At 55.2% G+C, this 57,671-nt stretch carries 49 protein-coding genes, 1 tRNA gene and 2 pseudogenes (2 of these 52 only partly in view); 26 read left to right on the plus strand and 26 right to left on the minus strand.

Annotated features, from left to right (window positions below; translation table 11 throughout):
• Positions 1-412, minus strand: partial view of a class I SAM-dependent methyltransferase gene (locus tag ACR0JR_RS15070; protein WP_029621662.1) — the 5' portion only. 86 nt of this gene lie to the left of the window's left edge; only the first 412 of its 498 coding nucleotides appear in the window; the start codon lies at positions 410-412; the stop codon falls past the left edge of the window.
• 230 nt (positions 413-642) lie between these two features.
• Here ACR0JR_RS15070 and ACR0JR_RS15075 point away from each other — a divergent pair, with 230 nt between their 5' ends.
• The 5 genes from ACR0JR_RS15075 to ACR0JR_RS15095 are packed head-to-tail and all read left to right on the plus strand — an operon-like array spanning position 643 to position 7,867.
• On the plus strand, positions 643-2,415 hold the full coding sequence (locus ACR0JR_RS15075) for an ABC transporter ATP-binding protein (RefSeq protein WP_480456846.1): 1,773 nt from the start codon (positions 643-645) through the stop codon (positions 2,413-2,415).
• Positions 2,408-4,321 carry an ABC transporter substrate-binding protein gene (locus tag ACR0JR_RS15080; protein WP_480456848.1) on the plus strand — a complete coding sequence of 638 codons (1,914 nt, stop codon included), beginning with the start codon at positions 2,408-2,410 and terminating at the stop codon, positions 4,319-4,321. Before ACR0JR_RS15075 ends, ACR0JR_RS15080 begins: the two co-directional genes overlap by 8 nt.
• A gap of 14 nt (positions 4,322-4,335) precedes the next feature.
• A complete protein-coding gene (locus tag ACR0JR_RS15085) occupies positions 4,336-5,364 on the plus strand; it encodes an ABC transporter permease (RefSeq protein WP_480456850.1) in 1,029 nt (342 codons plus the stop codon).
• Positions 5,361-6,515 (plus strand): ABC transporter permease, encoded by a 1,155-nt coding sequence (locus ACR0JR_RS15090; protein WP_480456851.1) that lies wholly within the window; start codon positions 5,361-5,363, stop codon positions 6,513-6,515. Before ACR0JR_RS15085 ends, ACR0JR_RS15090 begins: the two co-directional genes overlap by 4 nt.
• A complete protein-coding gene (locus ACR0JR_RS15095) occupies positions 6,512-7,867 on the plus strand; it encodes a CoA transferase (protein ID WP_480456853.1) in 1,356 nt (451 codons plus the stop codon). The genes ACR0JR_RS15090 and ACR0JR_RS15095 overlap by 4 nt, the downstream gene beginning before the upstream one ends.
• 85 nt (positions 7,868-7,952) lie before the next feature.
• On the opposite strand, the gene ACR0JR_RS15100 is transcribed toward ACR0JR_RS15095, so the two are convergent.
• Complete coding sequence (locus ACR0JR_RS15100) at positions 7,953-10,340, minus strand: mechanosensitive ion channel domain-containing protein (RefSeq protein ID WP_480456854.1); 2,388 nt, start codon at positions 10,338-10,340, stop codon at positions 7,953-7,955.
• 382 nt (positions 10,341-10,722) lie between these two features.
• On the opposite strand from ACR0JR_RS15100, the gene ACR0JR_RS15105 reads away from it, so the two are divergent.
• The 8 genes from ACR0JR_RS15105 to ACR0JR_RS15140 all read left to right on the plus strand — a co-directional run bounded on the left by ACR0JR_RS15105 (position 10,723) and on the right by ACR0JR_RS15140 (position 17,995).
• Positions 10,723-11,937 (plus strand): glycosyltransferase family protein, encoded by a 1,215-nt coding sequence (locus ACR0JR_RS15105; RefSeq protein WP_480456856.1) that lies wholly within the window; start codon positions 10,723-10,725, stop codon positions 11,935-11,937.
• Positions 11,934-13,181: a glycosyltransferase family 4 protein gene (locus tag ACR0JR_RS15110; protein WP_480456857.1), complete on the plus strand. Its 1,248-nt coding sequence runs from the start codon at positions 11,934-11,936 to the stop codon at positions 13,179-13,181. The genes ACR0JR_RS15105 and ACR0JR_RS15110 overlap by 4 nt, the downstream gene beginning before the upstream one ends.
• Positions 13,181-14,251, plus strand: a complete 1,071-nt coding sequence (locus ACR0JR_RS15115) for a glycosyltransferase family 4 protein (RefSeq protein ID WP_480456858.1) — start codon at positions 13,181-13,183, stop codon at positions 14,249-14,251. Before ACR0JR_RS15110 ends, ACR0JR_RS15115 begins: the two co-directional genes overlap by 1 nt.
• A gap of 2 nt (positions 14,252-14,253) precedes the next feature.
• The gene (locus ACR0JR_RS15120) at positions 14,254-14,838 is read left to right on the plus strand and encodes a histidine phosphatase family protein (RefSeq protein WP_480456859.1); all 585 of its coding nucleotides are present in this window, start codon (positions 14,254-14,256) and stop codon (positions 14,836-14,838) included.
• Positions 14,835-15,977 carry a glycosyltransferase family protein gene (locus tag ACR0JR_RS15125; protein WP_480456861.1) on the plus strand — a complete coding sequence of 381 codons (1,143 nt, stop codon included), beginning with the start codon at positions 14,835-14,837 and terminating at the stop codon, positions 15,975-15,977. Before ACR0JR_RS15120 ends, ACR0JR_RS15125 begins: the two co-directional genes overlap by 4 nt.
• A complete protein-coding gene (locus ACR0JR_RS15130) occupies positions 15,974-16,747 on the plus strand; it encodes a polysaccharide deacetylase family protein (RefSeq protein ID WP_480456863.1) in 774 nt (257 codons plus the stop codon). Before ACR0JR_RS15125 ends, ACR0JR_RS15130 begins: the two co-directional genes overlap by 4 nt.
• A complete protein-coding gene (locus ACR0JR_RS15135; protein WP_480456864.1) occupies positions 16,744-17,220 on the plus strand; it encodes a class I SAM-dependent methyltransferase in 477 nt (158 codons plus the stop codon). Before ACR0JR_RS15130 ends, ACR0JR_RS15135 begins: the two co-directional genes overlap by 4 nt.
• Positions 17,221-17,500: 280 nt before the next feature.
• A complete protein-coding gene (locus ACR0JR_RS15140) occupies positions 17,501-17,995 on the plus strand; it encodes a tetratricopeptide repeat protein (protein WP_480456866.1) in 495 nt (164 codons plus the stop codon).
• 251 nt (positions 17,996-18,246) lie between these two features.
• On the opposite strand, the gene ACR0JR_RS15145 is transcribed toward ACR0JR_RS15140, so the two are convergent.
• Positions 18,247-19,167 (minus strand): haloalkane dehalogenase, encoded by a 921-nt coding sequence (locus ACR0JR_RS15145; RefSeq protein WP_480456867.1) that lies wholly within the window; start codon positions 19,165-19,167, stop codon positions 18,247-18,249.
• A gap of 750 nt (positions 19,168-19,917) precedes the next feature.
• Between ACR0JR_RS15145 and ACR0JR_RS15150 the strand changes: the two genes are divergently transcribed.
• The 4 genes and pseudogenes from ACR0JR_RS15150 to ACR0JR_RS15165 all read left to right on the plus strand — a co-directional run bounded on the left by ACR0JR_RS15150 (position 19,918) and on the right by ACR0JR_RS15165 (position 25,589).
• Positions 19,918-22,569: an AsmA family protein gene (locus tag ACR0JR_RS15150; RefSeq protein ID WP_480456869.1), complete on the plus strand. Its 2,652-nt coding sequence runs from the start codon at positions 19,918-19,920 to the stop codon at positions 22,567-22,569.
• A 158-nt stretch (positions 22,570-22,727) separates the two neighbouring features.
• Positions 22,728-24,109, plus strand: a pseudogene (locus tag ACR0JR_RS15155) (IS1182 family transposase).
• Positions 24,110-24,328: 219 nt separating this feature from the next.
• Positions 24,329-24,555 (plus strand): annotated as a pseudogene (locus ACR0JR_RS15160) (IS110 family transposase); the annotation flags it as partial.
• Between the two features lie 305 nt (positions 24,556-24,860).
• A complete protein-coding gene (locus ACR0JR_RS15165; RefSeq protein WP_480456871.1) occupies positions 24,861-25,589 on the plus strand; it encodes an SDR family NAD(P)-dependent oxidoreductase in 729 nt (242 codons plus the stop codon).
• Positions 25,590-25,637: 48 nt separating this feature from the next.
• Here the strand turns inward: ACR0JR_RS15165 and ACR0JR_RS15170 are convergent, their stop codons facing one another.
• Entirely contained in the window at positions 25,638-26,393 is a 756-nt protein-coding gene (locus ACR0JR_RS15170; protein ID WP_480456873.1) for an N-acyl homoserine lactonase family protein, read from the minus strand.
• 41 nt (positions 26,394-26,434) lie between these two features.
• Between ACR0JR_RS15170 and ACR0JR_RS15175 the strand changes: the two genes are divergently transcribed.
• Positions 26,435-27,553 carry a pyridoxal phosphate-dependent aminotransferase gene (locus tag ACR0JR_RS15175; protein ID WP_480456874.1) on the plus strand — a complete coding sequence of 373 codons (1,119 nt, stop codon included), beginning with the start codon at positions 26,435-26,437 and terminating at the stop codon, positions 27,551-27,553.
• Between the two features lie 426 nt (positions 27,554-27,979).
• A complete protein-coding gene (locus ACR0JR_RS15180) occupies positions 27,980-29,473 on the plus strand; it encodes a cryptochrome/photolyase family protein (protein ID WP_480456876.1) in 1,494 nt (497 codons plus the stop codon).
• Between the two features lie 446 nt (positions 29,474-29,919).
• Here ACR0JR_RS15180 and ACR0JR_RS15185 read toward each other — a convergent pair.
• The 8 genes from ACR0JR_RS15185 to ACR0JR_RS15220 form a co-directional block, all read right to left on the minus strand.
• Positions 29,920-29,996: transfer RNA gene (locus tag ACR0JR_RS15185), tRNA-Met, on the minus strand.
• A gap of 82 nt (positions 29,997-30,078) precedes the next feature.
• Positions 30,079-31,050 (minus strand): alpha/beta fold hydrolase, encoded by a 972-nt coding sequence (locus tag ACR0JR_RS15190; protein WP_480456877.1) that lies wholly within the window; start codon positions 31,048-31,050, stop codon positions 30,079-30,081.
• Positions 31,050-32,522: a flavin-containing monooxygenase gene (locus ACR0JR_RS15195; RefSeq protein ID WP_480456879.1), complete on the minus strand. Its 1,473-nt coding sequence runs from the start codon at positions 32,520-32,522 to the stop codon at positions 31,050-31,052. Before ACR0JR_RS15195 ends, ACR0JR_RS15190 begins: the two co-directional genes overlap by 1 nt.
• 83 nt (positions 32,523-32,605) lie before the next feature.
• On the minus strand, positions 32,606-33,409 hold the full coding sequence (locus ACR0JR_RS15200; protein WP_480456880.1) for a PaaX family transcriptional regulator C-terminal domain-containing protein: 804 nt from the start codon (positions 33,407-33,409) through the stop codon (positions 32,606-32,608).
• 53 nt (positions 33,410-33,462) lie between these two features.
• Positions 33,463-35,487: a phenylacetic acid degradation bifunctional protein PaaZ gene (gene paaZ / locus ACR0JR_RS15205; protein WP_480456882.1), complete on the minus strand. Its 2,025-nt coding sequence runs from the start codon at positions 35,485-35,487 to the stop codon at positions 33,463-33,465.
• A 28-nt stretch (positions 35,488-35,515) separates the two neighbouring features.
• Positions 35,516-36,868: a TRAP transporter large permease gene (locus ACR0JR_RS15210; RefSeq protein WP_480456884.1), complete on the minus strand. Its 1,353-nt coding sequence runs from the start codon at positions 36,866-36,868 to the stop codon at positions 35,516-35,518.
• Positions 36,868-37,371: a TRAP transporter small permease gene (locus ACR0JR_RS15215; protein WP_010437886.1), complete on the minus strand. Its 504-nt coding sequence runs from the start codon at positions 37,369-37,371 to the stop codon at positions 36,868-36,870. Before ACR0JR_RS15215 ends, ACR0JR_RS15210 begins: the two co-directional genes overlap by 1 nt.
• 54 nt (positions 37,372-37,425) lie before the next feature.
• On the minus strand, positions 37,426-38,445 hold the full coding sequence (locus ACR0JR_RS15220; RefSeq protein WP_170647377.1) for a TRAP transporter substrate-binding protein: 1,020 nt from the start codon (positions 38,443-38,445) through the stop codon (positions 37,426-37,428).
• A 200-nt stretch (positions 38,446-38,645) separates the two neighbouring features.
• Between ACR0JR_RS15220 and paaG the strand changes: the two genes are divergently transcribed.
• The 5 genes from paaG (at position 38,646) to ACR0JR_RS15245 (ending at position 42,085) form a co-directional block, all read left to right on the plus strand.
• Positions 38,646-39,431 (plus strand): 2-(1,2-epoxy-1,2-dihydrophenyl)acetyl-CoA isomerase PaaG, encoded by a 786-nt coding sequence (gene paaG / locus ACR0JR_RS15225; RefSeq protein ID WP_480456885.1) that lies wholly within the window; start codon positions 38,646-38,648, stop codon positions 39,429-39,431.
• Between the two features lies 1 nt (position 39,432).
• Positions 39,433-39,861 (plus strand): hydroxyphenylacetyl-CoA thioesterase PaaI, encoded by a 429-nt coding sequence (gene paaI, locus ACR0JR_RS15230; RefSeq protein WP_170477690.1) that lies wholly within the window; start codon positions 39,433-39,435, stop codon positions 39,859-39,861.
• A gap of 15 nt (positions 39,862-39,876) precedes the next feature.
• Positions 39,877-41,184 carry a phenylacetate--CoA ligase PaaK gene (paaK, locus tag ACR0JR_RS15235; protein WP_480456887.1) on the plus strand — a complete coding sequence of 436 codons (1,308 nt, stop codon included), beginning with the start codon at positions 39,877-39,879 and terminating at the stop codon, positions 41,182-41,184.
• Between the two features lie 22 nt (positions 41,185-41,206).
• Positions 41,207-41,803 carry a TetR/AcrR family transcriptional regulator gene (locus ACR0JR_RS15240; RefSeq protein ID WP_480456889.1) on the plus strand — a complete coding sequence of 199 codons (597 nt, stop codon included), beginning with the start codon at positions 41,207-41,209 and terminating at the stop codon, positions 41,801-41,803.
• Positions 41,804-41,872: 69 nt separating this feature from the next.
• Positions 41,873-42,085, plus strand: coding sequence for a hypothetical protein (locus ACR0JR_RS15245; protein WP_010437875.1), 213 nt, complete (start codon positions 41,873-41,875; stop codon positions 42,083-42,085).
• A 3-nt stretch (positions 42,086-42,088) separates the two neighbouring features.
• On the opposite strand, the gene ACR0JR_RS15250 is transcribed toward ACR0JR_RS15245, so the two are convergent.
• The 8 genes from ACR0JR_RS15250 to ACR0JR_RS15285 all read right to left on the minus strand — a co-directional run bounded on the left by ACR0JR_RS15250 (position 42,089) and on the right by ACR0JR_RS15285 (position 48,700).
• Positions 42,089-42,847 carry a Phenylacetic acid catabolic protein gene (locus tag ACR0JR_RS15250; RefSeq protein WP_029621651.1) on the minus strand — a complete coding sequence of 253 codons (759 nt, stop codon included), beginning with the start codon at positions 42,845-42,847 and terminating at the stop codon, positions 42,089-42,091.
• A 12-nt stretch (positions 42,848-42,859) separates the two neighbouring features.
• Entirely contained in the window at positions 42,860-43,933 is a 1,074-nt protein-coding gene (locus ACR0JR_RS15255; RefSeq protein ID WP_170780935.1) for a 2Fe-2S iron-sulfur cluster-binding protein, read from the minus strand.
• 14 nt (positions 43,934-43,947) lie between these two features.
• On the minus strand, positions 43,948-44,406 hold the full coding sequence (paaD, locus tag ACR0JR_RS15260; protein WP_010437869.1) for a 1,2-phenylacetyl-CoA epoxidase subunit PaaD: 459 nt from the start codon (positions 44,404-44,406) through the stop codon (positions 43,948-43,950).
• A 6-nt stretch (positions 44,407-44,412) separates the two neighbouring features.
• Positions 44,413-45,171 (minus strand): 1,2-phenylacetyl-CoA epoxidase subunit PaaC, encoded by a 759-nt coding sequence (gene paaC / locus ACR0JR_RS15265; protein WP_319545272.1) that lies wholly within the window; start codon positions 45,169-45,171, stop codon positions 44,413-44,415.
• Positions 45,171-45,455: a 1,2-phenylacetyl-CoA epoxidase subunit PaaB gene (gene paaB / locus ACR0JR_RS15270; protein ID WP_480456892.1), complete on the minus strand. Its 285-nt coding sequence runs from the start codon at positions 45,453-45,455 to the stop codon at positions 45,171-45,173. Before paaB ends, paaC begins: the two co-directional genes overlap by 1 nt.
• Before the next feature lie 18 nt (positions 45,456-45,473).
• Positions 45,474-46,466, minus strand: a complete 993-nt coding sequence (paaA, locus tag ACR0JR_RS15275; protein WP_480456893.1) for a 1,2-phenylacetyl-CoA epoxidase subunit PaaA — start codon at positions 46,464-46,466, stop codon at positions 45,474-45,476.
• A gap of 15 nt (positions 46,467-46,481) precedes the next feature.
• Complete coding sequence (pcaF, locus tag ACR0JR_RS15280; RefSeq protein WP_480456895.1) at positions 46,482-47,684, minus strand: 3-oxoadipyl-CoA thiolase; 1,203 nt, start codon at positions 47,682-47,684, stop codon at positions 46,482-46,484.
• A 197-nt stretch (positions 47,685-47,881) separates the two neighbouring features.
• Positions 47,882-48,700 carry a cyclase family protein gene (locus ACR0JR_RS15285; RefSeq protein WP_170780931.1) on the minus strand — a complete coding sequence of 273 codons (819 nt, stop codon included), beginning with the start codon at positions 48,698-48,700 and terminating at the stop codon, positions 47,882-47,884.
• Positions 48,701-48,966: 266 nt separating this feature from the next.
• Between ACR0JR_RS15285 and ACR0JR_RS15290 the strand changes: the two genes are divergently transcribed.
• The gene (locus ACR0JR_RS15290) at positions 48,967-51,060 is read left to right on the plus strand and encodes a 3-hydroxyacyl-CoA dehydrogenase NAD-binding domain-containing protein (RefSeq protein WP_480456897.1); all 2,094 of its coding nucleotides are present in this window, start codon (positions 48,967-48,969) and stop codon (positions 51,058-51,060) included.
• Between the two features lie 108 nt (positions 51,061-51,168).
• Here ACR0JR_RS15290 and rpe read toward each other — a convergent pair whose 3' ends face one another.
• The 4 genes from rpe to ACR0JR_RS15310 form a co-directional block, all read right to left on the minus strand.
• Positions 51,169-51,858 (minus strand): ribulose-phosphate 3-epimerase, encoded by a 690-nt coding sequence (gene rpe, locus ACR0JR_RS15295; protein WP_480456899.1) that lies wholly within the window; start codon positions 51,856-51,858, stop codon positions 51,169-51,171.
• Positions 51,859-52,038: 180 nt separating this feature from the next.
• Positions 52,039-53,397: a sensor histidine kinase gene (locus ACR0JR_RS15300; protein ID WP_480456901.1), complete on the minus strand. Its 1,359-nt coding sequence runs from the start codon at positions 53,395-53,397 to the stop codon at positions 52,039-52,041.
• Positions 53,397-54,056: a response regulator transcription factor gene (locus ACR0JR_RS15305; RefSeq protein WP_029621649.1), complete on the minus strand. Its 660-nt coding sequence runs from the start codon at positions 54,054-54,056 to the stop codon at positions 53,397-53,399. Before ACR0JR_RS15305 ends, ACR0JR_RS15300 begins: the two co-directional genes overlap by 1 nt.
• 31 nt (positions 54,057-54,087) lie before the next feature.
• Positions 54,088-54,312, minus strand: coding sequence for a hypothetical protein (locus ACR0JR_RS15310; RefSeq protein ID WP_480456902.1), 225 nt, complete (start codon positions 54,310-54,312; stop codon positions 54,088-54,090).
• 573 nt (positions 54,313-54,885) lie between these two features.
• Here ACR0JR_RS15310 and ACR0JR_RS15315 point away from each other — a divergent pair.
• Positions 54,886-55,950: a hypothetical protein gene (locus ACR0JR_RS15315; protein ID WP_480456903.1), complete on the plus strand. Its 1,065-nt coding sequence runs from the start codon at positions 54,886-54,888 to the stop codon at positions 55,948-55,950.
• A gap of 264 nt (positions 55,951-56,214) precedes the next feature.
• Here ACR0JR_RS15315 and ACR0JR_RS15320 read toward each other — a convergent pair whose 3' ends face one another.
• Both ACR0JR_RS15320 and ACR0JR_RS15325 read right to left on the minus strand, forming a co-directional pair.
• Positions 56,215-56,403: a hypothetical protein gene (locus tag ACR0JR_RS15320; RefSeq protein ID WP_170780926.1), complete on the minus strand. Its 189-nt coding sequence runs from the start codon at positions 56,401-56,403 to the stop codon at positions 56,215-56,217.
• Positions 56,404-56,793: 390 nt separating this feature from the next.
• On the minus strand, positions 56,794-57,671 hold the 3' portion of the coding sequence (locus tag ACR0JR_RS15325; protein ID WP_480456904.1) for a HupE/UreJ family protein. The gene runs 112 nt beyond the window's last position; only the last 878 of its 990 coding nucleotides appear in the window; the start codon falls outside the window, past its right edge — the gene reads right to left on this strand; the stop codon is at positions 56,794-56,796.

A 57,671-nucleotide genomic window follows, 5' to 3' on the forward strand; every position in this document is an offset into this window, starting at 1 on the left:
TCGAGACCATCAACCCACCACGCGCCAACAGCGGCTCGATCAAAGGTGAGACGAGACGGGCAAATGTATCGTTCTTTTGCCGGTTATGTCCCCCTAGATCGGCGTGGATCAGACTGGCCGACGCGCCAAACTGCGCGACCGATGCGGGCAGCGTTTCACGCACGTCACCCAAAATTACGCGATCATCGGGCGGTGTTGAATCGGGGTGCGAGGCGACCGCACGTTCAAAAACATAAACTGGGCGGTCCTTTATATGCTGAACCATGTGATGATAAGTGCGCCCATTTCCCAGCCCAAGCTCAAATACCGGGCCTTCATGCCCAGTGGTCTGCGCGATTGCATAATCCAAACAAGCACGCTGCGAGACCATGCGATCAATAAACAAATCTAGACGACTTTGAGCTTCTGGCACAACGATTACCCCTATTTGTAGACACGGCACATTTCGTGTGCCTTTCGACCAGGTAGTGACAAATTCTCAAGGGAATGTGTAGGCGCACTGCCAAGAATTCACGATTCCGCGACGTTTCAGGTGCAGAAGGTGTTTGACTACCCCGCCCGAACCGCGCGAAACTACGAAAAAAAAGACAGGGAGTTCACAAAGCCGATGTTACCTAGCGGCCAGACGGGTGGAAAACCCGCATGAGTGCGTTGTTGTCCGTTCGGAACCTCAGCATCGGCTTCGGCAAGGGTCCTTCCGTGGTTCGAGATGTCAGCTTTGATGTCGAGCCTGGACAGACGCTTGCATTGGTTGGTGAATCTGGATCGGGCAAGACGATTTCGTGTCGCGCTGCTCTACGCATTCTGCCCCGCACCGCTCAAATCCGCAGCGGTACGATTACCCTGAACGATTCCAGAGGCACAGCGGAGTTAACTCAACTCAGCGAACGTCAAATGCGTGACATTCGAGGCAATCGGGTGTCGATGATCTTTCAGGAGCCGATGCGCTCACTCTCTCCGCTTCACAAAATTGGGAACCAGGTCAGCGAAGTTCTTTGGCTGCACCGCGGCGCATCTGAATCTGAGGCACGCAAAGAAGTACTGACGCAATTTGAACGGGTGGGCTTTCCCGACCCGGCCCGCGCCTACGACAGCTATCCGTTTGAATTGTCCGGCGGCATGCGACAGCGGGCCATGATCGCGATGGCGATGGTTTCTAAACCTGAATTGCTCATCGCGGACGAACCAACCACTGCGCTGGATGTAACAACTCAGGCGCAGGTTCTTGGGCTCATCAAAGAACTGCAGCGTGAAACCGGTATGGCGCTAATTCTGGTCACGCATGATTTGGGTGTCGTCGCCAACATGGCCGAGCAGGTTGTTGTCATGCACAAAGGTCGTGTGATGGAGGCCGGTCCAGCCGCCCTGATCCTGAATGACCCGGCGCATCCCTACACCCAGCAACTGTTCGATGCAGCACCAGAAATACCTGACCAGGATGCGGTGGGCATGCCGATGCCCGATGAAGACCTGATATTGCAGATGACCGGGGTTTCGAAGACCTACACGATGCGGTCCAGCAAAGGCTGGAGAGCCGACAAGCTGATCCACGCCTGCCGCGGCGTCGATATGAAGCTGGCACGCGGCAAAACACTTGCGATCGTTGGCGAAAGCGGATCGGGCAAAACCACCGCAGCGCGTATCGCTCTGGGCGCCGAATTGCCGGACCCCGGCGGAGAAGTGCTGTTCCGGACAAATAAGGAAGCCGATCCGCTCACAGTTCACAACATGACGCGCGCCGAGCGTACTGCCTTCCAGCGCAAGGCGCAGATGGTGTTTCAGGATCCGTATAGCTCACTTAGTCCCCGAATGCGCATTCAGGATGCGATGACCGAACCGTTGGAAATTCACCGCCTCGGAACAGTAGCAGAACAGCGCGATAAAGCAGCCGAAATGTTACAGAGGGTCGGACTGAACGCAGACATGCTCAAACGTTATCCGCACGCGTTTTCAGGCGGGCAGCGGCAACGTCTGTCTATCGCCCGCGCGATGATGTTGGACCCGGCTTTGATCGTTTGTGACGAGCCTACTTCGGCCTTAGATGTATCTGTGCAGGAACAAATTTTAACCCTGCTCGAAAACCTGCAAGACAGTCTGAACCTGTCTTACCTGTTCATCTCGCATGATCTCGCCGTTGTCGCGCGCATCGCTGATGAAGTTGCCGTGATGCGTCGGGGGCTGGTGGTTGAACAAGCCCCGCCTGAAACTCTCTTCTATAATCCACGTCATCCTTACACAAAGGCATTGATTGCCGCCCAGCCTGAACCGGATATCAATCGTCCGATAGACCTGAAACTGGTTGCTTTGGGCGCGGGTTCGCCCGACAGTTGGGATGACGCCTTTCGATTTTCCGACACCGTGATACCCTCGCTGGTAGAGTTGGAGCCCGGCCATAAGGTACGTTGCCATGTTTAAGACCACTCATCGTTTGATTCTGGCGACCACGCTGGTCGTTGCAGCAGGGCTGCCCGCCACGGCAGAAGTCCCGGCCAATCTTCAGGAAATCCCCTACTGGAAAGCCGAAGTTGAAGGTGGAAAGTTGCCACCTGTCGCCGACCGCATTCCGCAAGACCCGCTAATCGTTGATCTGGCCGCGAAGGGGCGCGATTTCGGAGCCCCCGGCGGAACATTGCGAACCATGGTTACCCGGTCCAAGGACATCCGCCAGATGGTGGTCTATGGCTATGCGCGGCTTGTCGGCTTTGACCATGAATACAACATCGTGCCCGATCTGTTGGCCTCTTTCGAAAACGAAGACAATCGCAAGTTTACCTTGAATTTACGCCCTGATCACAAATGGTCGGACGGCACTCCGTTTACGTCTGAGGATTTCCGATATTGGTGGGAAGACGTCGCCAATAACGAGTTGCTCAGCCCATCAGGCCCACCTGATTTTTTGCTGGTTGAAGGTAAGGCGCCTACGGTAACTTTCCCTGATGAAACGACCGTCGTGTTCGAGTGGGCAAATCCGAACCCTGACTTTCTGCAATCTCTTGCACAGGCACGCCCACCGTTTATCTACCGCCCATCAGAATTTCTCAAAAAATACCACGAGAAGTTTGCCGATCCTGAAGAACTGGCTTTTCAGGTCGAAGACGCGCGGGTCAAAAGCTGGGCGGCGCTGCATAACAAGCTGGATAACCTGTACAAATATGACAATCACGAATTGCCCACATTGCAGCCCTGGCTCAATGCAAGCTCGGGCAAGAAAATCCGGCACAGCTTCATCCGCAACCCCTACTATCACAGGGTTGATTCAAAGGGGGTGCAGCTCCCTTATATCGATGTGGTCGAGATGGAGATTGTTGCCCCAGGTCTTGTCGCGGCCAAGACTAACGCGGGTGAAAGTGACCTGCAAGGGCGCGGGCTGGCATTCCGCGACGCGTCGATCCTGAAAAAAGGCGAAGCGCAAGGAGACTACAAAACGCTCTTGTGGAAGACCGGAGTCGCATCCCAAATCGCCATCTATCCAAACCTGAACTTCGAAGACGAAGCCTGGCGCAACGTACTACGTGATGTGCGCGTCCGCCGGGCCCTTTCCCTCGCGATAGACCGCAAAACAATCAATCAAGCGCTCTATTTTAAGCTGGCCCATCCCGGCGCGATGTCAGTTTTGCCTGCGTCGCCATTCTATGACGAAGCAAATGCAAAGGCTTGGGCGGACTACGACGTCGATATGGCGAATGCGCTGTTGGATGAGGCTGGATTGACCGAGCGGGATAAAGACGGCATTCGCCTACTGCCTGACGGACGTCCTATGGAGTTGGTTATCGAAACAGCAGGCGAGAGGCAGGAAGTAGAAAATGCCCTCCAAATCGTTACAGATACCTGGCGCGAGATCGGTGTCGAACTTGTGATGCGCCCCCTGGATCGGGACATTCTGCGTAATCGGGTCTTCTCGGGCAACACGATGGCCTCAGTCTGGTTTGGCTGGGATGACGGCATCCCGCAATTGCACACCTCGCCTGCCTATCTGGCGCCTACCGATCAGGTCTTTCTGGCCTGGCCCAAGTGGGGGCAGTATTACCAGACAGCTGGAGGATCAGGCGAGCCACCAGACATGCCCGAAGCCGAACTTCTCATGAAACTCGCGCATGACTGGGAAATCGCCACAACCGATGAAGAGCGCGCGGCAGTCTGGACTGAGATGCTGAAAATTCACGCGGATCAGCTGTATGCCATTGGTATTCTTAACGGCGCACCGCAGCCAATCGTTGTGTCAAACCGGCTGAAGAACGTGCCCGAACAGGCCATGTGGGCCTGGGAGCCCGGTGCGCATTTCGGCATTCATCGTCCCGACGAGTTTTTCTTCGCCGACTGATCAGGAGCAGCTAAATGGTCATGCTGCGCTATGCGGTGTATCGCTTTTTCACGATGCTGCTGACGCTGTTGGTGGTGTCGGTACTGATCTTCGTGATCATCAACCTTCCCCCAGGCGACTATCTCAGCAACCAGATCGCTGAGTTGCAGGCCTCTGGCCAATCTGCGGGCGTGGCTAAGGCCGAGTTTCTGCGCAAAGAGTATTCTCTGGATCGTTCGTTGCCGGAACAATATCTGATCTGGATAGGCTTCTGGCCCGGCCCGCACGGGTTCGAGGGCCTCTTGCAGGGCAATTATGGCTGGTCATTCGAATTTGACCGCCCCGTGCGCGAGATCGTGGGCGATACGCTCTGGTTGACTGTCGTGGTTAATCTGGCTGCCATTCTATTCGTCTATGCTGTGGCCCTGCCGCTGGGCGTTCTTGCGGCGGCCAAATCAAGAACATGGATCGATTATACTTCTGCTTTTGTTGGGTATCTGGGCCTTGCGACGCCAAACTTCCTGCTGGCGCTGATCCTGTTCTATTACGGCCATCGCTACTTTAACCTGCCAATTGGCGGCCTGATGGACCCTTCCTTTGAGGGTCAACCGATGAACTGGGACAAGCTGAAATCCATCCTTGTTCACCTGATCGTTCCGACCTTCGTTATCGGCACCTCGGGCGCTTCGGCAATGATGCAGCGCCTGCGTGCCAACATGCTGGATGAGTTGGGCAAGCCTTATGTTGAAACCGCTATCGCCAAGGGGATGGCCCCGTCGCGGATGTTGACGAAATACCCGCTGCGGGTGGCCTTTAACCCCTTTGTTGCCGATATTGGCAACCTACTGCCTTCGATGGTTTCAGGTTCGGTTCTGGTCTCGGTTGTTCTGGGTCTGCAAACCATCGGGCCAACATTGCTGACCGCGCTTAAAACACAGGATCAGTTCCTGTCTGCTTTCATTCTGATGTTCGTGGCCTTGCTGACGCTGATCGGTACCATGATCTCGGACATCCTGCTGGTCATGCTTGACCCGCGCATTCGGTATGAGGGGCGAGAAGCATGAGTGAACGCCCCGATGGTCGCTATGTCGACGAAGCCCCGTTTGATCCGAAAGCCTCGCTCCAGCAGCTTGAGCGTGCAGATCTCGATGCCCCAAATTGGGTCTTAGTCTGGCGCAAGTTCAAAACACACAAGCTGGGTCTGATTTCAGGTATATTCCTGCTTTTGTGCTATCTGATGCTACCCTTCGCGGGATTCATCGCCCCCTATGGACCGAACGACAGAAACGGTGAGCACCTCTATGCCCCACCCCAGTCTGTCAACTGGTTCCACGAGGGCGAATTCATAGGTCCTTATGTCTATCCCATTGTTGCAGAAGCGGATCTTGAAACCTTCCAATGGAAGTTCGTACCCGACACAGAAGACCCGCGCCCGATCCGGTTCTTCTGTGAAGGCTCCGAGTACAAACTGGCAGGCCTGATAAAATCCGACACCCACCTGTTCTGTGCACCTGAAGGCGCCACGCTGTTCCTATGGGGCTCCGACCGCTTGGGACGTGATGTCTTCAGTCGAATTCTTTACGGCGCCCAATTGTCGCTGACCGTAGGCCTGATCGGCATCTCAGTGTCTTTCTTCCTCGGCATCCTATTCGGATCAATGGCCGGGTATTTTGGTGGGCGCATCGACTGGGTCATAAACCGTGTGATCGAAATTTTGCGTTCCCTTCCGGAACTCCCGCTTTGGCTGGCTTTGTCTGCAGCCGTGCCTTCGAATTGGAGTCCTGTTGCTGTCTTCTTCATCATCTCGATCATTCTCGGCATACTCGACTGGCCCGGCCTTGCCCGATCCGTACGCGCCAAATTCCTTTCGTTACGGGAAGAGGAATATGTTCGCGCCGCCGAGATGATGGGCGCAAGCTCGGGTCGCGTGATCCGCAAGCACCTGCTTCCGAACTTCATGTCGCACCTGATTGCATCCGCCACACTGTCGATACCAGCGATGATCCTCGGTGAAACCGCGCTCAGCTTCCTTGGTCTTGGCCTGCGCGCCCCGGCGGTCAGCTGGGGGGTCATGCTAAATGACGCGCAGAACCTTGCTTCGATCGAGATTTATCCGTGGACGGCGATTCCGATGCTACCAATCATCGTAGTCGTGTTGGCCTTCAACTTCCTTGGCGACGGGCTGCGCGACAGTCTGGACCCCTACCAGCAATGAGCCTGCTATCCGCCCTCCCTTCAACTGACACATATCGGGTCAAAGGGGCGGGCGCGCGGCCCAGCGCTTTTGCAGTCTCAGAACTGGCAACGGCCAGTTTTGCTGCTGTTGGTCAGGAAATGTCACGCCTTGTGACTGCGCTCAACCTGTCGCCAGAACCGCCGGATGTTTCCGTGGACCATCGGTTGGCTTCTCTATGGTATGGCTTCTCATTCAAACCCGACGGATGGGACATGCCCAACCTTTGGGACGCGATCGCAGGCGACTATCAGGCCTCAGATGGCTGGATCAGACTGCACACCAATCTGCCGCATCACCGCACTGCTGCTTTGAAGGTACTCGAGGTCAACCCTGATCGGTCATCGGTTGAACGCGCGATCCGAGACAGGACCATTTCGGAACTCGAAGCCGCAATTGTCGCGGAGGGTGGGGTTGCTGCCGCGATGCGCAGTCGTGCAGAATGGCATGACCATCCGCAGGGACGTGTACTCGCACGTGAACCATTGATCGGCTGGCAAGGCCCACGGAATATCAAGCTACGCGACCGGCCACAGGCGACCGTCGAGCGCCCCCTTGCAGGGCTACGCCTGCTCGACCTCACACGAATACTGGCAGGGCCGGTTTCTACAAGAACACTTGCAGGATTTGGGGCCGAAGTCCTTAGGATCGACCCTCCTGGCTGGGATGAGCCTGGCGTCATTCCCGACATCTCACTGGGCAAGCATTGCGCCTATCTGAATCTGAAATCACCCGCGGGAATTGGACAACTTCAGGAACTGCTCAAACAAGCTGACGTAATTGTACATGGGTATCGCCCCGGCGCCCTCGACGCGCTTGGTTTGGGTAAATCCAAGCGTGATCAGCTTGCCCCCAACAGGGTCGAGGTCACATTAGACGCCTATGGCTGGCAAGGCCCTTGGGCGACACGCCGGGGTTTTGACAGTCTGGTCCAAATGAGCGCCGGGATCGCGCACGCAGGAATGGAATGGGCCGGGGTCGACGAGCCAACCCCGCTACCTGTGCAGGCACTCGATCACGCGACTGGATACTTGATGGCTGCTGCTATTCTTTCGGCTCTGGCCGAGGCTGCATCCGGTCAAGCGGTCATGGATGCTCGGCTTTCTCTTGCACGAACCGCAGAACTACTCGCCACTCTCGCCAAAAGCGATACTGAAGTAGATATCACCGGTGCGTCACTTGCAGATTATTCGGATGTGCAAGAACAATCCGGATGGGGAGCAGGTCACCGTTTGAAACCAGCACTGACTGTAGGCACTTCCAAGATGCGATGGTCTCTGCCCGCCTCAAAGCTTGGATCATCAGAACCAGTCTGGCCTTCACTCGCCAGGTAGACCAACTGTCGCTCGGAGCGCGGCCCGGCCAAACGCATTGGATGGCGTCTCATTCGAGACGCCGCTCAAAGAGGCGGGAGCCGCCTTAGCGATCGTCGCCGCCGGGCCCGATATCATCCAGATAATCCTCGTCAATCGCAGCTTGAACAGCGCCTGTAACCGCTTCGCGCTGCTTTGGCGTTAAGTCTTCGGCCTCTTTGCCGTCTGCCAACCTTACGGTGACCTCGCGATGCGCGAACCGGATACCTTCGCGGGCAAACAGTTCACGGATATCTTGATATACTTTCTTGCGCACCAGCCACTGATCGCCTGGTTTGGTCATGAACTTGACCCGGATAATCATCGCCGAATCCTGCATCTCGATCACGCCCTGAGATTTCAGGGGCTGGATAAAGTTTTCTCCGATCACCGGATCACTCAGCAATTCCTGACCCAATTTTTTGATCAGCTTCCGTACTTTTTCGACATCCGTGTCATACGTCACACGCAACGGGAGCTTCATGATCACCCAATCGCGCGAGTAATTGGTCAGCACCTTGATCTCACCAAAGGGAATCGTGTTGAGCGCGCCCAGATGGTGTCGCAACTGGAAGGACCGAACCGAGATCTTTTCAACCGTTCCCTTCACATCGCCGATATCGATATATTCACCCTTACGGAATGCATCATCCATCAGAAAGAACGCACCCGAAAAGATATCGCGCACCAGCGTTTGCGACCCGAATCCTACGGCCAATCCTACAACACCGGCACCCGCAAACAGCGGGCTGACATTGATCCCCAGTTCCATCAATACAATCAGCGCGATGGTGACAACGACCACAGCCAGGATCGCACCGCGAAACAGGGGAAGCAATGTCGCAAGCCGGCTCTGTCCACCTTCGCCCCCTTCATCGCCAAGCTCGGCATCAGCGGCACCATCATCAACCTCTTCTGCAATTTTGCTGTCGATCCAGACCCGGAAAAAATGAAACAGAATGTAGCCGATGAACAAGATCACCATCACATCAAGCGCTCGCTCGATGGGCAGATCATCGCTCCAGTTAGCTTGCGGATTCCAGATCACGACCAGCGCATATAGCCCCACCACAAAGGCCAGAATACCGGCCACCCTTCGGGCAAGATCTTCGTAGGTCAATATGGCGTGTTTGCGCTTTTCAGCCTCGGGTGTGACAAGCGCTGCAGCCTCACCTACCTCGGCCTCATCTGCTTCGGTATTCAGTTCCGCGATCTGACGATTGCGATCAAAGTAGCGTTCCAGCAAATAGTTCATCGCACCATATGCAACGACCACTGACATGAATATTGCATAGCTGCTGGCTACGATCGGGACGGAATCCTCGATCTCCAAAACCAGATCAACTGCTAGCTTGAACCAGCTGAACACGATGTAGAGCATCAATACCGGCGCCCAGGCGAACGAGATAAATCGTAATATCCACGAAACTTGTTCGGGCAAACGCCCGCCACGGATCGCATGAGAAATCGCGCGGGCATTGAACAATATCATCAAGAGATTGCCCAGCGCACCGGCCAGAGTCAGGCTGCCATAAACCAAGGCATAAACATTGTAGTTCAGCCCAAAATCCGCAACCCAAGTCGAGAAAAGCACGACCGAGATATCAAACGTCGCGATTGCCGACGCCCACCGGTATAGCCGCTTGGCGTCCCGATCGGAAAACGGGGGCAAACGGTACTGGCTGAGAAACGGTGACAAGATCATCCGCCACAAGTCCGCAACCGTGCGCGACAGGAAGAACGCAGTAAAAATCGCGGTGACAGTGAACTGAATGGATATATCCTCGGCTTCGCCAAAGAACAGATACCCCACGATCAGCGCCATCAGCATCGCAAAGATCGTCCCACCGATGCCCATTACGAAGCGGTAAACCAAGAAAGGCATTTTCTCGCGATAGCCAACGGGGTTTTCCTTGATGCGGGCAACAACCCAACGCTTGGCGATACGCTTTCCGTAAATCTCGGTCGATAACCAGCGTCCCAGCAGAAGAAAAACAATGTTCCAGGCCAAGACCTCGAAATAGGTCTGAATACGGCCATCCGGGCTGGTTTGTCTCAGAACGTACTGCACCTCAAAAACCGAATACGGAAGCGCTTCTAAACGCGAGCGCACAGATTCCCTAAATTTCGAGAACCGCTCCTGAGCCTTCATCAGTTGAGACCCTTCCGCCATCGGGTCAGCGACCTCTGGATCAGATGTTGCCCCGCCATTATTGGCTGACGAAACCACCTGTCCCGCGCTGTCGATTACGATGACACTTGCACCAGCTTCAGAAGCCGCGCGGATCGCAGCTGCCAGATCGCCCTCTTCTGCCGAACTTGATGTGCTGGTTTCTTCGGACGATCCAATTGGATATCCCGGGATAAGCGAGGTTTGCGCCTCTGCTTCGGGTACGCATGCAAGGATTGCGGCCCAAAGCACCAGAAACAGCCCGGCCAGAATATTCGTTTTCATAGTGTCTCGCACCCAAATCACAGTTGCCGGCAAGACTACAGAAGCTTGGTCTGCTGTTCAAATCATCCGCGCACGCATAGGCATCTTTGCGAATGGCAAGTGGCCTCGGCGCAAACGTCTGGATAAGGTATTTTCAAGCAACCAAAAATTGAATATGACGGCCTGAGCCCTAGGATCGCACGCAATCTTGTTCATTGCGGGCAATCGCCAACAAAGGGGCCGCGTCACGTTGACGACAAGGTAACGAATATGCTGTTGCCAATTCGCAATGTTTGGCGCATTTGCAGGGAAAAATTCCCACCTTTTGCGCGCAGGCGCGAATGAAATAGGATACTCAGGTGCAAACGCGCGGAGTTGCATCGGAACCGAAACAGGCGAAGGCATGAGCCGAGGTAACAAAAACGAACATCACGGCCGCGCGCCTCGTATCCTGCTATACAGTCACGACACGTTCGGTCTGGGCCATTTGCGCCGGTCTCGAGCTTTGGCGGCAGCGATTACACAGGCCGATCAACGCGCTTCGGCTTTGATCTTGACCGGCTCTCCGGTAGCGGGTCGTTTTACTTTTCCACGACGGGTCGACCATGTTCGCCTGCCTGGCGTCACCAAACGCTCGGACGGTTCTTACGCCTCACAAACCATTGGCATGGGGATTGATGATGTAACTGAGCTGCGTGCAAGCCTTATCCAAACAGCTGTTACGCAATTTGACCCAGATGTTCTGATCGTCGACAAAGAACCGACCGGGTTTCGCGGTGAATTGTTGCCGACGCTGGAATATCTTGAGAGCTCGGGTTCGACCAAGCTGGTTCTGGGTCTGCGCGATGTTCTGGACGAACCCGATGTACTGGCCGCCGAATGGGAACGCAAAGAAGCGATCTCGGCAACCGAGCGTTTCTACGATGAGATCTGGGTATATGGCTTGCGCTCGATCTATGACCCGACACAAGGTCTACGCCTCAGTCCGGCAGCGCAACAACGCATGCACTGGACCGGATATCTAAGGCGTGATCTGGGGCCTGTCGGTGAGCCGCCCGAGCAACCTTATATCCTGATTACGCCCGGCGGTGGCGGCGATGGCAAAGCGATGGTCAACCTCGTGCTGTCCGCCTATGAGAAAGACCCAGACCTATCTCCGCGTGCCGTGCTGGTCTATGGACCATTCCTGTCAGGTGAATTGCGCGAGGATTTTGAAACCCGCGTCGCCGCACTTGATGGCCGGGTCACAGCTGTAGGCTTTGAATCTCAGATCGAAACGCTGTTCGCCGGAGCAGCCGGTGTGGTCTGCATGGGCGGCTACAATACATTCTGCGAAGTACTGTCCTTCGACAAGCGCGCGGTCATCGTCCCGCGCACAACACCCCGTCTGGAACAATGGATACGCGCCTCTCGCGCGGAAGATCTTGGACTGGTGCGAATGCTCGATGAAAATCGTGACGGTCTGACGGCGGACGCGATGATCCACGCGATCCGTAATCTTCCCCTTCAGCCCTTGCCGTCGCAAGCCATAAGCGCCGGTTTGCTGGATGGTCTGAACTACGTCACCCATCGCATCACCGCACTACTAGCCGCAGAACAAGAGCGCGCGACAGGATGATCAAAAAACACCCCAGGCTTGCGGTGCTAGTCAAAGGCTGGCCGCGCCTGTCCGAGACGTTCATTGCCCAAGAACTCGTTGCCTTGCAGGAGGCTGGCCACAACTTCGATATCTGGTCTTTGCGCCATCCGACCGACGCCAAGCGACACCCGCTGCATGATCGTTTCAATGGGCAAGTACGCTATCTGCCAGAATACCTTTATGACGAACCAGAACGGCTCGCCGCTGCACGCGCCGTCGCTTCGGGTTTGCCCGGATACCAAGAGGCCTATCGGGTCTGGCGGCAAGACCTGCGCCGAGACCAAACCCATAACCGCATTCGCCGGTTCGGACAGGCCTGCGTGCTAGCTGCCGAGTTACCTGAGGAAACGCAAGCGTTGTACGCGCACTTCATGCACACGCCATCGTCGGTCGCCCGTTACGCTGCGATCATGCGCGGCCTGCCGTGGAGTTTCTCAGCGCACGCCAAAGATATTTGGACTTCGCCAGACTGGGAAAAGGCGGAAAAGCTGCACCTGAAAAGTCACGGAGCCACTTTTGGGGCAACCTGCACCGCAATCGGTGCAGCGCATTTGCGCGAATTGGCCGATGATCCTGCGCGCGTTGAGTTGATTTATCACGGTCTGGACCTGTCCCGTTTTCCGGCGCCCCCTGAGCGTAACCAGCGGGCGGTCGAGGCAACCTTTTATATGCTTTCAGTCGGGCGGTTGGTCGAGAAAAAGGGCTTTGATCGCCTTATCGACGCGTTTGCTCTGCTCCCTCAAACTTTGGACTGGCACTGGACCCATATCGGCGGGGGAACACTGGCCAAAAAACTGAGTGCACAGGCCGATGCCGCAGGGCTGTCAGATCGGGTCACCTGGATGGGTGCATGCGACCAGCCTGAGGTCATTGCCGAGATGCGCCGCTCTGACCTGTTTGTGCTGCCCAGCCGGATTGCTGAAGATGGTGACCGGGATGGCCTGCCCAACGTGTTGATGGAGGCGGCGTCTCAGCGCCTTCCGATTTTGTCGACGCCCATATCGGCGATCCCAGAGTTCATCGAAACTGGCGTCCATGGAATTCTATCGTTGGACGACCCGGTAGCGTTGGCCTCCGCCATTTCCAACCTTGCCCAAAACCCGGCCAAAACCGCGCAAATGGCAGAGGCAGCGTATGACCGATTGATCGCCGACTTTCGTATGGATCCGGGCATACGTCGCCTGTCCGAGCGGTTAAACGCATTGTGCACGGATGGTCGGTGATGGCTTGGGTGGCTTTTTATGCGCCGATGAAATCCCCCGACAGCCCCAAGCCTTCGGGCGACCGCGAAATGGCACGCAACCTGATCACCGCAATCCGCGCCCAAAACAACATTGTTGAACTCGCATCAGACCTGCGGATTTACGACAAGAAGGGTGAGCTCCCACTTCAGGATCAGTTGCGAGACAAAGCGATGGTCGAAGCTACGCGGCTGATCACGGAACTGCCATCGGACACAGACCTTTGGGTGACATATCACAACTACTACAAAGCGCCGGACCTATTGGGCCCCGCAGTATGTCGCGCGCGGGGTATCCCATATGTACAACTGGAAAGCACCCGTGCCACCAGTCGGCTCTCGGGTCCATGGGCCGGCTTTGCCCAGTCGGCGCACGACGCCTGTGATGCCGCGCAGATAATATTTTATCACACAGCCAACGATCTGATCACGCTAAAGCGCGAGAAATTCGACGCACAAATATTGGTAGAATTGCCCCCGTTTCTACCTGTTGCTGAATTGCCTTCCGCATCTACCCGCGATGGCCCGATGCTGACCGTGGGTATGATGCGTCCAGGGGACAAATTGGCCTCGTACACGATTTTGGCCGAGACGCTGGAGCATCTCACAGGCGATTGGGTGCTGGACATCGCTGGCGATGGCCCTGCCCGCCCCGAAGTCGAAGCGCTGATGGCGCGGTTCGGGTCCCGCGTCAGATTTCTGGGTCAGCTCGATCGAGACACATTGCAAAAGCACTACCGTCAGGCATCGCTGTTTGTCTGGCCCGGCGTCAACGAAGCCTATGGCATGGTCTATCTTGAGGCCCAGGCCAGCGGTGTCCCGGTCGTGGCACAAGATCGCCCCGGCGTGCGTGATGTACTGATGCCCTCTGATCATCCCAATGTAAGTTCGGGCACCAAAGGGCTGGCCGCTCGTATACAGTTGCTCTTGGATGATCCCGACCTTCGGCGAACCGAGGGTGATCGCGTCCGCGCCTACATCGCGCAACGCCATCTGATCCCGTCGGCGACGGATCGGTTCTGGACTGCCGTGCGCCCCTTGTTGGAGAAATGACAATGACCCGACTTGCCCTATTGCGCCACGGACATACCGAATGGAACCGCGCAGGTCGCATTCAGGGTCGCAGCGATATTCCCCTGGATATTGATGCCCGTGCCGAGCTTGCAGGATATCGTCTGCCACCGCCGTGGGATACTGCATCGATCTGGTCCAGCCCGCTAAGTCGCGCAGCTGAAACCGCTGAACTTGTATCTGGCAAAGCCCCCAAAACATTCAAAGCGTTGACCGAGATGAACTGGGGAGATTGGGAAGGGCAACGCGGCGTGGACCTGATCGCAATTCCCGACAGCGGCTATCGTCATATTGAAGAGTGGGGTTGGGATTATCGACCACCCAACGGTGAAAGCCCGGCAGAACTTTGGGCAAGAATCGCGCCATGGCTGGATGGCCTGACGGGCGACAATCTTGCTGTCTGCCATATCGGCATCATGCGGGTGATTTTGGCCAAGGCCTGGGGCTGGAACTTTGCAGGCCCCGCCCCGTTCAAAATTAAACGCAACAGGTTGTTTGTCATCGAGTTGAATCCGATGCGGACCCAGCCCGAACCCGTCCGCCTGCTTGCGCGTGAGGCCCGAAAATGAAGGTGATGATCGTCGTTACCCACCTGTTGGGCACCGGGCATCTGAGCCGGGCACTGACATTGGCGCGCGCATTCGCTGATCAGAACCATGAGGTTCTTGTCGTTTCCGGAGGTATGCCCGCACCGCAGCTGGATACGACCGGGATGTCTCTGCTGGGTTTGCCGCCGCTGAGGTCGGATGGCACCGATTTTACCCGATTGCTAGATCAGGATGGTACCGTTGCAGACGCCGCCTATTTCGAAGCACGCGCAACCGGACTGGTTCAGGCAGTACGCAGCTTCGGGCCGCAGGTTCTGATCACCGAGCTATATCCGTTTGGACGACGTTCGCTCGCAGCAGAGTTCCAAGCGGCAATAAAAGTCGCGCGGGGGATCTCTCGCCCCCCTGTTATACTGAGTTCAATCCGCGATATTCTTGCGCCGCCATCAAAGCCTGCAAAAGCGATCCGAACGGACGAAGTTATTGCAGAGTTTTATGACGGTGTTCTGGTCCATGCCGACCCTCGGATCACACCGCTCGACATCAGTTGGCCTGTTTCATCGCAACTGGCAGCACAGCTGCACTACACTGGTTTCGTCGCACCGAGCGCACCACCAAGCCATCCGGAGGATACAGGTCGGGACGAGATCATCGTAAGTGCCGGTGGCGGATCAGTTGGCCAACCGATCTTTCAGGCGGCCATTGAGGCCGCCCGAAAGATGCCCAACAGGCGCTGGCGCCTGTTGGTCGGAGGACAGGATGCCAAAGCGCGCATCGCCGAGCTTTCGCAGTTGGCCGAGGGGGCAACGGTTATTCTGGAACCCGTTCGCCCCGATTTTCGCCAAATGCTTCCGCTTGTTGCGGCCTCGGTTAGTATGTGCGGCTACAATACTGCCATGGACCTGCTGCAATGCGGTGCCCCTGCTGTGTTGATCCCATTCGACGACGGCAAAGAGGTTGAGCAGGGATTGCGTGCGCGTGCGCTTTCGCAATTGGAAGGGGTTGAGGTACTGAACAGTTCTGAACTATCCGGATCCTCACTGCTGAACGCACTGGATCGTGTCATGTCGGGTCTTGTTCGTCCTCCAATGACTGAAGGTTTTGATGGCGCCCGTCGATCGGTGGAAATTGCGACAGACTTGTATGAGGCCCGCCGATGAGCCTTGATTGGCAACCCTTGATGACTGAGTTGCAGCGCTGGGAAGAAGCGGACTTGACGCTACCCTTGTGGTGGCGCGATGACGACTCGATCACGGTGACGCCACAGCTCGAAAATCTCACCGTGATGTCCGTTGAGCTGGGACTGCCGGTCCATCTGGCGGTGATCCCGCGCCCAGCTGAGGTGTCATTGGCGGATTATGTGCGTGATCACACCGTCTTAATCCCGGTTGTGCATGGCTGGGCGCATCAGAACCACGCACCCATCGGTGAAAAGAAAGCCGAGTTCCGTTTGCACCGACCAATCGAAGCCATTGTTTCTGACGCAAGGGCCGGACTGAATCGGCTACAGAATCTGTTCGGTGATCAGTTACGCCCGATGTTTGTGCCACCTTGGAACCGGATTGATCCTGAAGTTACAGCACATCTCCGAGGGCTGGGTTTTCGGATAATATCGACCGCAACACCTCGGAAATCACCACTCGCCGCTCTTGGTCTCGAGCAGGTAAATACGCATCTCGATCCTATCGACTGGCGCGGAACTCGCGGCTTGGCTGACCCGAATACGCTGATTTCGCAGGTGGTCGTGCTGCTACAGGATCGACGCACCGGGCGCGCAGACAATGCAGAAGCATTTGGGGTGTTGACGCATCATCTGGTCCATGATCAGGACATCTGGACGTTTACGAAAGACCTGTTGCACAGGCTGCTTGATGGGCCAGGAATTCCTTGGACTGCGCCATGCGACGAAATTCTAGGAGAACCCGAATGAGTCGACTGGATTCCATGCTGCGACGCCTGACCGCGCAACGCGACGGGTTGAATTGGGCCGCTGCACAGATCGACGCCATGGACGGAGATGTTCTAGACTTGGGGCTGGGCAATGGACGTACCTATGACCATTTACGCGAGATCCTGCCTTTACGCCGAATTTGGGTAATGGATCGCGTATTGCAATGCCATCCTGACAGCACGCCTCCTGCAGAAGATTTTCTGCAAGGCGAAGCGGAACCGATGTTACTGAAATTGGCGGAAGCTGGCCATACTATCGCACTAGCGCACTATGATTTTGGTCGCGGGATCAAGTCAGACGACGTTGCCGAAGCAGCCCGCCTGAGCCCTCTGGTCAAACAGGTGATGTGCCCCGGCGGCTTGCTGATATCAGGACAACCCCTGGTAGGTTTCACCCCGATACAGGGCCCTGAAACCATCGCACCTGATCGCTATCTGTTTTATCGCGCCTGATGCAACTTCATATGCTGCTCCAAGCGATCAACAAGCAATTTGGTCACCAAAATGAGCAAGTGTACCGTACTTTGGGGATGCTGGTAGCAGAAGAGTGACTTGAACCCCCGGCACGCGGATAATGATTGAGTCTCAGTATCGCCACGAGAGACCACAAACCGAGACATCCGACAACATCAACTTATTGGCCACGTTGAGTTTCAGGTGTGCAAACCGCCACATCCGACCACACGCCGCCACACCCAACCACACGGGTGTTTGTAACCCAAACGATCACCTAGTGCGGACCGTTCGCGGCACGCTATCGCTCATCTGTCTCGGTGATCTCAAGGCTGCTCACGTTGATCTGGAGGAGGCCCTGAATCTTAACCCAAACTACTATCACGCCATCAATGCAATGGCGTTAGTCGAACTTGCAGAAGGTGATTTAGAAAACGCGGCTAGGCTGTCGCAAATCGCGCTGAGCTGTGATCCTGCATATCCCTATCGACATCTATATTACCGAGATGCAGGGCTCGTTGCACTGGTGGGTGGAGACTACGGCAGCGCCCTCAAGCATCTGATGTTGGCCAGCCATTCAGCGCCAGGATTGCCCGCGAATTTAGCTCTGTTGAGTGCGGTTCATTCACTGGCAGGGGACACTGATGAAGCCCGGCTGCAATACAAACACTTAAAGCAAATTTCAAAGGATTTTGATCCAGAACACCTCGCACGGTTTCCGTTTTGGGATAGATCGATTGCTGACTTGGTTTCTAATGCCTTGATTGAGTTGTAGATAAATTAATCCAAAGGTTCGATTGGTCCGCAACACGGAAATCACCACGCTTGGATGTGAAGCTCCGGTTTGGAACTAACCCGGACATTGCAGACTTACGAGAATGGCTCAAATGAAATCTCCCGTTCCCAAACGGCGAACATGCTGGGGTGAGTGCGGTCAATCATGCTCGTCGCGGAAAATGGCAGCGAAGAGCCCGAAGTGACTGATGCAGCGGTCTGCACGAAGTTCGTAATTCTCAACCTTTAGGGCTAAATGGGATGCCCTCTATCTTCCCACGCAGACAAGCACGCGCGAGCAACTTGTTCGCCGTTGGCCTCCTGAACGAAGTGTCCTGCGTCTGGCAACATCAGAGGTGGGCGAACTACGCCCAATATTTCGTGCATGCGTTTCATCAGCCTCGGCGGGATCAGAACATCTGCTTCTCCTATCGCCATGAAGCTGTCGCCAGACCAGTCAGTTTTCCACCATGCCGCTGCACGTCGTGACACATCAACGCCCTCCATGTCGGGTTCGGTCATCACCAGCGACGGGAACTTCCGCACCCCGCCCCGATAACGCGCGTCCGGGAAAGGGGCGGCGTAAGCGGCCGCAACTTCATCGCTCATGCCGGGCACGTACTTTTGAAACAATGCGGCCACGTCATAGTCCGGGTGGGTTCGGTGGAACTCCCTCCATGCATCGAACCCTTCGCTGCTACGGCCACCCAAGCCAAGAACTGTGTTCATAACCAATAACCGATTGAAGCGATCAGGCATGTCTGGTGGAATGGTAAGACCAAGAAGCCCACCCCAATCCTGTACAACGAGTGTAATGCCTTTGAGATCGAGCGTTTCAATCAACTCGATCAAGCTCTGTCTGTGAAATGTGAAAGTGTAGCAATTGTCTTGGATAGGTTTGTCAGACCGGCCGAAACCGAACAGGTCAGGAACGACAACTCGGGCGCCAGTCTCGAGAAAGACCGGGATCATATGCCGATACAAAAAACCCCATGAAGGCTGTCCATGAAGGCACAAGAACACCCGCTCTGCGTCCTGTGGACCTTCGTCTATTCTTGCCATCCGCAGGCCTTCATACCCGGCCAACTGATCTTCGTATCGAGGATGCCAGGCGAAATCAGACAAGTTCAGAAAACGGTCTTTTGGCGTACGTACAGCTTCGATAGGTGACAATCATGCCCCCTGCATTTCGGTTTCTGTTGGCTAAATTTGCATCTTTCAGAGTTTTCTCACAAGCGGACATTCGTAACTCATGATTGAATGCCAGTTCTTCCCATGCTGGGGCGCCCGATCCTAATCGGGAGGGAGTTATTCTGTTCACGTAGGCAGATTTATAGCTGATAAGCCAAGTGCCAGCATTAGTGATGACACGGCACCAAGCCAAACTGCAGCAACACGGTAAGCATTTCCAACGCAAGGCCTCATAAAGCGCTCTTTGATCCATCGGCCCCACCCAAGAGATGCAATAGACCGATATTGACTCCGACTAAGGAGCCGGACAATGTGAACAATCTGTCTCGTAACGGCCCCGGCTCTGGAACAAAACGCAGCCTGACCCTCTTGTTTTCTGGCTAGTGAGCTCGTCGTGTCATCATTGTTTTATGAATTCATTTGTAGCAGTTACTGAATAAATGAAAGGTATCGAAAGAACCCTGCTTTCTCTCGGTTGGAGGGATAGTCGGACCGATTTAGTCAGCACTCATGCAACGCTCAAGCCTGTCGTTTAGAAACCGGGCGTGAAGCACTAGTCGAACGTCTATCGATTACCCGCTTCTTAGCGGTTCGACTAAATAGGCGAGAATATCGGCTATATAGTCAAGATCATTCAGATTTCAGATCCTTTACTGACCATATACTCCATTAACTTAATGATTAAATGGTCTAGGCTGTCCACTGGATGAATCGGAAATTTAGGAGAAGTACGTGCGATACGTTGCAAAAGGTATATTGATTTGTTTCGTTGTCGCGTGTGTCGCTATGTTGGCAGCTTGGCTTTTTCTGTCTTCTGCGTTGTTTTCTTCGATCAGGACTACTTTCGTCGAAAATCTGATCTCTAAGAAACTTGGTCAGGACGTTAGAATTGAACATGAAGTGCGTCTGGGACTTGGTTGGCAATTGCAGGTGTCAGCGACAGGGCTGGAACTACCCGGTTCTCAGAATGCTGATGTGAAACTTGCAGCAATCGATGAGATCGAGTTTGAAGTTTCCGCGCGCGACCTTTGGAACAGTAAACTGTCACTAAGTGGTCTTTCGCTCTCAGGTGTTCATCTTAACCTAATCACAGACAAAGACGGCTTCGGAAACTGGCAGTCCATTTCCCAAACGGAAGCTGAAGCCGGAAAACCTGCAAATTCCCCGACGCCGCCGTTAGCCGGAATTCTGACGGACCGCAAAATTGATCTGACTGATATCGCCATTTTTTATCAGAACGATTTAAACGGACTTGAGTTGGACCTTCAGCTTCCTCAGCTGCTCTTAAAGCGTGATACGGAAACCGATGTTGCGACGGCAGTCGGGGCCGGTTCGCTAAACGGAGAGAGGTTTGAGCTGAACGCGACATTTCCCGCGAAAGACCCGTTTCAAGTGGCGGTGAACTTTGAACAGATTGCGATTGCCGCAGATGAAGTCCCTCAAGAAAACGGCCTACAAGTGAAGACGAGCATAGAGATTGCAGAACTTGGCCAGTTTCTCGATATCCTGAAGCTTAACCGAGTTTTGGACGGTACGGGGAATATTGGTGTAACGTTCAAATCAGTCGACGGCGTAGCACGGATTGACGGCCTATCTGTATTGGCTGAGTTGGATGGCGGGCAAAGCCTTTCGCTGACGGGGCAGATCGGGGAACTGGGCAACTCGGAAGACGTATCGCTGACAACCCGAATTAGGTTGTACCCAGAAGATGCGGAACCAGCGCCAGCCGCCTCGCGATATGATCTTAAACTTATCGCGGTCGACATGGTTATTGACAGCGTACCCGGGCAGGTGCCGCAGCGACAAATGGTCATTAAGACCAACGGCTTCACGTTGGACACGTCCGGCGAAGGCCCGCCACCGATTAAGTTCTCCGAGCTTTCCAAAACACCAGAAGGCGCCTTAAAGGTCGGAAACATCAACCTGAGAATTGGAAACCCCGCCGATCCGTTTATCATTTTGAACGGTTCGGTCGATGACGCGCTTCAGTTGCAAGGCATATCAGCAGAAGGCCTAATCGATATACCGGCAAGCAGTTTGATCTCGCCAGAATTGTTGGGACCAGACGACCAGCTTGGCAGGTTTTCCGGTGACTTCCACTTGAACGGTGACATCAATCAGCTTTCGCTGACGAATTTGGATGGGAAGACAAGCGATACGGACGTCTGGAACCTTGAAGTGCATGGCACTGTCAAGAATGTACTCAAATTCGAGGACCTGGATTTGGGAATTGATGTCTCAGTCCCATCCGGAGCGGACCTTTTGGAAGCCCTGTCGCTTGAACGCGTCGAAACCGGACAGGCACGCCTTGAAATCGACCTTGTTAGCGAAGGCACCGATTGGAACGCTAGTGCCAATGTTGAGGTCGCCGACTCTGTCTTACAGATATTGGCCGATCTAGATGATGCAACAAGTGAGCCGGTGCTGCGGGGTTCCATTGAGAGTGACCTGATAAAGATAGATCAGATCCGAACTATCGTACAGGCCGCTGCACAGTTGCGGAAAATAGGCGGTCCAGAGCCAGAGGAGAAAGGGTCTAAGCAAGAAGACGAAGGCGATCAAGGTGCGTTGAGAGATGTAACGCTTAAACCTATCGGACGTTCAATTCTCTTGTCCGGTATGGATATGGATGTCGACGTAGACCTTCGTCACATAGAGGGTGCGAAAGGCATCAGCAGTTTGCAGAGCGAACTGATGCTCAACAAAAACGAGCTTAAGGCTGGGCCTTTGAAGTTTGAATACGGAGGCGCAAGCTTCGACGTTAGCGGGCAAATGGATCTATCAAACGACGCGCATCTACTCACTTTGACCGGCAACGCAGGTGGCTGGCAGCTGGATGATATTCTTCACAACCTGAACTTCAAAAAGGGCGCAAGCGGTACAGTCTATGCAGATTTTTCGGTTACAGGCGGAACCGATTCACCCAAGCATTTTGCTAACAGCATGAGCGGCAATGCCACAGTCTCACTGCGTGATGGCTCGATTGAGACTCAGCTTTTAGATCTGGCGGGGCTTGGGGTGCTACCTTGGGTGTTTACCAAGGACAAACAAAAGGTAGCTCCAATTGTATGTTTGCGAGCGCCGATTATTATTTCTAATGGAAACCTCTCGACGAAACAAACCACATTGGAAACAGATCACGTCCAGGTCGTCGTCTTTGGCGCTGTTGATTTGACTGGCAAGGCCTTGGACTTAAATCTCCAACCCCGCAAAATCGGAGAACCTCTTTCGAAAAGCCCCTGGCCAGTGACTTTAAAGGGCCCGCTGGCTAAGCCGAAGGTTAAGGTCAAAGACGGGCCAAAAAGACTGAAACGATCGGATGGTGCGGACAAAATGCCGGTAAAAAGAAAACTTTGCGTTCCGGATATTTTACAACTGCAGTAGTGGCGGAGGCGATCAGTTAAAGTCAAATCTAAAGTTCAGAAAGGCAGACTTTGCTTCCGAAATGCAATTTCTGCTTTGGGCTGATTTTGTTGAAAACTCTTTATTTATTAGGTCGTCAGCGGCTGATTCAATTCTCTCAAGGAACAGGAGGATTGGGGATGATGGGACCGAGGCAAGAGGCGCAGGCGGATTTGTTCTACGAGTTCTCGCTTGAAGATCACGTTCCTCATTATCATTTGGTGCGGTCGATTGACCGGTTTGTTGATCTGACCAGCATCCGCACGCATCTGGCGGGTTTCTACAGCCACCCAGGTCGCCCTTCCATTGACCCAGAACTTATGATCCGCATGCTGCTTATTGGGTATTGCTTTGGCATCCGATCCGAACGGCGACTTTGCGAAGAGGTGCATCTGAACCTCGCCTATCGGTGGTTCTGCCGCCTCGATCTGACGGACCGCATCCCGGATCACTCGAGCTTTTCTAAGAACCGTCATGGTCGCTTCCGCGAAAGCGATCTGCTGCGCCATGTGTTTGAGACGACGGTTGCTCGATGCATGAAGGAAGCTTGGTTGGTGGTCAGGGCTTCGCAGTCGACGCCAGCTTGATCAGTGCCGATGTTCAGAAGCAGAACTCAAGCAATCCCGAAGACTGGGCAGCCCGCGAGATTTGTCCTGATGATGCGCCTCGTGCTGCGCGCGAGTATCTCAACACGTTGGACGACGAAGCCTTTGGGGCGGCGACCACCGCAAAGCCCAAGTTCACAGCCCATGCTGACCCAGCAAGCCAATGGACAGCGGCGCACAAAGGCCCTGCGTTCTTTGCGTATTCCGACAATTATCTCATCGATACGGACCACGGCATCATCATGGATGTGGATGCCAGCCGGTCGAACAAGACCGCTGAAGTCGGTGCGATGCGGAAGATGCTCGACCGGACCGAAGAGCGCTTTGGCGTGAAGCCCGATTGGATCGCGGCAGATACGGCCTACGGATCTTCCGACACTTTGGTCTGGCTGGCTCTGAAGCGCCAAATCCTCCCCTTCATCCCGGTCTTCGACAAGGGTGAACGGACCGACGGAACCTTCTCACGGTCCGACTTCACATGGGATGATGAGAACGACCGCTACATCTGCCCTGACGGCAAAGAGATGCGGCATACATGGCGTACCTATTCTGATCCAAAACGGAATGCGCCAGTTTGGAAATCCAGAAACTATCGGGCACTGAAATCAGACTGCACAGGATGCGAGCTGAAGGCAAAGTGCTGCCCCAACGCTGAAACGCGTTCGGTCCATCGCGATAAATATGAGATCGTCAGAGACTTCGCCCGCCAATACACAGCATCAAAGTTCAATCCCAAGGCGCAGGCGCGACGAAAGAAGGTCGAGATGCTCTTCGCCCATCTCAAACGCATCCTCTGGCTAGGCAGGCTCCGACTACGAGGGCCATGTGGCGTTCAGGACGAGTTTACCCTCGCAGCCACCGCCCAGAGCCTCCGGAAACTGGCCAAACTGAAGCCAATGGTGCCTGTCACAGGGTAGAAAAGCAGCATAGCTACGGATTGCTCCAAGAAATCAGGTCAATAAGCCCAAATGTACCGCCAAGAATAACGAGTTTTTCAACGACATCGGCTCGATGGAGATGTTCGCTGCAACTTGCTTGAACGTCTACTTTGCAGATGGGGTGGATGGCTCCTGCTCCATCGGCGTCGCGATGCGCCATAGTGTAGGTATCGTCATCTGCGAGAGAGGAGCCACCCCATGCAAGTTACCACGATCGGTCTGGATCTGGCCAAGAACGTCTTTCAGGCTCACGATGTCACCGACGAAGGAGAAGACGCTTTCAACCGAAGCCTGCGACGGGCCCAGGTGCTGAAGTTTCTTATGAGCGTGCCCCGTGTCTTGTGGGCATCGAAGCCTGTGGCGCGGGCCACTACTGGGCGCGGGAGATTGCAAAGCTGGGACACGAAGTGCGCCTGATTGCAGCGGGTCGTGGCGCTGCGAGCGCAAGCAGCAATTTTCCGATAGGTCTCCTTCGGGCTCGAATCAGACGTTCGCGGCACTACACCTGAATGAACGCTGTGCGGACGAAGCTTCAATTCGCTACTACGCAGCATCTGGGCAGAAGAATGTTAGAAACGCGCGGAAAGTGGGCTTTGCGAAATCGAGCTTGAGCCCTCAACGGACGTGCACCAAATTCGAGAAGAATTGAATTTCACCGCTTTCGGATGAAAGGGTTGCGAAATTTTTAGTTCGCAGTACCCCAGATATGGCCATGGTTGGAGGAGTGATTATGAAAACAGTGGTTGTGACCGGCGCTGCGGGAGGGATGGGTCAGGCCATCTGTCGCCAATTGCGGACAAATGGGTTTCATGTAATTGGGCTGGACCTCAGTGAAGAGCGACTAGACGAACTTGCGGCAGAACTGGGTTCGGATTTCACGCCTATCCGCGTTGACTTAACAGATCCCATTGCTACCGCTCATACGTTTGATGGAATTAGGTCAGAGTATGGCGGTCTGGATGCTTTGGTAAACAACGCGGGCACCTGCTACATGTCTGACTTCCCGCACATTCCGCCCGAAGAACTCGAACAGCAGATGACAATCAACTTCAACTCTGCGTTCCACTGTTGCCAGCAGGCGGTTCAGTTGATGTTGGAACGCGAAGGCATCAAAAAGATTGTAAATATCTCATCGAACGGAGCTTACAATTTCGATGTGTTCGACCCTCCGCACTACCGGGCGTCAAAAGCGGCGTTGGATACTCTTACGAAAGATCTCGCCCGACGATACGCACAGGAAAAGATCTGTGTGAATTCTCTGGCTCCTGCCATGACTGAGACACCATTGTTTAGTGTATTAACTGAGGAAGTCTTGGAGAAAGCCGTTAGTGCCATGCCGCATGGTCGCGCGATGCTACCTGAGCAAATCGCGTCTTGGGTCGGTTTTCTAATTTCGCCGGCCGGTGATGTTTCCAGTGGGAATGTGATTATTCTGAACCAAGGGCGCGACGTCAGATAACTCCTAGGCGCACCGTTGCATTTATGGAAAATGGTTCACGGGGTGGGATCATCTGTAGACTTCTGGTGCTTTTTTCAGAACAGGCCACTGCTTTGGACAATGCCCATAGATTACAAAGGCATCTCGCTCGGATGCTAGACGCATCAACCTGTCTGCGCTGGCAATCGCTGCATCTTCATCCCAAGACCCGGCAAACTTCTCGTCGATTTCTGCTGGTCGGGAAATCGCATCACTGGTTAATAAAATCGGCCCCGACGGAAGATCGACCATTACCGCGATCTGGCCAGGCGCATGACCGGGTGCCATCAAAACGAAGATACCCGGCCCAATCTCTACGTCGCCATCAACAACGAGGTAATCCTGATCGGGCCATTCCAGAGGCCGCATATCGCCCCAATACAAGGGGTGAGGTAAGGCGCGCTCCGCAGAAGAGATAAGAATTGGACTGCTTGGAAAGTCGCCCAAAGCGCCGATGTGGTCGATATGGGTGTGCGTACAAATCTGCAACGTAATATTCGACGGAACGAGTCCGAGTTTTGCCAGCTGTGCGCATGGCAGATTATCTGGTTCGCACTTCAGAACCTCACCAAACTCGAACAATCGATCTTCTTTGACTGCGGCGTCAGTATCTGTCGCGTATTTTTCAGGAAATCCAGTGTCGATGAGTATTGCTTCTCCCAAATCTGTCCGGATCAGAAACCCGCAGATTCCTATGATGCGGCCAGTGGAATGGACCTTGAACAGCCCGTAGTCCAAAACCGCAAGGTCAATCGGTCGACCTTTGACAAATCCCTCTGCTTGCACAGACTATCTCCCTGATTGACTACAAAGATTTTGAGTAGAGCATGAAAGTCAAGATACACACACTCTTTCAGTACCTACTGGATACCACGGAAGCGGATCCAGAAGCTTTCGTTGGGTTTTCCTTGTCCGAGACGCCGCGTTTGGGTGAGTTCATGGATGCGCTGGATCCTGCGCTGGCGTTGGATTGGAACCAAAAGAGCTTTCGGGGCCTGCCCGCTTTACGACGACATGTCTTGGACCGCGCCGGCTTGTCTGATGTTTGCAAGCCAGACAACGTCCTGATCACCGCCGGCGCAGCAGAAGCCAATTATCTAGCATTCATGCAATTGGTCCAACCGGGCGACGAAGTCGTAACGGAACGCCCGGGCTGGCCACAAGTGGGAGTATTGGCAGAGGCAGTCGGCGCGACGCTCAAAGTTGTCGACCGAGAAGAGAGTGCTGGTTGGTTATTGCCGCTAGACGAAGTTGAGGCGGCAGTAACAGAACGCACGCGGCTCATCTTTATAACCAACCCCAATAACCCCACCGGGCAGTTGATGACCCAAGCAGAGCTGGAAAGGCTTGTTCAGATTGCAGATCGTGTCGGCGCATGGCTGGTTGTTGACGAGGTTTATGCAGGTTTGGAGTGGGTCGGATCCCGCGCCCCTTCGATTGCCGGTTTGTATCCTAGGGGTATCACGACGGGCAGCGTTTCCAAGGCACTGGGGCTCCAGGGGCTACGCACCGGCTGGATGATATGCCGTGATCCAGATCTGATTTGGGACGCTATTATTCTGCGGGAAAACTCGAGCGAAATTATGAATATTCTCGGTGAAGTCATCGCCGAAATCGCCTTAAGGCCTGGCCGATATAATCAGGCTTTGAAAACTGCGCGGGCAGCTGGGATGAAAACGCTGGAACGCCTGGATAGGTTTGTTGCCGATCAGCCCAGCCTCGATTGGGTCAAACCTCAGGCTGGATTGATTGGTTTGGCACTGCTCGATGGGATTGATGGTGATGTTTTTGCCAAACGTTTGCTCGCCGATCCCTATCGGACATTTCTTTTACCGGGTTCGTCTTACGGGATGCAGAACCACATCCGCTTGGGTGTTGGAGGAGGCGCCGCTGCCAACCTAGACCTTGGCCTTGAACGCATGAGCGAACTGTTGACGAACTGGTAGACTCAGGAGCCTTACGGCAGCGGTAATAGCTGTAAATTTGGTTCAACAATGCTGCCAGAACAAAGTTCACCCCCGTTACCATCGTAGTGCAAGATCGCCTGCAATGTGTTGAAAGCTTTCACGCTAGAAAAACTCCCTCGGCGCGCTAGCTCACCAAACGAATAGGCGAAGACTCTATCCGAATCCGTAATGACAGCTTTGAAAACTGAAGACGTCCAAGACTACCCGCCTGTTGGCCCCACTCTGTTACGATTGGATCGTGCAGAACCCTTATTGAGAGATGCAGGTCTATCATTGATCAGGATAATGCGGCCGTACGACGCGATCACGTGGCCTTATGCAAGGGCCGGATACTTCGGCCTTCGAAAGAAGATCCCATTGCTCTTGGATCAATTGAACCTGCCCTTCCAACGAAGACTTTAACCCGTGTCCACTGCCACCCTTCTACTCCCCAACCAATTGTTTGCCCAACACCCGGGTCTGGTCGCCCAGACAGATACTGCTGTGCTTTTCGAGGATCCGCTGTTCTTTGGCGATGCGCATTATCCAGCCACGATGCACAAGCAAAAGCTTTGGCTGCACCGCGCTTCTATGGCGCGCTATCGCAACGGCTTGGTCGCCAAGGGACTTGATGCCACGATATGGCCCTTTGAGCGGGAACCGGGCGCATGTCTGCGATTGTTTCAAAGTCTGCGCGATCGCGGTGTCAGCCGAATAGTTTTGGCTGATCCAGTAGACTTCATTGCAGAAAGACGGTTTCGCGCGGCGGCTAGCAATACCGAAATCACGCTTGATATCCAGCCATCACCCGGCTTTCTGAATACGCGGGCCGACAATCTGAATTGGTCTGCAGGTCGAAAACGTTGGCTCATGGCCGAGTTCTACAAAAGCCAACGCCGGCGCTTGAACGTGTTAATGGAAAGCGGTCAACCGACTGGCGGACAGTGGAGCTTTGACGAAGAAAACCGCAAAAAAATACCCAAAGCGCTGTTGGATAGCCTGCCGCGGATCGACTGGCCTGACCATGATGCAGTTGATGAAGCCGCAAAAGCGAGCGTTCTAGCTGATTTTCCAAATGCACTGGGCAGTTTGGAAACGCTATATTATCCGACATCACATAAAGCTGCATCCGATTGGCTAGCGCAGTTTCTGGAGCGGCGGTTCGAACGTTTTGGCGACTATGAAGATGCCATTGTCGAGGGCAAAAACTGGCTATGGCATGCCGTTCTCACGCCTGTTTTGAACATAGGATTGTTGACGCCCAAACAAGTTTTGGATGCGGCCCTCGCGCATGCGGATCGAAAGAGCATTCCCCTGAACTCGGTAGAAGGATTCATTCGGCAGATCATTGGCTGGCGCGAGTTCATGCGCGCGACATATGAGGACCTTGGTGTGCAGATGCGCACAACAAATCATTGGGGCCATCACCGCCCCATACCCCGCTCTTTCTATGCTGGAACCACTTGTATTGATCCGCTGGACGACACGATCAAAAGGGTACTCAAAACCGGGTATTGCCATCACATTGAACGCCTTATGGTACTGGGCGGTTTCATGTTTCTGTGTGAGATTGATCCGGACCATGTCTATCGCTGGTTCACGGAAATGTTCATCGACAGCTATGATTGGGTAATGGTTCCAAATGCCTACGCGATGAGCCAGCATGCCGATGGCGGTTTAATCACCACCAAACCGTACTTCTCCGGTTCAAACTACGTTCGCAAAATGAGCCATTGGGGCAAAGGGCCTTGGTCCGACATATGGGACGGCCTTTACTGGCGATTCATTCTGAAACACACCGACAGACTTGCTGGCAATCCTCGATGGGCGATGATGTGCCGTACGGCTGGACGCATGTCGCCTGAAGTCAAAAACAAGCATGTCACGACAGCCGAAACCTTTTTGCGACGGATAGCATGAGCGCGGGCTTTATGACAGCGGATAACTGAGATTGAGGACTCACCTAAAGATAGGCTTTGGGACTGGCTAAGTATGCCAATTTAACGCTATTACCAAAGAAGACATATTACTGTTTTAATTTTTTTAGTTTAGCTCTTAGATCGGGTTTCCGAAGGCCAGCGACAATTCTGATCGGTGAATTGTCTTTATGCCCAACCGCTACTTATTTTTCTTTGGGAAGCTCGCGGATCAAACCGGAAGCATACTAGCGGCATTAGATATTAAGTCTTGTACCGGCCGCATTGGGCTCCGAGCAGTCTTTCGCTGCGGTGTGCATCAATGTCCGCTTGCAAGAAAACCAGGCGCAAAGCTCGTCAGCCGTCACCCAAAATGTCACCCAGAACAAGGGGTCATCGCTACTAGTGATGCCAGAATGCATCCAGTATTCTGATATTGTTAAGGGAATTTGGTAGCGGAGGAGGGACTTGAACCCCCGACACGCGGATTATGATTCCGCTGCTCTAACCAACTGAGCTACTCCGCCACGAGTGAGAGGCGATGTAAGCGACGGACCGGAGAGGGTCAAGAGGGAAATGAGGGTCTGACGGGATTCTTTGTGTGCGCTTTCAGTGAGGGTTTTGATTTGTCATGTCGGCGTGGGTCATGCCGGCGATCTGGCGGATGAAACGTGCGCAGATATCAGGCTCTGTGATCAGGATCATGTGACCTCGATGTTCCAGTTTTTCGAAGGTGAGGCCGAATTTCGTCATTGATGCACCGTGTGTCTCAGCCGACAGGATCGGATCTTCGGTGCCGAACAGGATGCCTCCAGGCGTTTTCAGATCACTGTATCGTAGGTTTAATTCACCCATGCTGCTTTCTACGCCGATGACGTCTTGCGACGCGGTGATGAAGGCCGAAGGTCGCAGGCCGAGAGCGCCCCCGGCGCGGTTTAGAAAATCGGCAGGCGCGGGTTCGGGGGCGAAGACATCTTTCAGAACCAGCGGTGCTGTTTTACGGGCCATCGGGACGGCGATGGTGTTTCCGATTAGGCTGCGTAACCAATCGGAGCGGATTTCCAGTGGTTTGAAGACGGCAGGCGGTTCGGGCATCTGCTGCGTGAGAGGGGCCAGAAGTGCCAGCGCCGAGATAGTGTCGGGATAGTCCAATGCCATTGCCAGCGATACCGCGCCGCCAAGCGAATGGCCAACCAGTATGGTCTGGTCGACGTTCTTGGTTTCCAGAAACGCGTGGATCATCCGGGCCTGTTCAGGCAGGGCGGCCAGCGCAGCGGTATCACGGGTTGAGTAACCGCAACCCGGTCGGTCGACCGCGAGAACGTGATAGTTCTCTGCCAGATCATCCATCAATGCGTATGTAAAATGCTGCAACTGGCCCGAGAGGCCGTGGATCAGGACGATGGTCGGATTAACGGGGTCGCCCTTTTCGACATAGTGGATGCTGCCTCCCTGAACGGTCACGATTTGTCCCAATTGTGGCACCATCTCGATCCCTTGACGGGTCAGGCGGCGCGTCCAGAAGTTCATGCACAGCAGGAAAGCCACCAGCAGCAGGACAATCGTCAGCAGGATCGACATCATGGGTCTCCGATCGTTTCTCTCACAGGATGATATTGTTCGAGCCCGGATCGCGCCATGCGTTTTCTGAACTCGGACACAGTGCCCGGCCACAGCGTTGTATTGCGCCCCTCAGCGTCCTGATACCATGAGGTGCAACCCCCAGATTGCCAAACGCTTTCGAGGTGACGGTCCTGCATCTCTTTCGTAAACGCCACCTGTTTGTCGGTTTTCGGGGTGATGGTGCGAAGACCACCCTCCTGCATTTCTGTTAGAACACGACCGATATGAGCCACCTGTGCTTCGATCATAAGCACGACAGAGTTGTGCCCCAGCCCGGTATGCGGGCCGAGTAACATGAAGAAATTAGGAAACCCGGCAATTGCGGTGCCAAGGTTGGCCTGCATACCCCCTGACCAGGCCTGTTTCAGTGTCAGATCATTGGTTCCAGTTATGTCGAGATTATCGACCACATCAGTGACATGGAATCCGGTTCCCCAGACCAGAACATCAGCGATGAACTCGCGGCCGTCACCCGCGATGATGTGATCACCTTCAACCCTGGAGACGGCATGCGGCACCACAACCACGTTGTTTTGTGCCAGTGCCGGATACCAGTCATTTGAGCTGAGGATGCGTTTACATCCAATTGTGTAGTCAGGCGTCAGCGCGGCTTTCAGGTCTGGATCGGTGATCGCGCAGTCCAAGGCCTGGCGCCACATTTTCATTGCAAAATCGACAGCCCGCGGTTCGCCCCGAAACACGCGATGACGAAACTCAAACAGCATATAGATCAGTTGGCGCCGGATGCGGGGCAGCACTGGGAAGTACCGATACAAGCGGCGCACCCATGGTGCAATCGGGCCGTCCGGGCGAGGCAGAACATAGGGTGCGCTGCGTTGGAAGATGGTGACCTGCGCCGCAGTTTTAGCGATCTCGGGGACGAACTGAACGGCTGAAGCTCCAGTGCCGATGACAGCGACTCTTTTACCAGAAAGCGAAACATCGTGATCCCATTCTGCGGAATGGAAGCTAGGGCCTGGAAAGCTGTCAGCGCCGGGGATATACGGGATACGCGGCACGTGCAGCGCGCCGATAGCCGAGACCAGAAACCGCGCTGACCAATGGTTGCCGTCCTCTGTCTCGACCTGCCATCGCATACCATCCCACCGCGCAGATTTGAGTTTCCGATGAAAGTGACAGAGTTGGTACAGCCCCTCATCCCGCGCATTTTTCTGCAAATAGGACTGGATTTCGGCGCCACCTGCATAGGCGCGGCTCCAATCCGGGTTTAGATGTGTCGCCATCGAGTAGAGATGCGAGGGGATATCGCAAGCGACGCCAGGGTAAGTGTTTTCGCGCCATGTACCGCCGATGTCGGCTGCTTTCTCCAATATGACAATATCTGCGATGCCGCGCTTTCGCGCCTCAATTGCCATAATTAGCCCGGAAAAACCTGCGCCGATGATAAGCATATCTGTTTGCTTCGTCATCCTTCGACCTCCTCCGTTGGCGCTCCACTCGGCTGATCAGATGATAAAGGTCGCAATCGCATTTTGAACAGAGTGCCGTTTGGTCAACCGCTCCCGCTTAGAATGGCAGCTGAGGGCCGTGGAAGCAGATCAAGCATGCGAATAATGCTGTTTCGACAGGCAGCGCCGACCCAATCCGGTGGGTAAAAGGCTGCGGGCAGGTCCGGTTGGCGCAGCACCACACGCCGCCATCGATGCACCAGCAGAGTCCGTAATGTGGCGCTCTGCAATGGTGTTGGTGTCCATTCCTCGGGGTGAGTTTTTGCTGCGTTCTGGACTGCAGTTAGCAATGCCCGGCACGAAGCGCGCAGCTCGGGTGGGCATAACCGATCCTGAATCCACTTCGGGGCTGTTTGTGGCGAGATATCCAGCGCGAGTAATCCTTCCGCCTGAAGCGGAGCCGCACCTGCCCTCATTGCTATGTTGCGTCCGATTGGAATGTAGTCATCGCTGAGCATTACATCGTCAAGCACCTGCGTACCCGTCCCGTCCTCGGCAATCAGCAGATGCCAATGTTCAACAGGCGCCGAGTCACGCGCGTAGATGCGCGGTGTGACGGCCGCTGATTGGGTTCTGCCAAATTCCGAGAGGACATGGCGCGAGACGCGACCGATCCGGTCACTCTCGATCCAACCGTCCTTGCGCAATCGGTGGAGCGCCACCCGGATCGCTTCGGGTTTTATGCCCATCGGTTCAATAATCTGGGTCAGTGCACCGCCTGAAATCTGCGCGCCCGGTTCCTGTGCCATATCTCCGAACAAAGAGACAATAATCGACCAGACCCGCTGGTCTTGCGGATCCACTAGATCGGCTACGGCCGTTTCGAACCACGAGCTTTGATTGGTCATGGGACCAGTTTAACCCATTAGGCCGAATAAGAAAAACAGGTTACGCTAACGAGTTAGCGGGCATTCATTGTCAAAAGTTCGTATTCTGCGACCGGCTCGTCATCCTTATTGGTCAGGGACACGTGCCAGCGAACCTCGCCATAATCGTCATTGCGTGGGGTTTTCTGCTTGACCGTCAAACGCACTTTGATGCTGTCCCCGGCGACGACCGGCTTCATGAACCGCAACCCGTCCAGCCCGGTATTGGCCAACACCGGCCCCTCGTTCGGTTCAACAAACAAGCCAGCCGCGAAGCTGAGCAACAGATAGCCATGCGCTACGCGACCGGGGAAGAACGGATTTCGTGCCGCCGCGTCCTCGTCCATATGAGCGTAGAACGTATCGCCGGTGAAATTGGCGAAGTGTTCGATATCCTCCAGCGTGATTATGCGCGAGGCTGTGTGCAGCGTCTCTCCGACCTGCAACTTACCGAATTTACGGGTGAACGGATGTGCCGGACCTTGGATTTCAGGCGCTCCGGGCACCCATTTGGTGCTGATACCACTGAGCATGCGCGGTGAGCCCTGAATGGCGGTGCGCTGCATATAGTGTTTCACACCACGCACTCCGCCCATTTCCTCACCGCCGCCCGCGCGGCCCGGCCCGCCATGCACCATATGCGGAAGAGGAGAGCCGTGGCCGGTCGATTCTGCCATCGAGTCGCGGTCGTTGATGTAAATCCGCCCGTTATAGGCCGCGGCCCCCATCACCACATCCCGCGCAACCTCAGTGTCGTGGGTGATCAGTGAGGTGACCAGAGACCCCTGCCCGCGATTGGCCAGTGCCACCGCATGATCCAGATCGCGATAGCCCATAAGGGTTGAGACCGGGCCGAACGCCTCGGTATCGTGCACGCGCTGCGCTTTGTCGGGGTCAGCGCAGTGAAACAGCATCGGGGGAACGAAGGCGCCAGTTTCGGGGCCGTTCAGGTCGAACGCGTCGGGGTTTCCATAAACCCGTTCAGCCTCTTGCCCGATCAAAGCTGCCTTTTCCAGCACGTCAGCCTTCTGCCCGTTCGACACAAGCGCGCCCATGCGCGTGGTCTCGGCCCGCGGATCGCCGATGGTGATCTTCGCCAACCGTTCCGAGAGCGCGGAAATCACGGCGTCGACATGACTATCGGGCGCGATGATGCGTCGGATGGCGGTGCATTTCTGGCCCACCTTGGTGGTCATTTCACGAGAGACTTCCTTAACGAACAGATCGAATTCCGGCGTGCCGGGCTCTGCATCCGGACCGAGGATTGAAGCATTCAAGCTATCCTGCTCAGCAACGAACCGGACTGAGTTCTGCAAGATCGCAGATGTCTGGCGTAGCTTCAACGCGGTGTTCGCCGAACCGGTGAAGCTGACCACATCCTGACAGCTTAAGTGATCGAGCATATCTCCCAACCCGCCTGACACCAATTGCAGCGCACCGGCGGGCAGGATGCCACTGTCCAGAATTATCCGCACGGCCAGTTCGGTGACATAACAACTATTGGTAGCTGGTTTCACGATGGCAGGAACGCCCGCCAAAAGTGTTGGAGCGAGTTTCTCCAACATGCCCCAAACCGGGAAATTGAACGCGTTGATGTGGACCGCAACACCCTGCAGAGGGGTGCAGATATGCTGCCCCAGAAACGTTCCGTTGCGCGAAAGCTGCTCGACGTCTCCGTCCAGATAGACCTGCGCGTTGGGCATCTCGCGCCTACCCTTGGAGGCGAAGACAAACATCGTGCCGAAGCCACCGTCGATATCGATCAGGTGGTCCTTCTGCGTGGCACCCGTTTCAAAGCTCAGATCGTAGAGCGCCTGTTTATGCGCTGACAGCTCTTGCGCCAGCGCTTTGAGCATCCGGGCACGGTCGTGGAATGTCAATTTACGTAGGGCTGGGCCACCGGTGTTGCGTGCATAATCAAGCATCGCCTGCACGTCGAGCGCCGCGTTGCCAGCGCTGGCAAACGGTGCGCCGGTGATGGCGGATGCGATGGTGCGTGCGCCTTCTCCGGGCGCGACCCAAGTGCCAGCGGCAAAGCTGGAAATCTGATGCAGGGACATGATGTTCTCCTGTTTGATGAGGCGGGGCTCAGTGCCCCAGCGCGCCCATTTGCTCCGGCAGATACAGCACCACGATGGGCACCAGCACGATCAGCGCGAGACGGAAGATATCGGCGACCCAGAACGGAGTGACGCCGCGAAAGATGGTTCCTGTCGAGACGTCGCCCACAACGCCTTTCAGAATGAAAACGTTCAGACCAACGGGTGGGGTGATTAGCGAGATTTCGGTAACAACCACAACGACGATGCCGAACCAGATTGGGTCATAGCCCAGAGACGTGACCAGCGGGAAGAAGATCGGAACGGTCAGCAACAGCATCGAGAGGGATTCGAAGACGCAGCCCAGAATGATGTAGATACCAAGGATCATCAGAATCACGACAAACGGTGCCACATCATAGGCCGTGACCATTGCAATCAGGGCCTCGGGCAAGCCGGCCAGATTGATGAAGTTCGAAAATACCTGCGCGCCGATCAGTACCGCGAACAAGGCAGACGCGGTAAAGCAAGTCTCTTTCAGCACCTCAAAGGTCGAGCCCACAGTAAGACCGCCTCGAAACAGAGCGATCAGGAAGGCCCCGGCGGCGCCCATGCCTGCAGCCTCGGTCGGTGAGAAGGTTAGGTTCAGCGGCTCAAAGTCGAAAGCTCCGTACAGCCCGCCGATCACCAGAAAGAACAACAGCAGCACGGCCCAGACCGAGCCCAGCGCGCGGATGCGTTCGGACCAGGTGGCGCGTTCCCCGGCTGGTCCGGCCTCGGGGTTGCGCCAGACGGTCCAGCGCACGGCGAAGAGGTAAAAGAGGATCCCGAGGATGCCAGGGATGATTCCCGCCATGAACAGTTTCCCGATCGAGGTTTCGGTCAACAGCCCGTAAATGACCAGAATGACCGATGGGGGGATCAGAATGCCCAACGTACCACCGGCGGCAATCGACGCGGTCGAGAGTTCATCGGAGTAGCCATAGCGGCGCATCTGCGGCATCGCGACCTTTGACATGGTCGCGGCGGTGGCCAGAGACGAGCCGCAAATGGCCGAGAACCCGCCGCAGGCTGCGACCGTGGCCATAGCGATTCCGCCGCGCATATGGCCCAAGAAAGCGTTGGACACTGCATAAAGCTCGCGCGCCATACCGCCTTTGTTCACGAACAGGCCCATCAGGATGAACAGCGGCACCACCGACAGACCATAATCCTGAGCAGTGTCAGTAATCTGGCGGCCCACCATAGACATGGCAGCCTTCAACCCGCGTTCATCAAAGATCGAGCCGCCACGTTCGTAGGCGAAGCCCAATGTGCCGACCAGTCCCATGGCAAAGACGATGGGCAGGCGCACCAGCACCAAGATCAATACAATCGCAAATCCGATCAGCGCTGCGGTCATTACATAGGCTCCGACAGAGTATTTGGGGCGAAGGCCTTTAGCAGCCCAGTGGCGATCATCACCAGTGCGGTGATGGCAACGGACAGGGTAATGAACCAGCCGATCAGGTAGGTGGGGATTGAAAGATACTCAGTCACGTCCCCATAATCTCGCGCCCGCTCGGCCAGGACCCAGACGCGTTGGACCGGCCAGAACAGCATGATGCCGCTGACCACATAGATCACCACGTCCCGCGCGCGCGACAGGTGCAGACGGTGGAAGAACCCGTCGGTCAGATCGACCGCGATATGGCCGTTGGTAGTGGAGACAATTGGTAGGACTGAAAACACCAGAATGGCCATCAATATCCGCGTCAGTTCGGTTGCGGCCTCAATGGGCGCATTGAAGACCGAACGCAGGATCACGTCGCAAAATGTCATTGCCATCAGGATGAACAGGGCGATGCACGCCACGATCACGGGAAGGGCGCTGGCGCGTCGCACAAGCTGGATTATCGGGGTCATGGGAAACTCGCGCAGGGTAAGTCAGGGCGGCGCAAAGGCCGCCCTGAAGTTGGATCAGTTCGAGGACATTTCCGATTTGATCATGTCATAGGCGGCCTGAGCGTCGACACCTGTTGCGTCAACCTCGGCGATGACCTTGCCGCGGATGTCTTCGGCAATGGCCGAGAACTTCTCCATATCCGCGTCCGTGGCAGCGTTGATGGCATTACCTTCTGCCGCTTCGGTCGCCTCGCGACCAGTGGCATCAATCTCATCCCAGATCTTGCCGATCTCACGGCTCAGCGGTTCACCGAATACGTTTTCTTCCAACGCCGTCTGCAGCTCGGGCGGCAGATCTGCGAAGGTGTCTTCGTTCATGATGAAGGCAAACGAGCCACGATAAAGGCCACCGGGCATCTCATAGACGTTCTGTGCAACTTCGGTCAGCTTGAAACCCTTGCGCGATTCCAAAGGCATAACGACGCCGTCAGCCGCCTTGGACGCCAGTGTTTCATAGACTTTTGGGGCGGGCACCTGAATGCCGGTCGCGCCCAGCGCCGCGCCAACGTCTCCGCCAACGCCGCCTGGGATGCGGACTTTCAGGCCCGAAACCTCATCCAGAGTGGTGACCGGCGCACTGGAATGCAGCTGCGCAGGCCCGTGTGTGTGCAGGGCGATGACTTTTACACCACGATGCTCGTCAGCAGCTTTCAGATGCTGGTCATAGGCGCGCCAGTAAGCAACCGAAGCGTCCTCGGCCGAGCCTTCATAGCCTGGCAGTTCGATCAGCTTGGTGGTGACAAAACGCCCGGGCTGATAGCCGTGGAAAATAATCGAGGCATCGGCGGCGCCGTCCATGATCAGATCCATCTGAGCGGGTGGTGGAGCGATGCCCAGCTTGAGCTCTGCAGTAACCTGCCCGTCAGTGGCCTCTTCCACCATCTCGACGAACTTGGGCCACATCTTCGCGTTGATGCCGTGGGTGGGTGGGGCCCAGCTGGAAATTGTCAGGGTGTAGTCGGCTGCAAAAGCAATGGTGCCTGACACCGCCAATGTTGCCGAAGCCAGCAGCGTGGTGAGCTTGGTGAATTTCATGACCGGGTCTCCTCCTCAAAAGCGCAAGTCGTGAATGTGTTAATGGTACGTTTTGTAACTATCAACGACGAGAAAAGCAGTTCAGCGCGTAGGCCAGAGGGCATTTCTGATCGCCGAGTCACAAACGGCTATAGAATTTATTGACCAACCGTTCGGTTTATGCAAGAAGTTTGTTGTAACTTATGAAAAGCGAACCGGGCATGTCTGATACGATTATTTCGCAGAATATGGGGCATTGGGTTGAAATCACACTCAATCGCCCAGATCGCCTGAACAGTTTCACGGATGAGATGCACTATGCCTTGCGCGCCGCGCTTGAGGCCACGCGCGATGGTGGAACCCGCGCTGTGTTGCTGACTGGGGCCGGACGCGGGTTCTGTGCCGGGCAGGATTTGGGGGATCGAAACCCTGCAACGATGGAGGGCCCGCCAGACCTGGGCAACACGGTGCGCACGTTTTATGCACCTTTGGTGCGCCTAATCCGGTCGCTGGAATTTCCCGTTATTTGTGCTGTAAATGGTGTCGCTGCCGGGGCGGGTGCGAATCTGGCTTTGGCATGTGATGTGGTACTGGCCGCCGAATCTGCCAAGTTCATACAGTCGTTTTCCAAAGTGGGACTGATCCCCGATACCGGGGGCAGTTGGCATCTGCCCCACCTGCTGGGTGAGGCACGGGCCAAGGGGCTGGCTTTGACCGGGCAGCCATTGCCCGCGCAACAGGCAGCGGATTGGGGGCTGATCTGGAAGGCCATCCCTGACGCTGACCTGATGACTGAGGCGCGAGCGATGACGGAACAGTTCGCCAATGGTCCAACGCTGGGACTTGGCTTGACGAAACAGACGATTCAGGCAGCCGCCACGAATTCCCTGACCGACCATCTGGAGGTTGAAGCAGACGCGATGAAAACCTGCGGTGAAAGCGCGGACTATGCTGAAGGTGTCACAGCGTTTCTGGAAAAACGCGCGCCGGTCTTTCGGGGAGAATAAGATGACGCCAAAGGAGCGCGCCCAAAAAGCCGCGGCCGCAATGTGGGGGCGAGACAATGCCTCGAAATGGGCGGGCATGGAATTGGGCGAAGTTGACGAAGGTACCGCGATCCTGACGCTCGCCGTTCAGGACCATCACTGCAACGGGCACGGTATTTGCCATGGCGGCGTGACCTTCATGCTGGCCGACAGTGCCTTTGCCTTTGCCTGCAACAGCCGCAACCAATCAACAGTCGCGCAGCACAATGTGATCAGCTACGTCGCGCCCGCGCGATCCGGTGACCTGCTGACGGCCTGTGCAACGGAACTTAGCCTGACCGGGCGCAGCGGCATCTATGACGTAACAGTAACCAACCAGACCGGCCAAAAGATCGCAGAGTTTCGGGGATTTTCCCGCGCGGTCAAAGGCCCAGTGTTTGACGAGACCTGAGATGAGGGGGATGGCATGAAGGATCTTACTCCGAATAAGGCGGATCTTGATCCGATCGAGATCGCCTCGATTGATGAAATTCGCGCGCTGCAACTGGATCGGCTTAAATGGTCGCTGCGTCATGCCTATGACAATGTTCCCATGTACCGACAGCGGTTCGATGAGGCTGGGGTGCATCCTGACGACCTGCAATCCCTCAGCGATCTGGCGCGTTTTCCGTTTACCTATAAAAACGATCTGAGGGAAAACTATCCCTTTGGCCTGTTTGCCGTTCCGCGTGAGCAGATCATCCGTGTTCATGCCTCATCGGGGACCACGGGCAAGCCAACCGTGGTGGGCTATACGCAAGGCGATATCGATAATTGGGCCGATCTGGTAGCCCGCTCGCTGCGTGCCAGCGGGTTGCGCCGGGGTGACATGGTACATAACGCCTATGGCTATGGCCTGTTCACTGGCGGACTGGGCGCGCATTACGGGATTGAGCGTCTGGGGGCCACAGTTGTGCCGATGAGCGGCGGGCAGACCGGCAAGCAGGTCGATCTGATCACCGATTTCAAGCCCGACGGGATCATGGTGACACCATCCTATATGTTGAATATTCTTGAGCAGTACCATAAGGTTGGCCTCGATCCGCGCGAATGCTCTCTGGCCGTGGGCGTCTTTGGGGCCGAACCCTGGACAGATTCCATGCGCGCTGAGGTCGAGCAAGCCTTCGACATGCACGCTGTCGATATCTACGGCCTGTCCGAGATCATGGGACCGGGCGTCGCCAATGAGTGCGTCGAAACCAAAGACGGGCCGGTGATCTGGGAAGATCACTTCTATCCCGAAATCATCGACCCCCAAACCGGTGAAGTCATGCCCGACGGTGAGATCGGTGAACTGGTCTTCACCACGCTGACCAAAGAGGGCCTTCCGATGATCCGCTATCGCACCCGCGATCTGACGCGGCTGTTGCCCGGCACGGCGCGGTCGATGCGGCGGATGGAAAAGATCACCGGCCGTTCGGACGATATGATCATCCTGCGCGGCGTAAACGTCTTCCCCAGCCAGATCGAAGAGCAGGTTTTGGCAACCGGCGGTCTAGCACCCTATTACCAGATCGAGCTTTACAAAGCCGGACGGATGGACGCGATGCGCGTACATGTCGAGGCAACGCCGGATGCGGCGGATGAGCTGAGCAAAACTGCGGCAGCCCGGATGCTGTCGCGGCGGATCAAAGAGGTTGTTGGCATCTCGACCGAGATCGATATAGGCGAGCCGGGCGAGGTTGAACGCTCGCAGGGCAAGGCCCGTCGCGTAATCGACAATCGCGATAGTTAAGACAGAATCGGAGGGTCAGGATTTGGCGCGTACGATAGCAAAAGACCATGACGACAAGCGGGCTCGCATCCTGAAATCTGCCGCCCGCGTCTTCGCGCAGGAGGGGTTTGATCGGGCGTCGATGTCTCAACTGGCGCGTGAATGCGGAATATCCAAGGCCAATATCTATCACTATTACGATAGCAAGGACGCGATCCTGTTTGACATACTCGACAGCTATCTACGGCAATTACGCGACCAAATTTGCGGCCTTGATCTTGAGGGGCTGACCCCTGCGGACGGCCTAAGGCGGGTGCTGCAGGAAATCCTGCTGGCCTATCAGGGCGTGGATGATGAGCATCGTGTGCAAACCAGCGGCATGTCCGCCTTGCCCGAGGAGCAGCAGAAACTGCTGCGTGGCTATCAGCGGGATCTGGTGGAGTTTGTCAGCGACATCATCGCCGGCGTTGCGCCCCAAACTTTCACGAACGACACCGCCAAGCTTCGGGCGACCACGATGTCCGTTTTCGGGATGTTGAACTGGTTCTATATGTGGAACGCAGGCGCAGATGCCGAGGCGCGTAGTGACTACGCTGCGCTGGTAAGCAATCTGACTTTGTTCGGCGTTGACGGTCTCTGACGCTCGGCTGGCACAGAGTTGATTTGGCTCAGTCACTCAAATGGGTTTGAATGGGGGCGGAGGTCGCCCATGCAAAGCCCTGATCGTTTCGACAAATTCTATTTCGCCAAAGTGGGTTTGGGCGAAGCCTGTGGTTGCGCCGAACGCGTGATTGATGTGTTTGAATTCAACCGGAAGGCTGGCGCGCAGACACAATCAGCGAAGAAGGACCGACGCAAACGGCGATCTCTGCGTGGGTTGGCCGTGAAATACGGATTGCTCAGCCGCAAGCGTCAGCCCTGAAGGTCAGGGCGCTTTTAGCCCCAGATTCGCTACCTGCTCAGTCGCCTTCGCCACCCACTGATCTTTCATCTCGGCTCCGGTCAGTTGTCGTAGCCCCAGCTTGCGCAGCGTCTCGATTTTCTCCGCACCCCCGGCCCCAAAACTGGCCGCCACGCGGGGCCACCAATAGTCAATTGACGCCTGCATCTCGGCAGCCTTCCCCTGTTCGATCAGCTTGAGCGCGCCTTCAAGGGCCAGTTCTCCATGGCGCGCCTCGATCGGAGCGATATCCCGGAAGGCTTCGGCTAGAGGTTGATAAGATATCTGAGAGAATTGAGCGAGTTGAACTGCAACCGCCTGGCTCATCAGCAGGTTCATCACCACAGCGTCCTCCCACCCTTCGATGGGATAGTTGAACACCGCAAGTCGCATATCATGTTCAGACCGGGTGGCCCCAATATCTGCATCGCGATCCAGACGCGTGGTCCAGGGGTGATGGTTTGCATAGCGATCAGTGTTAGCCCCGAACTCGCCCATGATTTTCAGCACACGATCCGCATTGTCGGTCTTTTCCAACACAATCTTTGCAGCCGCGATGCGTTCCTTGATGCCGGGTCCCTGATTGATGATGTCGGCAAAACCCGCAGCACCTGCCAGCTCACTATCCACGAAGGTCGCCATTAACTTCATAAGTTCTGCGCGATAGCGTGGCGGAACATTGGTTGGATTGCTCAGGACGCCACCGGCGGCCAGATAGCTCTCGATTGTCATGTCTTCAGCCATCATTCCCTCCGTCTACTGATCGTAGTCCACGACCACGGTGTCGGTCAGCGGATAAGCCTGACAGCTCAGGACGTATCCTTTTTCGACCTCGTAATCTTCCAATGCGTGATTGGCGACCATCTCAACATCGCCCTCGAGCACACGGCAACGACAGGTCGAGCACACCCCAGCTTTGCAGGCGTAAGGCGCGTCCATCGCATTCTCTAACGCGGCATCAAGAATCGATTGATCCTTGGGCATGGTGATTGACTGCGTTGCCCCGTCCATTGTGATCGAGGCCTTGGTCTGGTTGGCCTGGGACGCCGTGTCCGCACCACTTACCTTGCGCTTGGCCCGACCGGGTTGGGCGCTGGCGAAAAGCTCGAATTTGATTTGTCCATCATCCAGCCCATGTGCACGCAGGGCAGAAGCGATGCCCAGCATCATGGGCTCGGGGCCGCAAATAAAGGCTGTGTCGACATTCTTGATGTCGATCCAGTGTTCGAACAGGTCGGCACATTTCTCTTGCGTGACCAAACCGGTGAACAACTCGATTTCCTGCGCATCCGTTTCCAGAATGTGGATCACGTTCAAGCGCCCCATATAGAGGTTCTTGAGATCCTCAAGTTCCTCTCGGAACATGATCGTGTTTACGCCCTTGTTGGCATAGACCAATGTGAAGCGTGAATGCGGCTCCCGGGCGAGCGTGGTTTTCAGGATCGACAGAACCGGGGTGATACCTGACCCACCAGCAAAGCCCAGATACTGCTTTTCGGCGGACGGATCGATCGCGGTGTGAAAGCTACCCATCGGCGGCATCGCCTGAACCGTGTCGCCCACCTTCAGGTCAGTGTTGGCCCAGGTTGAGAACGCGCCGCCATCGACGCGCTTGATGCCGACCTGCAGAATGCCTTCATCCTTACCAGCGCAGATGGAGTATGATCGGCGCAACTCTTCCCCGTCGAAATCGCGACGGAAGGTCAGGTATTGGCCTTGGGTGAAATCGAATTCCTCAGCCGAGCCGTTCACCGGTTTCAACGTCACCACCACCGCGTCGCGGATGGTTTTGTGAATGTCGGTGACTTCCAGATCGTGAAAGCGTGCCATCCGGTGATCCTCCCTCAGATGCACTTGAAATAGTCAAAAGGTTCCAAACAGTCGGTACAGCGCCAATGGGCCTTACACGGGGTCGAGCCGAATTGGCTGACCTTCTCGACCGCTTTGCTGCCACAAAGTGGGCAACGTTCGGGTCCGCCAGCGGGCTGGGGCGGAGCGATGCCGTATTCCTCAAGCCGAGCACGGCCCTTGTCGCTGAGCCAATCGGTGGTCCACGCGGGCGCAATGCTTGTTTCGATCCGCAAATCGTCAATCCCGTGATCACGCAACGCGGTTTCGATATCCATGCTGATCACCGAAGTCGCCGGGCAGCCCGAATAAGTCGGGGTAACTGTGACCAACAACGTGTCATCGTCCCACTGCACATCACGCACAATGCCCAGATCGACGACCGAGATCACTGGGATCTCGGGGTCGGGAACAGCGTCCAGCCACTCCCATACCTGATCAGTCGAGGCCCTCATGCGCTCTTACCAAGAGGCGCCGGGATAGGCGCGTTGAAGCCACTGCATCTGTGTCAGTAAATGGCCCAGATGTTCGGTATGCATACGCCCGTCACGCCCACCTTTATGGGCAAAGCGGCTTTCGGGAATGGTCAGCGTTGCCTCGCTCAGAACCCGCATGATCAGAGCGTCATATTCTGCTCGCAGAGATGCCGGGTTCGGAGCAATCCCCGCCGCTACCATCTCAGCATCAACATCATCGCTGGCAAACATCTCGCCTACATAGGGCCAGAGATAGTCCAGCGCCTCCTGCATCCGGGTGTGGCTTTCCTCGGTTCCATCGCCGAGCCCCACAACCGTATCGCCAGAGCGTTCAAGGTGATAGGTGACCTCTTTGCTGGCCTTGGCAGCAATCGCCGCGACCCGCTCGTCGGATGATTTCATTAATCGCCCCAGCATGATCGAATGCCACGCATCGAACAGGAACTGGCGCATCAGAGTGCGCCCGAAATCGCCATTCGGGACCTCGACCAGCAACACATTACGAAAGTCCCATGCGTCGCGCAAAAAGGCCAGGTCATCGGCGCTTTTGCCGCCGTCGATGTCACCGGCGAGGCCCAACCACATCTGGGTCTGACCGATCAGGTCCAACGCAGTGTTGGCCAGCGCGATATCCTCCTCCAGCACCGGCGCGTGGCCGCACCATTCGCTAACGCGATGGCCGAGGATCAGGGTACTATCCCCCATCCGCAGCAGAAACTGCAGGAATGCTTCGTCCCGGGTCATCACATTGCCCCCACTTCATCGGGAAGGTCGAAAAAGGTCGGGTGACGGTACACTTTGCTCTCACTGGGTTCGTAAAGCGGGCCTTTGTCGCTAGGCGAAGAGGCCGAAATGTTGTTGGCTTCAACCACCCAAATCGACACGCCTTCGTTGCGGCGGGTATACACATCCCGCGCATTCTTGATCGCCATCTCCGCGTCAGGCGCATGCAGCGAGCCGACGTGGCGATGGCTCATCCCATGCTGACCGCGGATGAAGATTTCCCACAGGGGCCATTCATTGTTCATTTGGTATCCTCCTTGGGTTTACTCTGCCGCCAGATTTCGTGTTCGGTTCTTGCGGGCATGGGCCAACAACCCGTCGCGCACCCATTTTCCATCGTCCCACGCCTTGTTACGCGCGGCCAAACGATCGACATTGCAGGGGCCGTAGCCTTTGATCACATCGAAGAATTCGGACCAGTCCGGGTCGGTGTAGTCGTAGTGGCCCCGCTCTTCGTTCCACTTCAGGTCGGGATCGGGAATGCTCAGGCCGAGATACTCGACCTGCGGCACGGTCTGATCCACGAATTTCTGGCGCAGCTCGTCATTGGTATTGATCTTGATCTTCCAAGCCATAGATTGCGCTGAATGCACGCTTTTCTTGTCGGAAGGTCCAAACATCATCAGCGACGGATACCAGAGCCGGTTCAATGCATCCTGCGCCATCTTGCGCTGTTCTGGCGTGCCTTCTGCCATCTTGCGGATCGCATCATAGCCCTGACGCTGGTGAAAACTCTCTTCCTTGCAGATGCGGATCATAGCGCGCGAATAGGGGCCAAAAGACGTCCGCTGCAGAGGAACCTGGTTCATGATCGCGGCACCATCGACCAGCCATCCGACCGCGCCGATATCAGCCCAGTTCAATGTCGGGTAGTTGAAAATCGACGAATACTTCATGCGGCCATCCAACAGCATCTCGGTGATCTCGTCCCGGCTGACGCCCAGCGTTTCGGCCGCACAATAGAGATACAGCCCATGCCCGGCCTCATCCTGCACCTTGGCCAATAGGATCGCCTTACGCTCCAGTGTTGGAGCGCGCGTGATCCAGTTGCCTTCGGGTAACTGGCCGACAATCTCGGAATGCGCGTGCTGGCCAATCTGACGGATAAGGGTCGCGCGATAGTCATCGGGCATCCAGTCTTTGGGCTCGATTTTGATATCGGCGTCAATCTTGTCCTGAAAGGCGCGCTCCTGCTCGGTCATCTCCTCGCGGGATTTCACGCCTGTTCCGGCTGTCTTGATCATCTGAGCGTACATGTGAGGTCTCCTCCCTTACACGCGTTCAAGAATAAGTGCAGCACCCTGCCCTACCCCGACGCACATGGTACATAGCGCATAGCGCCCGCCCGTGCGGCGCAGTTGATAAGCAGCGGTCATAACCAACCTTGCTCCGCTCATCCCAAGCGGATGCCCGATCGCAATGGCGCCTCCGTTCGGATTCACATGCGGCGCATCGTCCGGCACCCCCAGTTCGCGAAGCGTGGCAAGGCCTTGCGAGGCAAATGCCTCATTTAATTCTATCACATCCATCTGATCGATGCTGAGACCCGCACGGGCCAGTACCTTGCGACTGGCAGGAACAGGGCCGATGCCCATCACGCGCGGTTCGACCCCGGCAACGGACATTCCGACAACGCGGGCAATTGGGGTCAGATCGTTCTTTGCCGCTGCGGATTCATTCGCCATCAAGATCGCCGCCGAGCCGTCGTTTACGCCCGAAGCGTTCCCAGCCGTGACGGTCTTATCCGACCCGTTGATACCCTTCAGGCCCGACAGTTTCTCGGCTGTGGATCCAGGACGCGGATGTTCATCCGTATCGACCACCACAGGATCGCCCTTACGTTGCGGGATTGTGACCGGGGTGATCTCCTCCTGAAACACCCCGGTCTGGTGCGCCGCGGCCCAGCGGGCCTGGCTGCGTTCGGCAAACGCATCCTGATCGGAGCGGTTGATACCGTAAGCTTCCGCTACGTTATCTGCTGTTTCGGGCATCGAGTCGATACCGAATTCCTGCTTCATCTTGGGGTTCACAAAACGCCAGCCGATCGTTGTGTCGTAGACTGAATTAGCGCGCGAGAAGGCGGACGTCGCTTTGGGCATTACAAATGGTGCGCGCGACATGCTTTCGACACCCCCGGCGATGGCCATGTCATAGTCCCCGGCGCGAATCGCGCGGGCCACCATACCCACGGCATCCATACCGGAAGCACAAAGTCGGTTGATGGTCGTTCCAGGCACATCCACCGGCAGACCCGCCAGCAACGCCGCCATCCGCGCCACGTTGCGGTTGCTTTCCCCAGCCTGATTGGCGTCGCCGTAGATCACGTCGTCTATGCCTGTCCAATCAACCTGAGGGTTTCGCGCTATCAGCGCAGCAATCGGGATCGCTGCCAAATCATCCGTGCGAACCTGGCTGAGGCTGCCGCCATACCGTCCGATTGGTGTGCGCTGCGCGTCGCAGATAAAGGCGTCCATTGGGCGAGGGCTCCGAGAATTATGTCGCGTGATTAAGTGACCGATAGGTCGGTTAATAAGCAACACCGCGATTCGCAGCAAGAAAAATGTAACATAATTTTAAGTTTTTGATGATAATGGTAACATATTAGGGCGGCTAAATTAAAAAAGCCCGCAGATTTGCGGGCTTTAATACTTGGCATGAATGACGACGAAATTCAGACCATCGCAAATATGCGGGCCGGACCGCCAGACCCCCCGCGATGAGCTGGCGCACCCACAATCAATGTCGCTCCGCTGGCTGGCACTTTGTCCAGGTTTGCAAGATTTTCGATGCCATACCTGTTCGTAGGTAGCCACGCGTAGTGAGTAGCAAAATCGGCTGATGGTCCGTGATCGAGGGATAGGGAATCCACCGCCAGCGCAACCGCGCCTGTGTCATCCATCAACATCTGTGCGGCTTCGACATGAAAGCCGGGAAAGTGCATTTTGCCTTCGGCGTCTGCGTTGCGGAAGTCTGGCGTTGCGGATTTAGCTCCCCACCCCGAATGCATCGCGACGCAAGCGCCGTCTGGGATCGGACCGTTTGCAGAAATCCAGGCCTCAAGATCGTCAGGCGTAACCTGAGCATCCGCATCCTCTGCTGCCCGCGCAGCGATATCAATTACGCAAAGTGGACATACCAGATTGGATACAGGAATTTCATCAACCGACTGACCATCGGCCGAGAAATGTAGCGGCGCATCGATATGCGTGCCTGTGTGTTCGTTTACAGCGAGATTGAACAGATTGAAACCGTGGTCCTTGAAGTTGAAGGCTTGAGTTGCCTCGATTCCGGGTTCACCAAAATAAGTTGGAAAATCGGCATCATATATATGTGTCATGTCTACGACTTCGCCATGGCCCATCGCCATTGCAGGTGTCGTCGCAGCTGAGCTTAGTGCGGTTCCAGCCGCCATTGCAGCCCCGGCTTTGAAGAAAGAACGCCGAGATAGCATCCGATCTTTTACCGCATTCATTACGCAAACATCACACATCTTGTAGCTCCCTTATTAAATGACACCGACAGCGGAATACTGCCCGACATGCTTGACTGAGTCCAATTCAGCCCCCTTGAGTTCAGTTTAGCCCGACGCTGATGATGTGCGTTTCACATGTTCGTAACGCTGCGACCGTAGCACAAAACCCGAACGGTTGGTCGATTATAGGGTTGAATACTGTCTCAGTACGGTTCAGTCTCTGGCTGCGTGGCAAATCGGGTTGACTGGACCACAACGCATATCTTTTCGGGAGGCAGGAACAAATGTCCCAGGTTATTGGCTATGAAAAAGTAGGCGACATCGCGGTTTTGTCGGCGAATAACCCACCGGTAAATGCTCTGGGTGCAGAAGTGCGCCAAGGCCTCCTGTCAGGGATCGAGCGTGCTGAAGCTGATGGCGTACGGGCCGTTTTGATTTACGGTAAGGGGCGGACCTATTTTGCCGGCGCTGATATTCGCGAATTCGGCAAGCCACCACAGGATCCTTGGTTACCCGCGCTCTGCGATCGCATTGAAGCATCACCGCTTCTGGTGGTTTCATCTTTACACGGAACAGCCCTTGGCGGCGGGCTTGAGGTTGCCCTGTCCTGTCACTACCGTATTGCGGCCCCATTAACAAAAGTCGGGCTGCCCGAGGTCAACCTTGGCATCATCCCCGGCGCGGGTGGAACCCAACGATTGCCACGGGTCGCTGGCGTCGAGGCCGCATTGGAAATGATAACGACGGGTCGCCATGTGCAGGCCTCTGAAGCGTTACAGATGGGCGTGCTGGACAAGGTGCAGGACGGAGATCCGCGCGAGATTGGGTTGGCCTTCGTTCGAAATCTACTTGAAACGGGCGCACCGCGCCGACCTGTCTGCGAAATGGCTAAACCAACGCCGATCGACTTTGACGCGACCTATGATGCCGTATTGAAGAAAGGACGGGGGCAGCTGTCGCCTGCGATTGCCGTGCGTGCTGTGCAAGCCAGCTGTGAAGCCCATGATTTTGCAGCAGGACAGGCTCGCGAACGGGAACTGTTCACCGAGCTGATGGCGTCAGATCAGCGAAAAGGGCTGATCCATGCCTTCTTTGCCGAGCGCGCTGTCTCCAAACTCCCGGAACTACAAGGGATCAATCCCCGCGAGCTTCATCAGATAGGTGTTGTCGGAGGAGGTACGATGGGCGCAGGCATCGCCACATCCGCTCTGCTGGCGGGTCTTTCGGTTGTATTGCTTGAAATGTCGGTGGACGCAGCCAAGGCTGCAAAAGACCGGATCGCAGCAAATCTGGCGGGTGCGGTGAAACGCGGAAAGCTGAGCCCGGACGCGCAAGTGGAAATTCTGGAGAACAGGATAACCCTGTCCACGGACTATGATGCGCTGAGTGGCGTTGATTTGGTGATAGAAGCCGTTTTTGAGGATATGGAGATCAAGAAACAGGTTTTTGCAAAACTGGATGCGACCTGTAAATCCGGTGCCGTGCTGGCAACAAACACCTCATATCTCGACCTGAACGAAATTGCAGCATCCACAGGCAGGCCCAGTGACGTGATCGGTCTGCACTTTTTCTCACCTGCACATGTGATGAAACTGCTTGAGATCGTTGTTGCGGACCACACTGCGCCCGAAGTTATTGCGACAGGATTTGCTTTGGGCAAACAGTTAGGGAAAGTGTCCGTCAGAGCTGGCGTATGCGACGGTTTCATCGGTAACCGTATTCTCAACGCCTACCGAACCTGCGCTGATCACATGGTTCTGGATGGGGCAAGCCCTTTTCAGATTGATGCCGCGTTGACCGGATTTGGATTTGCAATGGGGCCATTTGCGGTTTCCGACCTTGCCGGGCTAGACATCGGTTGGGCCGCGCGCAAACGCAAACGGGCTGCGGGCCTGGACCCACGTGCGCGTGACAGCATCTATGCCGATAAACTATGCGAAGCAGGGAATTTTGGTCAGAAGACCGGCAAAGGATATTATGTCTACGAGCAGGGGAATCGAAGCCGAAAACCCAACCCTGAAGTCATGCCTTTGATCGAAGCCGAGCGCGCCGCCAAAGGTATCTCTCCACGAGAGTTCACCGACGAAGAGATCGTGCGTCGTTACATGATTGCGATGGTGAATGAAGCGGCAAAGGTAGTTGGTGAGGGGATCGCCCGCAGACCACTGGATGTGGATATCACGCTGCTTTATGGCTATGGATTTCCACGATATTGGGGCGGACCATTGAAATGGGCCGACTTACAGGGACTGTCAAACGTGTTGGATGACATTCGCCGGTGGTCAGGAGAAGATCCATATTATTGGCAGCCCGCGCCTTTGCTTGAACAACTGGCAACCGAAGGTCGTTGTTTTGATGATCTCAACAAAGCAAGTTGAGATCTAGGGCCTCCTTGCCCGCCCGACATTGAAACTGCCAATGTTGCCGGGCGAAGCAAGAGAAGGCGTTTCCAAAGAAACGCCAATACCTGACAGGTGCGTTTGGGATTAGTTCAGTACACCTTCAGCAGCTGCGCGAACTGCACGAATATTGTCGCCGTAAACAGACGGATTTGAAACTGACCCGCCCTTGAAAACAGCCGAGCCAGCGACCAGCACATCTGCACCGGCGGCTGCAACCAGAGGCGCGGTGCTGGGATCGACACCACCATCTATTTCGATATGCACCGGGCGGTCACCAATCAGCTGACGCAAACGACGCACCTTGGCGGTCATATCAATAAACTTTTGCCCGCCAAAACCGGGATTAACGGTCATAACACAAACCAGATCGGTCAGATCCAGCAGATGCTCTACCGCCTCAGCTGGTGTTCCCGGGTTCAAGGCAATACCTGCTTTCATCCCGGCGGCGCGAATGGCCTGTAACGTGCGATGCGAGTGCGGCCCGGCCTCAACATGAGCTGTGAGCACATCAGCCCCAGCATCGGCATAAGCCTGAATGTATGGATCGACCGGTGAGATCATCAGATGCACATCCATAACCGTCTTCACATGTGGTCGGAACGCTTTGACCGCCGGGGGGCCAAATGTGAGGTTGGGCACAAAATGCCCATCCATAACATCCACATGAACCCAATCGGCGCCTTGCGTTTCAATGGCCTGAATCTCTTGTCCGAAGTTTGCGAAATCTGCCGACAGGATCGACGGTGCGATCTTGATGGAACGGTCAAAGTTCATGGCGGGCCTCATGTGGATATGCAGTTGCGAGGGGATATATCTGTGATGGGCAAGGAGCGGTAGACCCGAGATACGAAAATCTTACCAGTCTCCCCTAACCTGCCGCCGCTCATCCAAGCCTCGGTACAAGTATCTTATTTATCGCGAGCGCGAGTGGGATTTCATACCTGAAAGTGAAAGCTATATGCGACTCAAATGTCGGTCGTCCTTCCGTTCAGGTATCAGTATTTCGCAACCAAGACCGCCGAGACGTTCCGAAACGCTAAGTTTAAGCGTACCACCATAAGCCTTCAGCAGATCGACAGTAATAGCCAATCCCAAACCAGTCCCACTGACAGAGGTATCCAGGCGCTCGCCAGATCGTAGCACGGCTGATTGCGCCTCTTCTGGAATGCCGGGTCCATCATCCTCAATACAGATTTTTATGTTGCGCCCATCACGATGTGCCGAGATATGAATTGTCGTTCGGCACCACTTGAGGGCATTGTCGAGAAGGTTACCCAACACCTCTTCAATGTCCTGAGTGTCGATGCTGACCCAAAGACCGGCTTGGTAGTCTGAAGTTAGAGATTTGCCTTCGCGCTCTGCCATAATTGAAAAAAATTTAGACAGCCTCTCGACCGAATTCGAGATATCCGTTCGCGAATGGGTCAATTCGGCGGTATTTGACGCACGCATGCGTGCAAGCGCTCGACCAAGTTGGGAATCTATACGCGCCAGCGCTTCTTCCGCAGGCCCGGTATCGGATCCGGTTTCCGACAAGTTTAACAACTCGTTTCGGAGAATCGAAGTTGGCGTTTTGAGTGCATGCGCCAGATCTGCGGCCTGACGTCGAGAACTCGAAACGATCTCGCGATTTCGGTGCAACAGCTGATTGAGGTCTTCCACAAGCGGCGATACTTCTTCAGGATAATCATCCGGCTTCAGGTCGTCTCCGTTGTCCCAGCGATGGGCAACGTCAGCACGCAATTTCCTGAGCGGGCCAATGACCGCAGACATCAACAAAAGAGAGCCCGCAACACCAATCAGCCCAACCAGCCCAAAGACTGGAAGCAGGTTTGATTGTGCAGCCCGGCGTTCGCTTAACAGTTCAAGCCTGCTTTCCGCAACGCTCACGCCCCATTCCGTTCCGTCTTCAAAGGTGATTTTCTGATAAATGCTGCGAACAGCTTCATCGTCTGGTCCCAGCGTGTTCCAAATGGTTGCTTCGTTGCCAGTACGCGTGGGCTCTGCGATCGTTTCGTCGAACAATGAGGCCGATGTATAGATGTCGCCTTCGTTATTCGTCACCTGCCAATATCTGCCTGAATAAGGCGTCCCATATGCGGGGTCGAATATCAGCTCTCTCAGGACATCCGGAGTATCGGTGGTGACACTTAGTCCAACAACTAACTGAGTGTGACGGTCGCGTAACGTTTCATCGAACTGCTGGAGCACCCTCGTATTGATGTAGGAGAAAACGACCAACGTTCCGACACCTACCGACACTGTGGCAGACGCCAGCCCACTAAGTAGGGCGCGATGGCGCAGCGATAGCATCAGGCGGTATCGATCATATAGCCGCGTCCTCTGACCGTAGTGATGAGATCAGGCCCCAATTTCTTGCGTAGCCGGGTAATGAATACGGCGATTGTGTTTGAATCTCGGTCACCGTCGTATTCGTATATATGTTCCGATAATTCAGTTCTGGAAACCATGCGCCCCAAGTTGTGCGCAAGGTAGGTTAGCACTGCAATCTCCTGCGCGGTTAGATCGACCGGAATCCCCGCAACACTGACCCGCCCGTTCCTGGTATCCAGCGAGACGTCTCCCATTTCGATAACTGGATTGAGCTGACCACTCTGCCTGCGCAATATTGCCCGCACACGCGCGGCCAGTTCCGGCATGTGAAACGGTTTGGTCATGTAGTCGTCCGCGCCCGCATCAAGACCATCGACACGCTCGCTCCAACCGTCACGGGCCGTCAGTATCAATACCGGTGTCTTAACACCTGAGCTGCGCCATTCGCGCAAAACGGAAATTCCATCCCGTTCAGGCAACCCAATGTCGAGTATGATCATGTCATATGGTTCGGTCGCGCCCATATGAAGAGCGTCCGTTCCGTTATGGGCCACATCCACCACATGACCCTCGACCCCCAGAAGTTTTTTAATCTGTTCGCAGAGCTGGGGTTCGTCTTCAGCCAGAAGTATTCTCATATCTTAAAACTACAGGCACATTCGCGTTGGTTTAAGCCCTAATTTCTGCCATTCCCGTTCCCACCGGAATTGCCGCCGCCATTTCCACCGCCGTTCCCGCCAGCATTACCTCCGCCGTTTCCGCCAGAATTTCCACCGCTGTTGCCACCGCTGTTACCGCCGCTGTTTCCACCGGCATTTCCGCCGCCGCCTCCGGAACCATTTCCATTGCCACCCGCATTCCCATTATCACGATTTGCAGCTGATCCGCGCCCATTGCGGTTACCACGATTGCTATTGGCTTTGGTCGAATTGGAGCGCGCAACTTTCGAAATCTGGTTACCCACCCCAGACCGGTTGGACACAACAGCGCCCGTCTGCGCATTCACAATCACGCTAACGATTTTTCCATCCGGCTTTTTTACAAGAATACGATAATAGATCTCACCCGCTTGAAACGCGCGGGCATCAACCGGGGTGCCTCCGTAAGTTTTTGCAACTCCTTTGATAACCCGTGCAAGCCGAATTGTATTACCCGATAGGGTCGCCTTGCGCAGTTCGCTCTGTTTAAGCTCACGGACGTCGGCGGTTGCTTCCCTAACAGGTAAAGCAACAAGCAAACTTACCACCGTCAATAAAACCGCTACACGCATCTACTTCCTCACACTTGCAGGTTAGAAGATACGTCAATCGACGTGAACCGGTGATGAACAAGCAGTTAGCCCTGCGTTCAATCGCTCTCAAGTTAAATGATTGAGAGATCAGATGATTCGCACGTGGATTGCAGCATTCGAACACAGCACGCCATTTCATAGAAGAAAGCGGCTGCTGTTCCATCAAGGAGACCGATATGAAAACCTCTATCCTCAGCCCTATTAAAGCTTCTGCGGTGGCTATTGCTTTGCTGGGATCGACCGCCGTTATTGTTACAGTCGCAATGCCAGATGTCGCAATTGCCAAAGAAGGAAAAGGCAACGGCGGGGGTAAAGGCGGCGGCAATTCCGGTGGAAACGGGAACAGCGGGAACAATGGTGGTGCCGACAAAGGCGATCGCGATTCGGCCAGTAACAATAAGAAAGGGTCTGACGGAAACCGCAAAGTTGGAAATTCCGGGAAATCCATTTTCGGCGACTCAAAGAGCAAGTCTTCGCGTTCCACTTCAGAGAACCGCGGTCGATTTTCACTAAAAGATCTTTTTAATGGAAGCGGCAAAGCAAAAGGCGCTGCAAATTCCAGGACGCGCACGACCACCAGCGGTGGAAAGCAATTATCCAAGACCTACAAGCAGACTACAGAAAATTTGATTGTCGAAGAATCTGTTCGCCCCGCAGTTCGGCCGACGGGTAACAGGATGGCGGCGCTTCTTGGTGCCCACCCTTCTGAACTGGGTGCGCTTAATGCTGCGAACGCAAGTGCGACAGCCTTGGCCAATGCTTCACCTAATTCACGTGTCGGAAGAATAGCCACATATCGTGACACGGTGCTGGCCGGAGAACCCTTGCGGGAGGATCTTGCAGAACAGTTGGAAGAGCTTACCGGACTGGAGCCACCAGAGCGCACTGTCGCGGAGATCGAAGAAGATTTAGAAGTCGCATTGGATGATGTTCAAACCAATCAAGAGCTTGTTGACGAACTTGAACAGGCTTTGGAGGATGCCGGCGGAACGGACCCTGTGATCGAAGAGCAGCTCGATCAAGCGCAGATGGATCTGGAAGGTTCAATTGAGGAGGCGCGGGACCTCAATGAGGAACGTCAGGCAGCATTAGAATATGAAGAAGCGACAGAAGAGGTTCGGGAACTGGTTGAACTTGTTGAAGAACAAGAATTAGCCGAGCGCGAAGCCTTGGAAGCGGCGGCCAACAAACCTGTTACCGATGCCGTGGAAGAAGAGGTCAAGTCGCTTCTGGGTCTGTAATCGAAACCTCAAATCTCAGGTATAACTTCCTAACGGTGCAGACAACTCACGGAAGCACCATAAGCCGGGGCGGTCATTTACTTCATCAGAAGCGGAATGGCCGCCCCTTGGTTTACTGGCATTGAACTATGCTTTGTGAGCTACAAGCCACGATTTCATTAGCACCAAACGAAAGAATCCCGCCTAAGTTAGGCGGGATTCTATTGTCAATTCCGTTGTTTAGGACGAGTATCAGGAATTGAACAAGGGTCGACTGAACTACCTTCAGACGTTGGTTAGCGCCTCAGAAAGTCGCTTGTTTTTTACAATTTCTGTTAGTGCATTTTCGATAGGAGGGAAGCGACCGCTGATTGTAGGGCGTTTGGTTGGCAACTTGTCCGCAGCGATACCGCCAGAGGTTTGCATCACAGTAACAGTGTCGGACTCTTCGGTCTTAAAGGCAGACTTGATCATGCGTTTCCCCTCATTTGCAATTGAACAATAACTCGCTCGTTCAACTCTATAGAGCACTATGCCTCATCTCGGTTGAACGTCGCGAAAATACATTGTTCATGTTCAGTTAATGTTGTCCCCAAAACGAAAACAATGGGATAGTACGGCCATTTGCTGGGGTTTGTTGCGCAGATCAGGGCATGCCTTTGCTTCACTGCGATCTGTCAATGGTATTATTAGGCTATGCTAAATTGCTTGTTTGACCCTCGTTTGCCTCAGCTCTCTCGAATTGTCGGCCTCCGGGATCGTCTAGTTGTGTTCAGCGCCCTGAGAGTGGTCCTTTGTTCAAGCCTACAGTGTTACTTATTGGCCCGCACTTCTAGGGGGACCTCTTGATTGGGGTCGTAGACACTAGAAACCGCTTAAGCGCTCGATAAGCCAGTACATTGAAACCGATCCGATGCCATAGGCGGTGAGTACGACCGGTCCTCGACCGGTCGGCGAGGCAACCAAGCGCCAAATCGCAGTGAAGACGGCCAGCGCAGCGATGAAACTCAACTGACCGGCCTCAACACCGAGATTAAATGCCAGCAACGCTGCCGGAATATCGTTTGGTGGTAGTCCAATTTCTGCCAGGGCACCTGCAAAACCAAGGCCGTGCAAAAGGCCAAACCCAAAGCAAACAATCCACGGTTTTTGCTTGGAAAGTCGGAAGCGACCTTCGCCACCTTTGACAATCTCCATCGCCAGAAACACGATTGAAAGCGCTATTACTGTCTCGACCGGTGGCCCAGGAACATTCAAAATACCAAAGGTCGCCAGCGCCAGAGTTATTGAATGAGCTAGTGTAAAAGCTGTTATGGCTCCTACAAGTCTCCAGACATCTCGGACCAGAATGAACAGCGCGAACACGAACAAAAGGTGATCCCAGCCCTCCAGTATGTGTTCAAATCCCAATTGAAAATAGGATATGAAAACTGACCATGTCGTCTGTTCAGGAGGTATGGTTTGGATTGCTGTATCTGAGGTGAGACGAAGGGTCGTCGGTGCGGCCTCTAAGGGGTGCAAGCGCACCAAAACATCGTTTCTTTGTGCCTCCAAGCCTTCAATCGCAATGGATTTCCCCGCAATATCTTCACGACACTCCATGACCCATGATGAAACCCAGGCCCGACTGTCACGTGTTGCTTCCGGACCACGTGACGGAGCGCAACCATTTGGCAGCACTGCATCAATCGCCATTGGCTGACCATTCACATCGGGCTTTCGCCAATGAACGCTCCATGTGT

It is taken from the genome of Ruegeria sp. AA3 (assembly GCF_056542905.1).

Bases quoted from the DNA above. Each gene is read 5' to 3' on its own strand.
- ACR0JR_RS15075 (WP_480456846.1), top strand. From the start codon at position 643: ATGAGTGCGTTGTTGTCCGTTCGGAACCTCAGCATCGGCTTCGGCAAG.
- ACR0JR_RS15080 (WP_480456848.1), top strand. From the start codon at position 2,408: ATGTTTAAGACCACTCATCGTTTGATTCTGGCGACCACGCTGGTCGTT.
- ACR0JR_RS15085 (WP_480456850.1), top strand. From the start codon at position 4,336: ATGGTCATGCTGCGCTATGCGGTGTATCGCTTTTTCACGATGCTGCTG.
- ACR0JR_RS15090 (WP_480456851.1), top strand. From the start codon at position 5,361: ATGAGTGAACGCCCCGATGGTCGCTATGTCGACGAAGCCCCGTTTGAT.
- ACR0JR_RS15095 (WP_480456853.1), top strand. From the start codon at position 6,512: ATGAGCCTGCTATCCGCCCTCCCTTCAACTGACACATATCGGGTCAAA.
- ACR0JR_RS15100 (WP_480456854.1), bottom strand. From the start codon at position 10,340: ATGAAAACGAATATTCTGGCCGGGCTGTTTCTGGTGCTTTGGGCCGCA.
- ACR0JR_RS15105 (WP_480456856.1), top strand. From the start codon at position 10,723: ATGAGCCGAGGTAACAAAAACGAACATCACGGCCGCGCGCCTCGTATC.
- ACR0JR_RS15110 (WP_480456857.1), top strand. From the start codon at position 11,934: ATGATCAAAAAACACCCCAGGCTTGCGGTGCTAGTCAAAGGCTGGCCG.
- ACR0JR_RS15115 (WP_480456858.1), top strand. From the start codon at position 13,181: ATGGCTTGGGTGGCTTTTTATGCGCCGATGAAATCCCCCGACAGCCCC.
- ACR0JR_RS15120 (WP_480456859.1), top strand. From the start codon at position 14,254: ATGACCCGACTTGCCCTATTGCGCCACGGACATACCGAATGGAACCGC.
- ACR0JR_RS15125 (WP_480456861.1), top strand. From the start codon at position 14,835: ATGAAGGTGATGATCGTCGTTACCCACCTGTTGGGCACCGGGCATCTG.
- ACR0JR_RS15130 (WP_480456863.1), top strand. From the start codon at position 15,974: ATGAGCCTTGATTGGCAACCCTTGATGACTGAGTTGCAGCGCTGGGAA.
- ACR0JR_RS15135 (WP_480456864.1), top strand. From the start codon at position 16,744: ATGAGTCGACTGGATTCCATGCTGCGACGCCTGACCGCGCAACGCGAC.
- ACR0JR_RS15165 (WP_480456871.1), top strand. From the start codon at position 24,861: ATGAAAACAGTGGTTGTGACCGGCGCTGCGGGAGGGATGGGTCAGGCC.
- ACR0JR_RS15175 (WP_480456874.1), top strand. From the start codon at position 26,435: ATGAAAGTCAAGATACACACACTCTTTCAGTACCTACTGGATACCACG.
- ACR0JR_RS15190 (WP_480456877.1), bottom strand. From the start codon at position 31,050: ATGTCGATCCTGCTGACGATTGTCCTGCTGCTGGTGGCTTTCCTGCTG.
- ACR0JR_RS15195 (WP_480456879.1), bottom strand. From the start codon at position 32,522: ATGACGAAGCAAACAGATATGCTTATCATCGGCGCAGGTTTTTCCGGG.
- ACR0JR_RS15200 (WP_480456880.1), bottom strand. From the start codon at position 33,409: ATGACCAATCAAAGCTCGTGGTTCGAAACGGCCGTAGCCGATCTAGTG.
- paaZ (WP_480456882.1), bottom strand. From the start codon at position 35,487: ATGTCCCTGCATCAGATTTCCAGCTTTGCCGCTGGCACTTGGGTCGCG.
- ACR0JR_RS15210 (WP_480456884.1), bottom strand. From the start codon at position 36,868: ATGACCGCAGCGCTGATCGGATTTGCGATTGTATTGATCTTGGTGCTG.
- ACR0JR_RS15215 (WP_010437886.1), bottom strand. From the start codon at position 37,371: ATGACCCCGATAATCCAGCTTGTGCGACGCGCCAGCGCCCTTCCCGTG.
- ACR0JR_RS15220 (WP_170647377.1), bottom strand. From the start codon at position 38,445: ATGAAATTCACCAAGCTCACCACGCTGCTGGCTTCGGCAACATTGGCG.
- paaG (WP_480456885.1), top strand. From the start codon at position 38,646: ATGTCTGATACGATTATTTCGCAGAATATGGGGCATTGGGTTGAAATC.
- paaI (WP_170477690.1), top strand. From the start codon at position 39,433: ATGACGCCAAAGGAGCGCGCCCAAAAAGCCGCGGCCGCAATGTGGGGG.
- paaK (WP_480456887.1), top strand. From the start codon at position 39,877: ATGAAGGATCTTACTCCGAATAAGGCGGATCTTGATCCGATCGAGATC.
- ACR0JR_RS15245 (WP_010437875.1), top strand. From the start codon at position 41,873: ATGCAAAGCCCTGATCGTTTCGACAAATTCTATTTCGCCAAAGTGGGT.
- ACR0JR_RS15250 (WP_029621651.1), bottom strand. From the start codon at position 42,847: ATGGCTGAAGACATGACAATCGAGAGCTATCTGGCCGCCGGTGGCGTC.
- ACR0JR_RS15255 (WP_170780935.1), bottom strand. From the start codon at position 43,933: ATGGCACGCTTTCACGATCTGGAAGTCACCGACATTCACAAAACCATC.
- paaD (WP_010437869.1), bottom strand. From the start codon at position 44,406: ATGAGGGCCTCGACTGATCAGGTATGGGAGTGGCTGGACGCTGTTCCC.
- paaC (WP_319545272.1), bottom strand. From the start codon at position 45,171: ATGACCCGGGACGAAGCATTCCTGCAGTTTCTGCTGCGGATGGGGGAT.
- paaB (WP_480456892.1), bottom strand. From the start codon at position 45,455: ATGAACAATGAATGGCCCCTGTGGGAAATCTTCATCCGCGGTCAGCAT.
- paaA (WP_480456893.1), bottom strand. From the start codon at position 46,466: ATGTACGCTCAGATGATCAAGACAGCCGGAACAGGCGTGAAATCCCGC.
- pcaF (WP_480456895.1), bottom strand. From the start codon at position 47,684: ATGGACGCCTTTATCTGCGACGCGCAGCGCACACCAATCGGACGGTAT.
- ACR0JR_RS15285 (WP_170780931.1), bottom strand. From the start codon at position 48,700: ATGTGTGATGTTTGCGTAATGAATGCGGTAAAAGATCGGATGCTATCT.
- ACR0JR_RS15290 (WP_480456897.1), top strand. From the start codon at position 48,967: ATGTCCCAGGTTATTGGCTATGAAAAAGTAGGCGACATCGCGGTTTTG.
- rpe (WP_480456899.1), bottom strand. From the start codon at position 51,858: ATGAACTTTGACCGTTCCATCAAGATCGCACCGTCGATCCTGTCGGCA.
- ACR0JR_RS15300 (WP_480456901.1), bottom strand. From the start codon at position 53,397: ATGCTATCGCTGCGCCATCGCGCCCTACTTAGTGGGCTGGCGTCTGCC.
- ACR0JR_RS15305 (WP_029621649.1), bottom strand. From the start codon at position 54,056: ATGAGAATACTTCTGGCTGAAGACGAACCCCAGCTCTGCGAACAGATT.
- ACR0JR_RS15310 (WP_480456902.1), bottom strand. From the start codon at position 54,312: ATGGGCGCGGATCAGCTGCAAATCGTGATAATGGGAATGCGGGTGGCA.
- ACR0JR_RS15315 (WP_480456903.1), top strand. From the start codon at position 54,886: ATGAAAACCTCTATCCTCAGCCCTATTAAAGCTTCTGCGGTGGCTATT.
- ACR0JR_RS15320 (WP_170780926.1), bottom strand. From the start codon at position 56,403: ATGATCAAGTCTGCCTTTAAGACCGAAGAGTCCGACACTGTTACTGTG.